This is a genomic window from Saccharothrix lopnurensis (assembly GCF_042658445.1).
Taxonomy (GTDB): Bacteria; Actinomycetota; Actinomycetes; order Mycobacteriales; family Pseudonocardiaceae; genus Actinosynnema; species Actinosynnema lopnurensis.
In genome coordinates, this window is the sequence record NZ_JBHSQO010000008.1 from 171095 (window position 1) to 226726 (window position 55632).

At 73.8% G+C, this 55632-nt stretch carries 53 protein-coding genes and 3 pseudogenes (2 of these 56 only partly in view); 29 read left to right on the forward strand and 27 right to left on the reverse strand.

Annotated features, from left to right (window positions below):
* The 6 genes from ACFP3R_RS10945 to ACFP3R_RS10970 form a co-directional block, all read left to right on the forward strand.
* Positions 1 to 57: the final stretch of an alpha/beta fold hydrolase gene (locus tag ACFP3R_RS10945; RefSeq protein ID WP_380635183.1), read on the forward strand. 687 nt of this gene lie to the left of the window's left edge; only the last 57 of its 744 coding nucleotides appear in the window; its start codon lies beyond the left edge, outside the window; its stop codon occupies positions 55 to 57.
* Positions 45 to 758, forward strand: a complete 714-nt coding sequence (locus ACFP3R_RS10950; RefSeq protein WP_380635184.1) for an SDR family oxidoreductase — start codon at positions 45 to 47, stop codon at positions 756 to 758. The genes ACFP3R_RS10945 and ACFP3R_RS10950 overlap by 13 nt, the downstream gene beginning before the upstream one ends.
* Complete coding sequence (locus ACFP3R_RS10955) at positions 755 to 1408, forward strand: class I SAM-dependent methyltransferase (protein WP_380635185.1); 654 nt, start codon at positions 755 to 757, stop codon at positions 1406 to 1408. The genes ACFP3R_RS10950 and ACFP3R_RS10955 overlap by 4 nt, the downstream gene beginning before the upstream one ends.
* Positions 1409 to 1417: 9 nt before the next feature.
* Positions 1418 to 1924, forward strand: coding sequence for a MarR family winged helix-turn-helix transcriptional regulator (locus ACFP3R_RS10960; protein ID WP_380635187.1), 507 nt, complete (start codon positions 1418 to 1420; stop codon positions 1922 to 1924).
* Positions 1925 to 2554: 630 nt separating this feature from the next.
* Positions 2555 to 3532, forward strand: a complete 978-nt coding sequence (locus ACFP3R_RS10965; RefSeq protein ID WP_380635188.1) for a tyrosine-type recombinase/integrase — start codon at positions 2555 to 2557, stop codon at positions 3530 to 3532.
* Positions 3533 to 3583: 51 nt separating this feature from the next.
* Complete coding sequence (locus ACFP3R_RS10970; RefSeq protein WP_380635190.1) at positions 3584 to 4045, forward strand: PPOX class F420-dependent oxidoreductase; 462 nt, start codon at positions 3584 to 3586, stop codon at positions 4043 to 4045.
* A gap of 63 nt (positions 4046 to 4108) precedes the next feature.
* Here the strand turns inward: ACFP3R_RS10970 and ACFP3R_RS10975 are convergent, their stop codons facing one another.
* The 3 genes from ACFP3R_RS10975 to ACFP3R_RS10985 all read right to left on the reverse strand — a co-directional run bounded on the left by ACFP3R_RS10975 (position 4109) and on the right by ACFP3R_RS10985 (position 6838).
* A complete protein-coding gene (locus ACFP3R_RS10975) occupies positions 4109 to 4300 on the reverse strand; it encodes a VOC family protein (RefSeq protein ID WP_380635191.1) in 192 nt (63 codons plus the stop codon).
* A gap of 25 nt (positions 4301 to 4325) precedes the next feature.
* Positions 4326 to 6353 (reverse strand): putative bifunctional diguanylate cyclase/phosphodiesterase, encoded by a 2028-nt coding sequence (locus ACFP3R_RS10980; protein ID WP_380635192.1) that lies wholly within the window; start codon positions 6351 to 6353, stop codon positions 4326 to 4328.
* A 128-nt stretch (positions 6354 to 6481) separates the two neighbouring features.
* Positions 6482 to 6838, reverse strand: a complete 357-nt coding sequence (locus tag ACFP3R_RS10985; protein ID WP_380635193.1) for a hypothetical protein — start codon at positions 6836 to 6838, stop codon at positions 6482 to 6484.
* A gap of 69 nt (positions 6839 to 6907) precedes the next feature.
* On the opposite strand from ACFP3R_RS10985, the gene ACFP3R_RS10990 reads away from it, so the two are divergent.
* Together ACFP3R_RS10990 and ACFP3R_RS10995 are read left to right on the forward strand one after the other, a co-directional pair.
* On the forward strand, positions 6908 to 7681 hold the full coding sequence (locus tag ACFP3R_RS10990) for a glycerophosphodiester phosphodiesterase family protein (protein WP_380635194.1): 774 nt from the start codon (positions 6908 to 6910) through the stop codon (positions 7679 to 7681).
* 177 nt (positions 7682 to 7858) lie between these two features.
* Positions 7859 to 9256: an MFS transporter gene (locus ACFP3R_RS10995; RefSeq protein WP_380635196.1), complete on the forward strand. Its 1398-nt coding sequence runs from the start codon at positions 7859 to 7861 to the stop codon at positions 9254 to 9256.
* Positions 9257 to 9300: 44 nt separating this feature from the next.
* Here ACFP3R_RS10995 and ACFP3R_RS11000 read toward each other — a convergent pair whose 3' ends face one another.
* Positions 9301 to 10035 carry a hypothetical protein gene (locus ACFP3R_RS11000; RefSeq protein ID WP_380635198.1) on the reverse strand — a complete coding sequence of 245 codons (735 nt, stop codon included), beginning with the start codon at positions 10033 to 10035 and terminating at the stop codon, positions 9301 to 9303.
* Positions 10032 to 10355, reverse strand: coding sequence for a PadR family transcriptional regulator (locus tag ACFP3R_RS11005; RefSeq protein ID WP_465269989.1), 324 nt, complete (start codon positions 10353 to 10355; stop codon positions 10032 to 10034). The genes ACFP3R_RS11000 and ACFP3R_RS11005 overlap by 4 nt, the downstream gene beginning before the upstream one ends.
* 237 nt (positions 10356 to 10592) lie before the next feature.
* Here ACFP3R_RS11005 and ACFP3R_RS11010 point away from each other — a divergent pair, with 237 nt between their 5' ends.
* The 4 genes from ACFP3R_RS11010 (at position 10593) to ACFP3R_RS11025 (ending at position 13206) form a co-directional block, all read left to right on the forward strand.
* Positions 10593 to 11312: a thymidine kinase gene (locus ACFP3R_RS11010; RefSeq protein ID WP_380635199.1), complete on the forward strand. Its 720-nt coding sequence runs from the start codon at positions 10593 to 10595 to the stop codon at positions 11310 to 11312.
* Positions 11313 to 11333: 21 nt separating this feature from the next.
* Entirely contained in the window at positions 11334 to 11894 is a 561-nt protein-coding gene (locus ACFP3R_RS11015) for a helix-turn-helix domain-containing protein (RefSeq protein WP_380635201.1), read from the forward strand.
* 26 nt (positions 11895 to 11920) lie between these two features.
* The gene (locus ACFP3R_RS11020) at positions 11921 to 12397 is read left to right on the forward strand and encodes an NUDIX hydrolase (RefSeq protein ID WP_380635202.1); all 477 of its coding nucleotides are present in this window, start codon (positions 11921 to 11923) and stop codon (positions 12395 to 12397) included.
* Positions 12398 to 12861: 464 nt separating this feature from the next.
* Positions 12862 to 13206: an RNA polymerase-binding protein RbpA gene (locus tag ACFP3R_RS11025; protein ID WP_380635204.1), complete on the forward strand. Its 345-nt coding sequence runs from the start codon at positions 12862 to 12864 to the stop codon at positions 13204 to 13206.
* A 127-nt stretch (positions 13207 to 13333) separates the two neighbouring features.
* Here the strand turns inward: ACFP3R_RS11025 and ACFP3R_RS11030 are convergent, their stop codons facing one another.
* From ACFP3R_RS11030 to ACFP3R_RS11045, 4 genes and pseudogenes are all read right to left on the reverse strand, one after another.
* On the reverse strand, positions 13334 to 14140 hold the full coding sequence (locus ACFP3R_RS11030; protein ID WP_380635268.1) for a polyprenol monophosphomannose synthase: 807 nt from the start codon (positions 14138 to 14140) through the stop codon (positions 13334 to 13336).
* Between the two features lie 204 nt (positions 14141 to 14344).
* Positions 14345 to 15718 (reverse strand): annotated as a pseudogene (lnt, locus tag ACFP3R_RS11035) (apolipoprotein N-acyltransferase); the annotation flags it as partial.
* A 69-nt stretch (positions 15719 to 15787) separates the two neighbouring features.
* Positions 15788 to 16330, reverse strand: coding sequence for a protein NO VEIN domain-containing protein (locus ACFP3R_RS11040; protein WP_380635206.1), 543 nt, complete (start codon positions 16328 to 16330; stop codon positions 15788 to 15790).
* 19 nt (positions 16331 to 16349) lie between these two features.
* Positions 16350 to 17012 (reverse strand): annotated as a pseudogene (locus ACFP3R_RS11045) (MrcB family domain-containing protein); the annotation flags it as partial.
* On the opposite strand from ACFP3R_RS11045, the gene ACFP3R_RS11050 reads away from it, so the two are divergent.
* Positions 17011 to 17196: a PspC domain-containing protein gene (locus ACFP3R_RS11050; protein WP_344037054.1), complete on the forward strand. Its 186-nt coding sequence runs from the start codon at positions 17011 to 17013 to the stop codon at positions 17194 to 17196. The pseudogene ACFP3R_RS11045 and the gene ACFP3R_RS11050 overlap by 2 nt on opposite strands.
* On the opposite strand, the gene ACFP3R_RS11055 is transcribed toward ACFP3R_RS11050, so the two are convergent.
* Positions 17190 to 17942 (reverse strand): TetR/AcrR family transcriptional regulator, encoded by a 753-nt coding sequence (locus ACFP3R_RS11055; protein WP_380635207.1) that lies wholly within the window; start codon positions 17940 to 17942, stop codon positions 17190 to 17192. The genes ACFP3R_RS11050 and ACFP3R_RS11055 overlap by 7 nt on opposite strands.
* A gap of 23 nt (positions 17943 to 17965) precedes the next feature.
* A complete protein-coding gene (locus tag ACFP3R_RS11060) occupies positions 17966 to 18319 on the reverse strand; it encodes a GntR family transcriptional regulator (protein ID WP_380635208.1) in 354 nt (117 codons plus the stop codon).
* A gap of 68 nt (positions 18320 to 18387) precedes the next feature.
* Between ACFP3R_RS11060 and ACFP3R_RS11065 the strand changes: the two genes are divergently transcribed.
* Positions 18388 to 18810: a hypothetical protein gene (locus tag ACFP3R_RS11065; protein ID WP_380635210.1), complete on the forward strand. Its 423-nt coding sequence runs from the start codon at positions 18388 to 18390 to the stop codon at positions 18808 to 18810.
* A gap of 154 nt (positions 18811 to 18964) precedes the next feature.
* Positions 18965 to 19326, forward strand: a pseudogene (locus ACFP3R_RS11070) (MFS transporter); the annotation flags it as partial.
* A 112-nt stretch (positions 19327 to 19438) separates the two neighbouring features.
* Here the strand turns inward: ACFP3R_RS11070 and kal are convergent.
* The 9 genes from kal to ACFP3R_RS11115 all read right to left on the reverse strand — a co-directional run bounded on the left by kal (position 19439) and on the right by ACFP3R_RS11115 (position 28920).
* Positions 19439 to 19825, reverse strand: coding sequence for a 3-aminobutyryl-CoA ammonia lyase (gene kal / locus ACFP3R_RS11075; protein ID WP_380635211.1), 387 nt, complete (start codon positions 19823 to 19825; stop codon positions 19439 to 19441).
* The gene (kamE, locus tag ACFP3R_RS11080) at positions 19822 to 20568 is read right to left on the reverse strand and encodes a lysine 5,6-aminomutase subunit beta (protein WP_380635212.1); all 747 of its coding nucleotides are present in this window, start codon (positions 20566 to 20568) and stop codon (positions 19822 to 19824) included. Before kamE ends, kal begins: the two co-directional genes overlap by 4 nt.
* The gene (gene kamD / locus ACFP3R_RS11085) at positions 20565 to 22160 is read right to left on the reverse strand and encodes a lysine 5,6-aminomutase subunit alpha (RefSeq protein WP_380635214.1); all 1596 of its coding nucleotides are present in this window, start codon (positions 22158 to 22160) and stop codon (positions 20565 to 20567) included. Before kamD ends, kamE begins: the two co-directional genes overlap by 4 nt.
* A 43-nt stretch (positions 22161 to 22203) precedes the next feature.
* Entirely contained in the window at positions 22204 to 23049 is an 846-nt protein-coding gene (locus ACFP3R_RS11090) for a toll/interleukin-1 receptor domain-containing protein (protein WP_380635215.1), read from the reverse strand.
* Complete coding sequence (locus ACFP3R_RS11095) at positions 23046 to 24545, reverse strand: amidohydrolase (protein WP_380635269.1); 1500 nt, start codon at positions 24543 to 24545, stop codon at positions 23046 to 23048. The genes ACFP3R_RS11090 and ACFP3R_RS11095 overlap by 4 nt, the downstream gene beginning before the upstream one ends.
* A 56-nt stretch (positions 24546 to 24601) precedes the next feature.
* Positions 24602 to 25618 (reverse strand): L-erythro-3,5-diaminohexanoate dehydrogenase, encoded by a 1017-nt coding sequence (gene kdd, locus ACFP3R_RS11100; RefSeq protein ID WP_380635217.1) that lies wholly within the window; start codon positions 25616 to 25618, stop codon positions 24602 to 24604.
* Between the two features lie 176 nt (positions 25619 to 25794).
* Positions 25795 to 27306 carry a tripartite tricarboxylate transporter permease gene (locus ACFP3R_RS11105; protein WP_380635219.1) on the reverse strand — a complete coding sequence of 504 codons (1512 nt, stop codon included), beginning with the start codon at positions 27304 to 27306 and terminating at the stop codon, positions 25795 to 25797.
* Positions 27299 to 27841 carry a tripartite tricarboxylate transporter TctB family protein gene (locus ACFP3R_RS11110; RefSeq protein WP_380635220.1) on the reverse strand — a complete coding sequence of 181 codons (543 nt, stop codon included), beginning with the start codon at positions 27839 to 27841 and terminating at the stop codon, positions 27299 to 27301. Before ACFP3R_RS11110 ends, ACFP3R_RS11105 begins: the two co-directional genes overlap by 8 nt.
* A complete protein-coding gene (locus ACFP3R_RS11115) occupies positions 27838 to 28920 on the reverse strand; it encodes a Bug family tripartite tricarboxylate transporter substrate binding protein (RefSeq protein WP_380635221.1) in 1083 nt (360 codons plus the stop codon). Before ACFP3R_RS11115 ends, ACFP3R_RS11110 begins: the two co-directional genes overlap by 4 nt.
* A gap of 70 nt (positions 28921 to 28990) precedes the next feature.
* Here ACFP3R_RS11115 and ACFP3R_RS11120 point away from each other — a divergent pair, with 70 nt between their 5' ends.
* The 3 genes from ACFP3R_RS11120 (at position 28991) to ACFP3R_RS11130 (ending at position 32035) form a co-directional block, all read left to right on the forward strand.
* Positions 28991 to 30562 carry an ATP-binding protein gene (locus ACFP3R_RS11120; protein ID WP_380635222.1) on the forward strand — a complete coding sequence of 524 codons (1572 nt, stop codon included), beginning with the start codon at positions 28991 to 28993 and terminating at the stop codon, positions 30560 to 30562.
* Positions 30559 to 31227, forward strand: coding sequence for a response regulator (locus ACFP3R_RS11125; RefSeq protein WP_380635223.1), 669 nt, complete (start codon positions 30559 to 30561; stop codon positions 31225 to 31227). The genes ACFP3R_RS11120 and ACFP3R_RS11125 overlap by 4 nt, the downstream gene beginning before the upstream one ends.
* A gap of 250 nt (positions 31228 to 31477) precedes the next feature.
* Positions 31478 to 32035 carry a hypothetical protein gene (locus ACFP3R_RS11130; RefSeq protein WP_380635225.1) on the forward strand — a complete coding sequence of 186 codons (558 nt, stop codon included), beginning with the start codon at positions 31478 to 31480 and terminating at the stop codon, positions 32033 to 32035.
* 61 nt (positions 32036 to 32096) lie between these two features.
* Here ACFP3R_RS11130 and ACFP3R_RS11135 read toward each other — a convergent pair whose 3' ends face one another.
* The 3 genes from ACFP3R_RS11135 to ACFP3R_RS11145 all read right to left on the reverse strand — a co-directional run bounded on the left by ACFP3R_RS11135 (position 32097) and on the right by ACFP3R_RS11145 (position 35227).
* On the reverse strand, positions 32097 to 33635 hold the full coding sequence (locus ACFP3R_RS11135; protein ID WP_380635226.1) for an alpha-amylase family protein: 1539 nt from the start codon (positions 33633 to 33635) through the stop codon (positions 32097 to 32099).
* Positions 33632 to 34591 carry a TIGR03885 family FMN-dependent LLM class oxidoreductase gene (locus ACFP3R_RS11140; RefSeq protein WP_380635227.1) on the reverse strand — a complete coding sequence of 320 codons (960 nt, stop codon included), beginning with the start codon at positions 34589 to 34591 and terminating at the stop codon, positions 33632 to 33634. Before ACFP3R_RS11140 ends, ACFP3R_RS11135 begins: the two co-directional genes overlap by 4 nt.
* A gap of 114 nt (positions 34592 to 34705) precedes the next feature.
* On the reverse strand, positions 34706 to 35227 hold the full coding sequence (locus ACFP3R_RS11145; protein ID WP_380635229.1) for an FxsA family protein: 522 nt from the start codon (positions 35225 to 35227) through the stop codon (positions 34706 to 34708).
* Positions 35228 to 35335: 108 nt separating this feature from the next.
* Between ACFP3R_RS11145 and ACFP3R_RS11150 the strand changes: the two genes are divergently transcribed.
* Positions 35336 to 36721: a KamA family radical SAM protein gene (locus tag ACFP3R_RS11150; protein ID WP_380635231.1), complete on the forward strand. Its 1386-nt coding sequence runs from the start codon at positions 35336 to 35338 to the stop codon at positions 36719 to 36721.
* A 5-nt stretch (positions 36722 to 36726) separates the two neighbouring features.
* Here the strand turns inward: ACFP3R_RS11150 and ACFP3R_RS11155 are convergent, their stop codons facing one another.
* A complete protein-coding gene (locus ACFP3R_RS11155) occupies positions 36727 to 37635 on the reverse strand; it encodes a Gfo/Idh/MocA family protein (RefSeq protein WP_380635232.1) in 909 nt (302 codons plus the stop codon).
* A 145-nt stretch (positions 37636 to 37780) separates the two neighbouring features.
* Between ACFP3R_RS11155 and ACFP3R_RS11160 the strand changes: the two genes are divergently transcribed.
* The 5 genes from ACFP3R_RS11160 to ACFP3R_RS11180 all read left to right on the forward strand — a co-directional run bounded on the left by ACFP3R_RS11160 (position 37781) and on the right by ACFP3R_RS11180 (position 44629).
* The gene (locus ACFP3R_RS11160; protein WP_380635234.1) at positions 37781 to 39001 is read left to right on the forward strand and encodes a cytochrome P450; all 1221 of its coding nucleotides are present in this window, start codon (positions 37781 to 37783) and stop codon (positions 38999 to 39001) included.
* A gap of 85 nt (positions 39002 to 39086) precedes the next feature.
* Positions 39087 to 39926, forward strand: coding sequence for a carbohydrate kinase family protein (locus tag ACFP3R_RS11165; protein WP_380635236.1), 840 nt, complete (start codon positions 39087 to 39089; stop codon positions 39924 to 39926).
* A gap of 100 nt (positions 39927 to 40026) precedes the next feature.
* Positions 40027 to 41052, forward strand: coding sequence for a LacI family DNA-binding transcriptional regulator (locus tag ACFP3R_RS11170; protein WP_380635237.1), 1026 nt, complete (start codon positions 40027 to 40029; stop codon positions 41050 to 41052).
* Entirely contained in the window at positions 41049 to 42026 is a 978-nt protein-coding gene (locus ACFP3R_RS11175; RefSeq protein WP_380635238.1) for a winged helix DNA-binding domain-containing protein, read from the forward strand. Before ACFP3R_RS11170 ends, ACFP3R_RS11175 begins: the two co-directional genes overlap by 4 nt.
* Before the next feature lie 299 nt (positions 42027 to 42325).
* The gene (locus ACFP3R_RS11180) at positions 42326 to 44629 is read left to right on the forward strand and encodes an ATP-binding protein (RefSeq protein WP_380635239.1); all 2304 of its coding nucleotides are present in this window, start codon (positions 42326 to 42328) and stop codon (positions 44627 to 44629) included.
* A gap of 54 nt (positions 44630 to 44683) precedes the next feature.
* On the opposite strand, the gene ACFP3R_RS11185 is transcribed toward ACFP3R_RS11180, so the two are convergent.
* Both ACFP3R_RS11185 and ACFP3R_RS11190 read right to left on the reverse strand, forming a co-directional pair.
* Positions 44684 to 45928, reverse strand: a complete 1245-nt coding sequence (locus ACFP3R_RS11185) for a cytochrome P450 (protein WP_380635240.1) — start codon at positions 45926 to 45928, stop codon at positions 44684 to 44686.
* Between the two features lie 431 nt (positions 45929 to 46359).
* On the reverse strand, positions 46360 to 46821 hold the full coding sequence (locus tag ACFP3R_RS11190) for a MarR family winged helix-turn-helix transcriptional regulator (RefSeq protein WP_380635242.1): 462 nt from the start codon (positions 46819 to 46821) through the stop codon (positions 46360 to 46362).
* 70 nt (positions 46822 to 46891) lie between these two features.
* Here ACFP3R_RS11190 and ACFP3R_RS11195 point away from each other — a divergent pair, with 70 nt between their 5' ends.
* The 3 genes from ACFP3R_RS11195 to ACFP3R_RS11205 all read left to right on the forward strand — a co-directional run bounded on the left by ACFP3R_RS11195 (position 46892) and on the right by ACFP3R_RS11205 (position 53190).
* A complete protein-coding gene (locus ACFP3R_RS11195; protein WP_380635244.1) occupies positions 46892 to 47947 on the forward strand; it encodes an LLM class flavin-dependent oxidoreductase in 1056 nt (351 codons plus the stop codon).
* Between the two features lie 195 nt (positions 47948 to 48142).
* On the forward strand, positions 48143 to 51922 hold the full coding sequence (locus ACFP3R_RS11200) for a Pls/PosA family non-ribosomal peptide synthetase (protein WP_380635246.1): 3780 nt from the start codon (positions 48143 to 48145) through the stop codon (positions 51920 to 51922).
* Positions 51919 to 53190 carry a M1 family metallopeptidase gene (locus ACFP3R_RS11205; protein ID WP_380635247.1) on the forward strand — a complete coding sequence of 424 codons (1272 nt, stop codon included), beginning with the start codon at positions 51919 to 51921 and terminating at the stop codon, positions 53188 to 53190. The genes ACFP3R_RS11200 and ACFP3R_RS11205 overlap by 4 nt, the downstream gene beginning before the upstream one ends.
* Before the next feature lie 210 nt (positions 53191 to 53400).
* Here ACFP3R_RS11205 and ACFP3R_RS11210 read toward each other — a convergent pair whose 3' ends face one another.
* The gene (locus tag ACFP3R_RS11210; protein WP_380635249.1) at positions 53401 to 53949 is read right to left on the reverse strand and encodes an EF-hand domain-containing protein; all 549 of its coding nucleotides are present in this window, start codon (positions 53947 to 53949) and stop codon (positions 53401 to 53403) included.
* Positions 53950 to 54133: 184 nt separating this feature from the next.
* Here ACFP3R_RS11210 and ACFP3R_RS11215 point away from each other — a divergent pair, with 184 nt between their 5' ends.
* Together ACFP3R_RS11215 and surE are read left to right on the forward strand one after the other, a co-directional pair.
* Positions 54134 to 55054, forward strand: coding sequence for a 1-phosphofructokinase family hexose kinase (locus ACFP3R_RS11215; protein WP_380635250.1), 921 nt, complete (start codon positions 54134 to 54136; stop codon positions 55052 to 55054).
* A protein-coding gene (gene surE, locus ACFP3R_RS11220) for a 5'/3'-nucleotidase SurE (protein ID WP_380635252.1) crosses the window boundary here: on the forward strand, positions 55039 to 55632 show its 5' portion. The gene runs 159 nt beyond the window's last position; 594 of the gene's 753 nt are visible here — the first part of the coding sequence; it begins with the start codon at positions 55039 to 55041; its stop codon lies off the right edge, out of view. The genes ACFP3R_RS11215 and surE overlap by 16 nt, the downstream gene beginning before the upstream one ends.

Consider the following 55632-nt stretch of genomic DNA (forward strand, 5'->3'; position numbering starts at 1 on the left):
CCCCTCGTCTCCCACACCGACCTCATCGACGCCGAGGTGACCGCGTGGCTGGCCTGATCGTCGTCACCGGCGGAAGCCGGGGCATCGGCGCCGCCGTCGTGCGCCGCGTCGCCCGCGACGGCAACCGGGTCCTCATCGGCTACCGCGCCGCCCGAACCCAGGCCGAAGACCTCGCCCGCGAGGTCGACGGCATCGCGATGCGCGTCGAGGTCTCCGACGAAGCCGACGTGGAAGCCCTGTTCGACACCGCCGCCGACCTCGGCGGACCCACCGGCGTGGTCATCAACGCCGGCATCACCAGCCCCGTCGGCCCACTGGCGCACCTCCGCACCGCGGACCTGCGCCGCGTCCTGGACGTCAACGTCCTCGGCGCCCTGCTCTGCGCCCGCCGCGCGGCCCGCGACCTGCGCCGAGGCGGATCCATCGTCTCCCTGTCCTCCGCCGCCGCCACCCTCGGCGCACCGGGGGAGTACGTGCACTACGCGGCCGGCAAAGCCGCCGTCGAGGCCATGACCGTCGGCCTGGCCAAGGAACTCGGCCCCCGCGGCATCCGCGTCAACGCCGTCGCCGCCGGCACCGTGCGCACCACCATCCACGAACTCTCCGGCGTACCCGACCGCCCCGACCGCGTCGCCCCCCTCATCCCACTGGGCCGCGCCGGCGAACCCGAGGAGATCGCCGAAGCCGTGGCCTGGCTCCTCAGCGACGCCGCCTCCTTCACCACCGGCGCCGTCCTGCGCGTCAGCGGGGGACTGTGAACACCACCGACCCCACCGACTTCATCCGCGCCACCACCACCCCCCGCCCCGTACCCCTCACCCCCGAACTGCACCTGCACACCGCCGACGACATCACCACCCTCTGGCACGACACCGGCACCCCCGAACCGCCCTTCTGGGCCTTCCCCTGGGCCGGCGGCCAAGCCCTCGCCCGCCACGTCCTCGACCACCCCCACCTCGTCACCGGCCGCACCGTCCTCGACCTCGCCTCCGGCTCCGGCCTCGTCGCCCTCGCCGCCGCCCACGCCGGCGGCCACGTCACCGCCAACGACACCGACCCCCTCGCCGCCGCCGCCATCCACCTCAACACCACCACCAACCACCACACCCTCCACATCACCACCCACGACCTGCTCGACACCGAACCCCACGTCGACGTCATCCTCGCCGGCGACGTCTTCTACGACCGCCACATGGCCGCCCGCGTCGAACCCTTCCTCCTCGCCGCCCACCACCGCGGCACCCTCGTCCTCGTCGGCGACCCCCACCGCTCCTTCCTGCCCCGCCACTGGACCCCCCTCGCCACCTACCACGTCCCCGTACCCCGCGACCTCGAAGGCGTCGACGTCAAACCCACCACCGTCTGGCGCCCACCCGACCGACACCACCCACCACAACAGCACTGTTAGATTGGGGGAGTGGACCACCGCTTCGTCCTCGGCACCCGCCTGCGCCACCTGCTCGACCAACTCGACGCCGACCTCGCCCACGTCTACACCGGCCTCGGCCTCCCCGACTTCCGCCCCCGCTACACCCCGATCGTCCAACTCGTCCACACCCACGGACCCCGATCCATCCGCTGGCTGGCCGACACCATCGGCATCACCCACTCCGCCGTCAGCCAGACCGTCAACCAGATGCGCCGCGACGGCCTCGTCGACCTGATACCGGGGGAGGACGCCCGCCAACGCCTCGTCCACCTCACCGACCGCGCCCGCACCCTCAAACCCACCCTCGACGCCGAGTGGCACGCCACCAACGCCGCCGCCCTCCAGCTCGACGCCGAACTCCCGCACCCCCTGTCCGCCGCCGTCGACGCCGCACTGCGCGCACTGGCCGACAAACCGCTGCGCGAGCGCATCCGCGAACACCTCGACGACCCGGCCGCCGGATCGGCAGGGGACGGGCCCGAACCGCTCACTTAACATAATGTAGATTATCGGCGTTCCGGCACAGGGCGCTGACCAGGCACGGAGCAAGGGTGATCCACACCGGCCGAACACGCCGCACACGACCCGCGCACGGCCATCGCCGCGCACCGGACACCCGGGACGAGCGCACGCCGACCGATGCCGACCGCCACACCGAGGACGAGACCCGGCCACGGGGCCGGGGCGACGAGCCGGGAGCGCCTCGCACCCCGGGCGGGACCGGACCCCGCCACAGCACCCCGGAAACGTCACAGTGACGGATCGCGGGTAGAACCCCCACGAGGACCGGACACCGCGCACGGCGGCACGCCCGACACCGCCGCGATGATCAACACTCCCGGCCGGCCTCCGCACGGCGCGACCCCCGTCGACCACCGGGACCCGCAGGTACGCCCGACGCGCGCGTGCACGTCGAACACGACGTGTCGAGGACGTCCGGGCGGCCGATGAAGGGCCCCGGGAAGAGGCATCCCCCGATCGGGGCCCCAGCCCCTTCCGGACCCGTAATTCATGGATAATGGCGATTATCCATGAATTGATCATGGTCGCCGGCGGGGGGATCCGCGCGGGTGCGTCCCGCTCGGCCTCCGGGTTTTGTCGGTGCCGTGCGGTAGGAAGATCGTCATGCGCGTTGTTGCCGCCCAGGAGTCGTTCTTCCTCGCCCGTCGCCCGCGCAAGGACTCCCCCCACACGACGGCGGCGTACCGGCGTGACCTGGCGGGGATCACGGTGCTGCTGGCGGAGGCGGTGTCCACTCCCCCGGGCGAGCTGGTGGTGGAGGACCTGACGTCGGGGAACCTGCGGGCGGCGTTCGGGGTGTTCGCGGATTCGCACGCGAAGTCGTCGGTGTTGCGGGCGTGGTCGACGTGGAACCAGTTCTTGACGTTCTGCGTGGCGGAGGAGTTGGTGCCGGGCAATCCGATGGGTGCGGTGGCGCGGCCGAAGACGCCGCCGTTGGTGCCGAAGCCGTTGCGGGGTGAGGACACGCCGGAGCGGTTGTTGGCGGCGGCGGCGGAGGGGGTGCGGCGGGGGCGTGATCCGTGGCCGGAGCGGGATGTGCTGGTGTTGGCGTTGGGGTTGGTGGCGGGGTTGCGGTCGGCGGAGATGCGGACGTTGACGTTGGCGTCGGTGGTGGGTCGGCCGGGTGAGCGGCGGTTGCACGTGGCGGGTAAGGGTGGTCGGGATCGTTCGGTGCCGATCGAGCCGGCGATGGATCGGGTGATCGAGGATTACCTGGGGTCGTGTCGGCGGCGTTTTCCGCGGGCGCGGTTCGATCGGGGGTCGGCGTTGGTGCGGGATCGGCATGGGGAGCCGATCGGTCGGGGTGGGTTGGAGTACCTGGTGCGGTCGTGTTTTCGGTGGGCGGGGTTGCACGACCGGGTGCCGTCGGGGGCGAGTTTGCACGCGTTGCGGCACACGTTCGCGACGCGGTTGGCGGAGGACGGTGCGTCGGCGTCGGAGATCATGGCGTTGTTGGGTCATGCGTCGTTGGCGACGTCGCAGAACTACATCGAGGCGACGGCGAGGGAGCGGCGGGCGGCGGTGGCGGGTAATCGGACGTATGCGTCGTTGGGGCGGTTGCCGGGTTCGGGTGGGGAGTAGGTGGGTGCCGCTCCCCCGGTGGCGGGGTGGGGTGCCTTCTAGGGTGTGGGTATGCCGAGGATCGCTACTGCCGAGTTGGTGTCTCGTGAGGGTTTGTTGGAGTTCGTGCGGCCGCGTCATCGGGCGTTGTTGGTGACGCGGCGGGCTGGTGACGGGGTGCAGGTGTCGCCGGTGGCGTGTGGGGTGGACGGGGAGGGTCGGGTGGTGGTGTCGACCTATCCGGGGCGGGCGAAGTCGCGCAACGCGCGTCGTGACGGGCGGGTGTCGTTGTGCGTGTTGTCGGATGACTGGGATGGCCCGTGGGTGCAGGTGGACGGGCGGGCCGAGGTGTTGGGGTTGCCGGGGGCGTTGGAGCCGTTGGTGGAGTACTACCGGTGCATCGCGGGTGAGCACCCGGATTGGGAGGAGTACCGGGCGGCGATGGTGCGGCAGGGGAAGGTGTTGATCCGGGTGTCGGTGGAGCGGTGGGGTCCGGTGGCGACGGGTGGTTTTCCGCCGGGGTTGGTGGGCTGATCCCGGTCTGGTCGGGTGGGGCGTGTGGGTGCCGCTCCCCCGGTCTGGTTTCTTCCTCGCTGGTCAGGTGGTGTGGGTTGCCCAGGTGCCGCCCCAGCCGGTGGGGTTCTCCAGGATGGCGAAGGTGTTGCCGTCGGGGTCGGCGATGACGATCCAGCCGAGGAGGGCGGCGTAGAACTCGGTGACGGGTTCGGGTCGGGGGGTGGCGAGTTCGACGCGGCGCAGGCCGCGCGAGGGGTGGTGGGGTGTGGGCACGGTGGTGTCCCCTCGGGCGGGTGGGTCAGGAGCGTGCTCCATCCTCGGCACCGGTGAGGTGGGGTGACAATGCGCTGTTCGGTGGTGTGGGTTGGGCTGCGAGGACGGTGGCGAGGGGTTGGGGGCGGCCGAGGTGGAAGCCTTGGCCGACGCGGACGCCGAGGCGGGTGAGGACGTCGACCTGGGCGGGGCGTTCGACCCATTCGGCGACGGCGGAGAGGCCGAGGCCGCGGGCGATTTCGATGATGCCGGAGACGAGGACGGCGTCGGTGGAGCGTTCGTCGATGTTGCGGACGAATTCGCCGTCGATCTTGATGCCGGTGATGGGGAGGTGTTTGAGGTGGACGAAGGAGCCGAAGCCGGAGCCGAAGTCGTCGAGGGTGATGCGGCAGCCGAAGGCGCGTAGTTGGAGGGCGAGGGCGCGGGCGGCGTCGAGGTTGGTGACGGCGGCGGTTTCGGTGATTTCGAGGCCGAGGCGGCCGGGTGCGACGCCGGCGCCGGCGAGGCGGTCGAGGACGAAGCCGGCGAAGTCTTCGTCTTCGAGGGTGCGGCCGGAGACGTTGACGTTGAAGCGGAGTTCGGGGTCGGGGTGGGTGACGAGGGCGTCGATGGCGGTGGAGAGGACCCAGCGGTCGATGTCGAGGATGAGGTCGCTGCGTTCGGCTTCGGGGAGGAATTCGGCGGGGCCGAGTGGGGGTTGTTGGCCGTCGTCGAGGCGTAGGAGGAGTTCGTGGCCGAGGGTGCGGCGGGTGGCGAGTTGGACCATGGGCATGGCGTGGAGTTCGAGGCCGCCGCGGTCGAGGGCGGTGCGGAGGCGGTCGAGGACGGAGACGCGTTTGGCGGTGTCGGCGTAGTGGCCGGGTTCGTAGACGGTGACGCGGTTGCGGCCGGCGGCTTTGGAGGCGTAGAGGGCGAGGTCGGCGTTGGCGAGGACGAGTTCCCAGGTGTCGCCGGGGCCGTAGTGGGCGACGCCGGTGGAGACGGTGATGCGGGAGGCGGGGCCGACGAGGGGTAGGGCGGCGACGGCGTCGCGGAGGGTGTCGGCGGTGTGGGCGGCCTGGGTGAGGTCGTGGCCGGGGAGGACGACGGCGAATTCGTCGCCGCCGAGGCGGCCGATGAGGTGGGTGTGGTCGAGGCGGGTGCGCAGGGCGGTGGCGAGGGTTTTCATGAGGCGGTCGCCGACGGCGTGGCCGCGGAGGTCGTTGACGTCTTTGAAGTTGTCGAGGTCGAGCAGGAGCATGGCGCCGGAGGCGCCGGTGGCGAGTTGGCGTTCGAGTTCGCGGGTGACGGCGCGTCGGTTGGCGAGGCCGGTGAGGGGGTCTTGTTCGGCGAGGGCGAGGAGTTCGTCGTGGACGCGGCGGGCGCGGGTGATGTCGTGGGCGGTGCCGAGGACGCGTTGGGGTGTGCCGTCGGGGGCGGTTTCGACTTCGCCGAAGCACTCGAACCAGCGTTCGGTGGTGTGGTCGGCGAGGACCATGCGGTGGGTGTAGGTGAAGCCGGCGCCGGTGCGCATGGCTTCGGCGAGGGTGTTCTGGATCATGGGTCGGTCCTGGGGGTGGACCAGTTCGGTGTAGGTGTCGAGGTCGAGGGTGGTGCCGGGTGGGAAGCCGAAGAGGGCGAGGAGGGTGTCGGACCAGATGACGCGGTCTTCGGGGACGCGCCATTCCCAGGTGCCCATGCGGCCGAGGACTTGGGCGCGGCGCAGGGAGTCGGCTTCGTGGGTGGCTTCGAGTTCGCGGTCGCGCCAGGCGGTGACGTCGGCGACGCGGTAGAGGAGGCGTCCGTCGCCGAGGGGTTGGCAGGCGACTTCGAGCCAGCGGTGGCCTTGCCAGTAGGCGCTGGGGGTGAGCAGGGCGATGCCGGCGCGGGGGCCTTGGGGGGCGCCGGGCAGGAGGGTGGGCAGGGAGCTGCCGGGTGCCTGGTCGGCGGGTAGGCCGAGGATCTCGGCCAGTGCGGGGTTGACCCAGGTCAGGACTCCGTGGGGGTCGGTCACGCCGAACCCCACGTCGGCCCGGTCGAGCACCTCTCGGTGCAACGCGCCGTCGCCGTTCACGCGCTCCTCCTCGCCACCCCGGGCGTCATGATGGTGGAGATCACGTGGCGTGGGCAAGCCGGGGTGGGGTGGTGCGGGGTGACTGGGTGATCTCGGTGTGGTCGGGGTGGTGTGGTGGGGGTGGTCGGTCAGCGCAGTCGTTCCAGGCCGCGGGCGGTGTGGACGAGTTCGTCGGCGAGGCGGTGGAGTTCGGTGCGGGCGGCGCCGTCGGCGGCGGCGGTGGCGATGTCCTCGGCGGCGCAGCGGAGTTGGAAGAGCCGGTCCTGGAGGTCGGCGAGTTCGGCGGAGGAGAGGACGACGGCGTCTTCGGGGAGGCCGCCGCGTTGGACGGCGGCGCGGCGTTCGTAGGCGCGTTGTCGGCAGGGTTGGGCGCAGTAGCGGCGTGGGCGGCCGATGCGGCTGCTGTCGGGCAGGCGTCGTCCGCACCAGGCGCAGTGCCTGGCTTCTTCCCGGCGTCCCGCGACGGCCTCGGTCACCAGCTCCATGGCGGGCGACGGTATCCGGCTACCCACCGGTCACGGCAACGCCACGCCGCCAGGGCAGACTCTGGCGCTGTGACCGCGACCCACCCGTACCTGACCGGACCGCATCCCCGTGCCTATGCCCATCGGGGTTGGCACCTGGACGAGTTGGCGGGGATGGAGAACTCGTTGGCGGCGTTCGTGCGGGCGGTGCGGGAGGGGTACCGGTACCTGGAGACGGATGTGCACGCGACGTCGGACGGGGTGGTGGTGGTGCACCACGACGCGGTGTTGGACCGGACGACGGACGGGAGCGGGGCGGTGGTGGGGCAGCCGTGGTCGCGGGTGCGGCGGGCGCGGGTGGGGGGTCGGGAGCCGGTGTCGCGGTTGGAGGACGTGCTGGAGGAGTTGCCGGGGGCGTTGTTCAACATCGATGTGAAGGCGGATGCGGCGGTGGGGCCGGTGTTGGAGGTGCTGCGGCGGACGGGGTCGGTGGGGCGGGTGTGCCTGGCGTCGTTCTCGGATCGGCGGTTGGCGCGGTTGCGGCGTGGGGGTGGTGCGGGGTTGTTGACGTCGATGGGGCCGCGCAACGTGGGGGCGTTGTGGGCGTCGGGTCGGGTGGGGGTGGCGCGGTTGCCGGTGCGGGGCACGGTCGCGCAGGTGCCGCGGGTGCAGGGTCGGTTGCGGGTGGTGGACGGGCGGTTCGTGGGGGCGGCGCACCGGCGGGGGGTGGAGGTGCACGTGTGGACGGTGGACGAGGAGCCGGTGATGCGGGAGTTGTTGGACCTGGGGGTGGACGGGTTGGTGACGGATCGGCCGGACCGGTTGCGGGAGGTGTTGGTCGCGCGGGGTGCCTGGGCGGGGTGAGGCCGGGCGGGGGTGATCCTGGGTGGGGTGGTTGGGGCTGTGGGTGCCCCTCCCCCGGGTCCCCGTGGGGGTGTGCCACCGTGCGTGGGCGGGTTGGGCGCACATCGGGGGTCCGGGAGGCAACAGGTTGGTGGTGATCACCACCAACGGGGGAACCACCGGCTACAGTCCGCCCCCATGAGCGTGGCCGACAGCACCACCCCCACCGTGGACCGCAAGCGGGAGCAACGGGGTTGGACCTGGTACGACTGGGCGAACTCGGTGTTCCCGACCTCGGTGGCCCTGGTGTTCCTCTCGGGTTATCTCACGGCGGTGGCCGAGGAGGCGGCGAAGGCCGACACGGCCCGCAACGGGCCGCGGGCGTGTGCGGAGTCGGCGCTGCGCTCGTGCGACATCAGCGCGTTCGGGTTGTACTTCCCGGCCGGGTCGCTGTGGGGTTACCTGCTGTCGGTGGCCACGGTGGTCCAGGTGCTGGTGCTGCCGATCATGGGTGCGATCGCCGATCGGACGCAGAACAAGCGGCGCATGCTGGGCGCGCTGGCCTTCGCCGGGTCGACCGCGACGATCGCGCTGGCGCTGGTGTCCGGGGACAACTGGCACCTGGGTGTGGCGCTGTTCATCCTGGGCAACATCTGCTACGGCGCGTCGGTGGTGGTGTACTACGCCTTCCTGCCGGAGATCGCCGATCCCGACGAGCGCGACGGGGTCTCCGCCCGGGGTTGGGCGTTCGGTTACCTGGGTGGCGGTATCGCCCTGGGGCTGCACCTGGCGTTGTTCATCGGCCACGACGCCATCGGTCTGTCCGAGTCGGCGGCGGTGCGGGTCGCGTTCGTGCTGTCGGGGTTGTGGTGGGCCGGGTTCACCCTGATCCCGCTGGCCCGCCTCAAGCGCCACCAGGCGCCGCACGGCAGCGAGAGCGGCGCCTCGGTGATCACCGCCGGGTTCGCCGAGCTGCGCTCCACCGCCCGCCAGGCCCGCATGTTCCCGCTGACCCTGGCGTTCCTGGGGACCTACCTCATCTACACCGACGGCATCGCCACCGTCGCCAACGTCTCCGCCCAGTACGGCCGTGACGAGTTGCTGCTCGACGAGACCGTGCTGATCACGACGATCCTGATCGTGCAGTTCGTGGCGTTCTTCGGCGGGGTGCTGCACGGCCGGTTGGCCCGGTCCTGGGGTGCCAAGCGCACCATCATGGTGAGCCTGTGCGTGTGGATCGTGGTGGTGGGGGCCGCGTTCTTCGTGCAGGCCGGGCAGCAGGCGCAGTTCTACGTCCTGGCCGCCGGTATCGGCCTGGTGCTGGGCGGCACGAACGCCCTGTCCCGTTCCCTGTTCAGCCAGATGATCCCGCCGGGTCGGGAGGCGCAGTACTTCTCCCTCTACGAGGTGGGCGAGCGCTCGACCTCGTGGTTGGGGCCGCTGGTGTTCGCCGGGGTGGGGCAGGCCACCGGGTCGTTCCGGTTGGCCATCATCAGCCTGGTGATCTTCTTCGTGGTCGGGTTCGTGCTGTTGATCTTCGTGCCGGTGCGGCGGGCCATCACCGCCTCGGGCAACCCCGTCCCCGCCAAGGTCTGACCCCTGGTGGGGGACGGTTGCGGCCGTCCCCCACCAGGGGCGGGTCAGGCCGGGTCGGGCGCCGCGGGCCGGGGCGCGGCACGCCACGGCCGCAGCACCGCGACCAGCGCCGCGGCCACCACCCAGGCCCACAGGAACGTCAGCCACGACAGCCACACCGCGACCGCCCCCACCAGCGACACCACCGCCCCGGCGGCCACGCCCGCCACCGCCGCGGCCCACCAGCGGGGCCCCGGCCTCGGCGCCTCGGCGTGGAAGCCCGCCACCACCGCCGCGGCCGTGACCCACACCGGCAGCGCGAACACCGCGGTGAACCACCACGGCGCCCCCGACAGCACCGCGTGCGCCCACGGCAGCACCGCCAGCACCCCCGTCACCGCGCCCGCCGCCCGCCCCACCGCCCGGTGACCCGCCACCAGCGCCGCGAACGCCACCACCACCGGCACGTCCGCCCACCACGCCTGCGGCGGCACCCCGGAGCGCGCCACGGCCGCCCACACCTGGCCCACCATCACCAGCTGCGCCAGCAGGCCGGTCATCCCCACCAGCCGCACCAGCCCGCCCGCCGGGCGCCGCGCCCCCAGCCGCACCCGCAGCGCCAGCACCGCCGTCGCCCCGGCCTCGCCCCACCCCGGCCAGGAGTGCTCCAGGTCCAGCTCGTCGTCCCGGTCGGCCAGGAACAGCCCGACCATCTCCTCCTCGCGCTCGGCCCGGTACCAGCCCGGCAGCACCCGCAGCAACGCGCGGTACCTGCGCTCCAACCTCGACGACCCGCTCACAGCGCCCCCCTCGCCCGCAACACCGACGACGCCGCCCGCACGTTGGCCGACAGCCGCGCCACCTCCGCCGACAACTCCCGCACCCCCGTGTCGGTCAGCCGGTAGTACCGGCGCAACCGACCCTGGTGCACCTCCTCGCGGTCGGGTTCGGCCCACCCGTCGGTCACCAGCCGGTCCAGCACCCCGTAGAGGGTGCCCACCCGCAGCCGCACCCGGCCCTCCGACAACCCCTCCACCGCGCGCACGATCGCGTAGCCGTGCAGCGGTTGCTCCGCCAACGCCGTCAACACCAGGAACGCCTGTTCCGACAGACCCTTCACACCACAGGTTATATCGCGTCGCGGTATATCTCGTCGAGAGGAGTTACCCGATCTCGGCGGGGTTGGGGTGTTGTGGTCGGGATTCGTGGTTCCCAGCCTGCTGCGGACCGGAAAGCGTTGCGTTTGGGCAACACTGAAGTCACGGAAACCCCGGAACAACCACGGGCGGCCCCCGGCGGTCGATCAACGGCGGGCCGAACCCCTCCGACCACCACCGGCGCACTAGGGTGGCCCGCCGTGGAACCCGACAACCCTGCCCAGGACCCGACCGACGCGCTGTCCCCCGTGCCCGCGGCCGGCGCCGGCCGCGCCCTGTCCCCCACCGGCAGGCTGCGCTTCTTCTTCGGCCCCATGGACTGCGGCAAATCCACCCTCGCCCTCCAGATCGACCACAACCAGGCCCGCCAGGGCCGCCGCGGCCTGCTGCTGGTCCGCCACGACCGCTCCGGCGCCCCCACCATCTCCAGCCGCATGGGCCTGGCCCGCACCGCCCTGGAGGTCCACGAGGGCATGGACCTGCGCGAGGTCGTCCGCGACCGCTGGGCCCGCGGCGCCCGCGTCGACTACCTCATCGTCGACGAGGCCCAGTTCCTCTCCCCCGACCAGGTCGACCAGCTCGCCGAACTCGCCGACGACGCCCAGCTCGACGTCTACTGCTTCGGCCTGGCCACCGACTTCCGCAGCACCCTGTTCCCCGGCTCCCGACGCCTGTTCGAACTCGCCGACGAACTGCACGCCATCCAGGTCGAGGTCCTGTGCTGGTGCGGCCGCCCCGGCCGCTTCAACGCCCGCGTCCACGACGGCGAGGTCGTCCGCGCCGGCGACACCGTCCTGGTCGCCGACACCGCCGTCGTCGTCGCCGACGAGGTCCGCTACCAGGTCCTGTGCCGCACCCACTACCGCACCGGCGACCTCGGCCCCGCCACCGTCACCGGCCGCCAACTCAGCCTCACCTGACCCCCGGGAACAGGGACAGCCATGGACGACGTGCTCGACAAGGTCGGCGAACGACTCCGCCACCTCCGCACCAGCCGCGGCGCCACCCTCGCCGACCTCGCCGCCGCCACCGGCATCTCCAAGAGCACCCTGTCCCGCCTGGAGTCCGGCCTGCGCAAACCCACCCTCGAACTGCTGCTGCCCATCGCCCGCGCCCACCGCGTGCCCCTCGACGAACTCGTCGGCGCCCCACCCGTGGGCGACCCCCGCATCCGCCCCGTGCCCGTGCGCCGCAACGGCATGACCGTCCTGCCCCTGACCCAGCAGCCCGGCGGCCTCCAGGCGTACAAGATGATCATCCCGCCGCGCGGCGAACCCGACCCCCGCACCCACACCGGCTACGAGTGGCTCTACGTCCTGTCCGGCCGGCTGCGCCTCGTGCTGGCCGACCACGACGTCGTCCTGGTCGCCGGCGAGGCCGCCGAGTTCGACACCCGCCTGCCCCACTGGTTCGGCCCCGCCGACGACGAACCCGTCGAGATCCTCAGCCTGTTCGGCAGGCAGGGCGAGCAGATGCACATGCGCACCCGCCGCAAGGGCTGAGCACCCCGCCCCGCCACACTGGACCCATGACCGGCAAGCGCAGCGCGGGCATCGTGCTCCACCGCCACCACGAGGGCGAACTCCAGATCCTGCTCGGCCACATGGGCGGCCCCTACTGGTCCGGCAAGGACGCCGGCGCCTGGTCCATCCCCAAGGGGATGCCCGAGGACGACGAGGAACCCGAGACCACCGCCCGCCGCGAGTTCACCGAGGAACTCGGCCTGCCCCTGCCCCCCGGCGAGCTGCGCCCCCTGGGCGAGGTCCGCCAGGCCGGCGGCAAGCTGGTCCAGGCGTGGGCGCTGGCCGGCGACCTCGACCCCGAACAGGTGATTCCCGGGACCTACACCATGGAGTGGCCGCGCGGCTCCGGCCGGTTCCGGGACTTCCCCGAACTCGACCGCGTCGCCTGGTTTCCGCTGGTCCAGGCCAAGGAGAAGATCGTCAAGGCCCAGGCCGTCCTGCTCGACCGCCTGGAGCAGGACGTTGCGTTCGGGCAACACTGAAGTCATCGTGACGGCCAAGGACGCCGGACAACGTTTGAGTGCGGGCCGTCAGGGTGATACATCCTCGTGTCCGCTACCGTCCTGTGCCCCGGCGTCACCCGCCGTGTCCCGTTCCCGCTAGCCTTACCGAGATGACTTTGCGTGACCGCAAACATAACGGGCGTCACTACTGTCGAGTTAAACCCGATGTGACGTCGCCCTGTGTGTTCGGTCTAAGCTGTCGCAGGCGCACGACCTCTGCCAGGATTACTCCATCCGTGTGATGAAGTGAGCGAGCAGCTGGATAACGCGTCACGATCCGCCCGCGATTGCCTCCCTTGGGAGGAAGCCTTCGTTGACGGGTGAACGACGTCACTGTGGGCGACGACGACCGGAACACCGGGAACGAACGGAGCAATCCGATCGTTGCACTCGGTAGCAACAAAGCCTGGGCACCGCCCTGAGCCGAGCGAAAGGACACCGCCATGGCCGACCGCGTTCTACGGGGTAGCCGGCTCGGAGCTGTCAGCTACGAGACCGACCGCAATCACGACCTCGCCCCGCGCCGGTCGGTGCGGTACGCCTGCCCCAAGGGCCACGACTTCGAGGTCCCCTTCTCCGACGACGCCGAGATCCCCCACACCTGGGAGTGTCGACTCCACGGACAGGAGTCGAAGATCATCGACGGCGCCGTGCCCGAGGCGAAGAAGGTCAAGCCGCCGCGCACCCACTGGGACATGCTGCTGGAACGGCGCACCATCCCCGAGCTGGAGGAGCTGCTCGACGAGCGGCTCGAAGAGCTCAGGGGACGGCGCACCCGCACCGCCTGAGCCGACGCGAACGGGGGCCCGCCGGATCGATCCGGCGGGCCCCCGTTCGCGTCACGCCACCACCCCGAACACCACCGAGGCGGACACCACCGGGACGTGACCGCTCACGTCGTGGTCGAGGCGGTCGTCACCGGGGCCGGCGGCCGCCCGACGCGCCCGCCTCCGCCTTCGCCGCGAACAACCCCCGCAGCTGCGTCGCCCGGCGCCGCACACCCCACTTGGTGACCCGCCACAACGCCTCGCGCACGATGTTGCCGCTCATCTTCGACTCGCCGATCTCCCGCTCGGTGAACGTGATCGGCACCTCCACCACCCGGTGACCCAGCTCGATCGCCCGCCACGCCAGGTCGATCTGGAAGCAGTAGCCCTGCGAGGCCACCGTGTCCAGCCTGATCCGCTCCAGCACCCCCGCCCGGAACGCCCGGAACCCGCCGGTGATGTCCTTGACCCGCGCCCCCAGCGCCAGCTGCGAGTACAGGTTCCCGCCGCGCGAGATCAGCTCCCGCGACTTCGACCAGTTCACCGTGCTGCCGCCGGGCACGTAGCGCGAACCCAGCACCAGGTCGGCGCTCTCCAGCGCGTCCAGCAGGCGCGGCAGGTCCTCCGGGGCGTGCGAGCCGTCGGCGTCCATCTCCACGACCACCCCGTAGCCGCGCTCCAGCGCCCACCGGAACCCCGCCACGTAGGCCGCGCCCAGGCCCGCCTTCTCCGTGCGGTGCAGCACGTGGACCCGCTCGTCGGCGGCCGCCATCTCGTCGGCCACCCGACCGGTGCCGTCCGGGCTGCCGTCGTCCACCACGAGCGCGTGCACCCGGGGCAGGGCCGCGTGCAGCCGCTTGACGATCCTCGTGATGTTCTCCCGCTCGTTGTAGGTCGGGATCACCACCAGCACCGGCCCGAGCTCGTGGTCAGGCCGCGCCTGCTGGTCCGCCATCCGTTTCCTCCTCGCCGACACCCGCACCAGGGTCGGACGCGATCGTCGTCGTGTCACTGCCAAGCTGAACGCCGCGGCCGACAGGCCCAGGGCGGTCATCACCCACTCGGGCCACGCGCCGAGCCGGGTCGCCAGCGTAGCCTCCCGGCCCAACGAGACCTCCGCCACCAGTGCGTCGGGGGTGAACATGCCGGTCCGCCGCGTCACCGAGCCGTCCGGGGCCACGATCGCGCTGACCCCGCTGGTCGCGGCCACCACCACCGACCGGCCGTGCTCCACCGCCCGCACCCGCGACATCGCCAGCTGCTGGTAGGTCATCTCCGTCCAGCCGAAGGTGGCGTTGTTCGTCGGGATCGCGATCAGGTCCGCCCCCGCCCGCACCGAGTCCCGCACCACCCCGTCGAAGGCCACCTCGTAGCAGGTGTCGATCGCCACCCGCACCCCCGCCATGGTGAACCCCCGCGGGTCGTGACCGGGCTGGAAGTCGCTCGCCCGGTCCACCGCGCTGCTGAAGACCCGGAAGAACGACCGGTAGGGCATGGTCTCCCCGAACGGCTGCAACTGCCGCTTGGTGTAGGTGTCGGTGGCGCCCAGACCGGGCTCGAAGAGCAGCACCGTGTTGCGCGGCAGCCGGTCGTCCGGGTCGATCAGCACCGCCCCCACCGCGACGGGCGCGCCGATCGCCTCCACCGCGCGCTGGATCTGCGCCGCGGCGTCGACGTTGCGGAACGGGTCGATGTCGGAGGCGTTCTCCGGCCAGATCACCAGGTCCGGCCTGCGCTCCCGGCCCGCCCGCACGTCCTCGGCCAGCTCCAGCGTCCGCGCGACGTGGTTGTCCAGCACCGCGCGCCGCTGGGCGTTGAAGTCCAGGCCCGCGCGCGGCACGTTGCCCTGCACCGCGGCCACCACCACGTCCCCCGACGGCTCCACCCGCGCCAGCGGCGCCACCACCAGGCCCGCCGCCAGCGGCGCCACCACCCACACCGCCGCCCGCAGGCGGCCGCGGGCCAGGTGCGCGGCGCCCAGGCCCGTCAACGCCACCGCGAACCCCACCAGCGGCGCGCCCCCCACCGACGCCAGCGGCAGGTACCAGCCCTCCGGCTGCCCGAACGCGATCTTGCCCCACGGGAACCCGCCGAACGGGAACACCGCCCGCAACGCCTCGTCGGCCACCCACACCAGCGCCATCCACAGCGGTGCCCCCGGCAGCCGCGACACCAGCGCCATCACCGCCGTGCCGACCGCGATCAGCACCGCGCACACCAGCGCCAGCGGCAACCACGCGACCAGCCCCACGAACTCCCCGGTCCACCGCAACAGCGGCACGGTGAACCCCAACCCCCACACCAGCCCCACCCCGAACCCGGCCCGCGCCCGGCGCCCGTGCAGCAGCAGCCCCAGCACGGCGAACCCCAGCGGCGCCAACCACCACGCGGTGCGCGGCGGGAAGCTCAGGTAGACCAGCACCCCGCCGAGGGCCGCGAACACCACCCGCGACAGCGCGCCGCCCGGAAACCGGCGGCGGGAGGACGGGGAGTCGGCGGCGGACGGTCCCGGCGCCACGATTGGTGCGACCACCAGGTCAGCCTACGAGCCCGGCGGCGGGGCGCCCGCGCGTGGGCGGGATGCCCCCGGGCGACGAGCCGGTCACCGGAGGCGGTAGCGGTAGGCGACGGGCGTCAGGTCCGCGGGGTCCACCGACCACGGGTGCGCCACGCGCAGTACTCCCCCGCCCGCCGTCGGCGGCACCGCCGCCCGGTCCAGCTCCACGCCGGCGACCACGATCAACATCGTGTCCGGGTGGTGCTCGGCGTTGAGCAGCACCTCGTTGTGGGTCAGCACCACCTCCGCCCCCGCCGAGGTGGTGCCCTTCACCTCCACGAACAGGTGCTCGTCCCCCCGGGTCGCGTCGAGGTCATAGGACTCCCTCGCCCCGACGTCGCGCACCTCGTAGCCCTGTGCCCGCAGGTGGTCGCAGGCCATCGCCACCGAGTGCGCCTCCACGGCGAGCCGTTCGGCGTGGCTCAGGCCGAACCCCTGGCCGGAGCCGGTGCCGCGCCGCCCCGCCGCACGGGCGACGGCGGAGACCGCCTCCTCGACCTCCGGTGACGGCGCCCCCAGCGCGTACAACCGGCCCAGCAGGGAGACCATGAACCGCAGATCGGCCTCCAGCACCTCGTCGGAGGGCACGTCGGAAGGCCACCGCGGTGCCGTACTCGTAGCCGCGTGCCCTCTTGCTCACCCGCCCCCTCAGGTCGATCGCCTCCAGCAGGTCGGGCCGCCTCGCCAGCTCCCGCGCGAGGGCCGCCCGCGCCGCCCTCGCCCCCTCCACCAGTTCCCCGGACGACCGGTCCACGGGGGCGTCGCTGTCGCCGGTCGTGGTGCCCTGCATGAGCGCCAGGTACACGCCCTGCCCGCGCGCGTCGAACAGGTAGACCACCGACCACCCGTCCCGGACCCGACGAGCGCGGCTCGTCGAGTGCACCCGCGCCCACGGGATCTCCGCGGGACGGCCCTGGCCGTCGCTCGCGTCCACCGCCAGGTCGTTCATGCCGACCTCCCGCAGGCCGGGCAGGAGGTCCCCCAGCCGCCGGGTCATCCCGTCGCACACCAGCTCCCGGCGGCGCCTCATCGCCTCGCCGTACCGGGGTTCGAACTCCGCCTGGGCCGCCATCACCCGTCTCATGACCTCACGCACCGCAGCAGCATCACACGGTCGAGTGACCTCGAAGGGGAGGTGGGTGGTCCGCGCCGATCGCGACGTGTCGATCATGGATTGGTTGCCCTGGGATTGCGGGGCCCCCGCCGGGGGTAGGAAATCAGGGTCCTCACCGATGCCGGGGGACCCGAACACGGGGATGGTGGAGTTCATGACCACGTTGACCAGGCCGCAGAACCAGAAGGTGATCGCGGGCGTGTGCGCCGGGCTCGCCGCTCGGTACGGGTGGAAGCCCAACACCGTCCGGCTGCTGTTCGTCGTGTCCTGCCTGCTGCCCGGACCGCAGTTCCTCGTCTACCTCGTGCTGTGGGTGATGATGCCCAAGCGGCCCTACTGACGGCGGGACCGCACCAGCGCCTCGATGCCGTCCAGCACGCGTTCCAGGCCGAACGCGAACGCGTGCTCCCCCTGGTAGGCCGCGCCGTGCTCCTCGCCGGCCGCGGCGCCCACGCGGGCCGCCAGCGGGAACCGGTCGGGGTCGAACACCTTCGCCAGGAACGGCGCGGCGGCCCGCCACCACTGCTCGTCGGTCAGGCCGGTGCGCCGCCGCGCCACCTCGGCCTCCACCGCGATCCGCGCGGCCGCCCGCACGTGCGCCAACACCAGGGTGAGCACCGAGTCCATCTCCACGTCGCCCAGCCCGATGCCGTCCACCGCGCCCAGCTCGTAGTCGTACTTCGCCGCCACGTGGGGGCCCAGCACCGCCCGGTGCGCCACGACCTCCAACAGCCACGGGTGGCGCAGGTGCAGCGCCCGGTTCTCCCTCGCGATCGCGGTCAGCGAGGCCCGCCAGGCGCCCGGCGCGTGGGGCGGGCGCGCGGTCTCCGCCTGCACCGCGTCCACCATCGCGTCCACCAGCTCCGACTTGCCCGGCACGTGCGTGTACAGCGACATCGTGCCCACGCCGAGCCGGTCGGCCACCCGCCGCATCGACAGGGCGCCCAGGCCCTCGGCGTCGGCCAGCTCCACCGCCGCCGCCACGATGCGGTCCACCCCGAGGTCCTTGCGCGCGGCGCGCCCGTTCACGCGCCACAGCACCGCCAGGGTCCGGGCCGGGTCGCCGCCGCCGTGTTCGCTCGCCACGGCCGACCACCCTACGGGGACCGCTACCCGGCCAGCGCGGCCCGCGCGATCTCCAGCGCCTCCTCGGCGGTCAACCCCTGCTCGCGGGCCGTGGCCGCGTAGGCGCGGGCCGCGCGCAGCACCTTCTCCCGGCTGCGCTCGCCCGCGGCGCTGACCACGGTGCCGGCTCTGCCGCGGGTCTCGACGAGACCCGCCTCCTCCAGCTCCCGGTAGGCGCGGGCCACGGTGTTGACCGCGATGCCCAGGTCCGCCGCCAGCGCGCGCACCGTGGGCAGCCGGGCGCCCGCCGCCAGCTCGCGGTCGGTGATCTTGCGGGCCAACTGGGACCGCACCTGCTCGTAGGGCGGCACGGTGGAGGCCGGGTCGAGGCTGAGCACACCGTCGATAGTGGCAGAGCGCCACCGCCGAGTCGCCGTGCCACCACGGTCGGTGGCAGGGTTTGTGCATGCCCTCCACCGTTCGGCCGCTCACGGTCGCGGCGGCCCTCGTCCTGGCCGCCGCCGCGGTCGCGGTGGTGCTGCCGCGGCACCAGCCGGTGCCGGGCACGCCCACCGCCTACTGCACCGACCTGCGGCTGCTGTTCGCCACCGACGAGGACATGCGCGCCACCGCCGAGCGGCTGCGCGGCGACCCGCGCGTGCGCGAGGTCCGCGACCAGCGCACCAAGGCCGACAACCACCGGCTGCTCACCGGCGCCTCCGACGCCGCCGGCACGGCCCTGACCCCGGCGTCGCTGCGGGTGGTCGAAGCCCCCGGCGTCGACCCCGCCGACCTGGCCGGGCAGCTGCGCGACGAGCACCGGGTCAACCTCTCCGACGCCTGCCGCGACACCGGGGACACCGACGAGAGCGGGGACGCGGGCGGCTGAACCCGGCTGAAAACCCCGCTGAAACCCTCTGGGGGGGCATGCAAACGGCCGGTGATGGTGGCGATGGACGCGGTCCGGTTCGCGGCCGTGGGCAGCGTGCCCGTCGCCTTCGCCCTCGACCGCCTCGGCTACGCCCACCTGCTGCTCGTCGCGGCGGCCCCTGCTGCTCGACACCGCCCTGGTCAACGGCCTGATCATGGCCTCCGCGCCGCTGCTGGCGGTGCTGATGCCGGGCGAGCTGGGGTTCACCGCCTGGCAGTACGGCCTGGCCTTCGCCGCGCCCTGCGTGGGTGGCCTGGTCGGCTCGCGGCTCTCGCGCCGGCTGGTCGCCCGGTTCGGCACGCACCGGGTCCTGCTGACCGCCGGGGCGCTGCGCGCCTGCTGGTCGGTCGGGCTGGCCTTCGTCCACCCGGCGCGGGCGGACTGGTGCTTGTCATCGCCGTCGAACTCGCCCTGATCACCTGCGCCGGGGTGTTCAACCCGGTGTTCGCCACCTACCGGCTCGACCTGCTGCCGGCCACCCCGCTGCTGCTGCCCCGGCGGGCACCCGAGACCGCCGGTCGGGCCCGCGCCGGGGCGCCGGGCTGGTCGGGGCCGGCCGGTCCGCCGGCCGGGACGCGGGCCCCGCTCACGTCTTCGGCACCACCACCGTGCCCCGCGCCCGGGTGGCCAGCACCGGCGGGTCGAGGACGTCGGCCGCCGACGGGCCCCGCGCGGGCGCCGACCGGCACACCACGCGCAGCTCGAACTCCAGCTCCCGCGACCGGGTCCCGACCCGCACCAGCGTCGCCGTGGCCTCCAGCACGTCACCGGCCTGCACCGGGGCCAGGAACTCCACCGCCGAGTAGCCCGCGAACAGGCCCTCGTCGGCGTCGGTGCGGATCAGCAGCTCCGTCGCCACGTCCCCGAACAGGCCCAGCCCGTACGCGCCGTCGACGAGGCTGCCCCCGTAGTGGGCGTGCGAGTGGGGCACGTACCGCCGGTGGGTGACCGTGACACCCTCGATCGGGCTCACACCTTCTCCTTCCGCTGGGACCGCACCGCGTGCACCAGGTAGCTGGCGACCTCGCCGGGCGTGGTGCCGCGCCCGAACACCCGGTCCACGCCCAGCTCGTCCGCCATCAGCGGGTCGAACCGGGGACCGCCCGCCACCAGCAGCGGCCGCCGCGCCCCCATCGCCTCCCGGAACGCCGCCGACATCTCCCGGGTGTTGAGCACGTGCGCGTCGCGCTGGGTCACCACCTGCGACACCAGCACCGCGTCGGCCTTCTCCGCCCGCGCCCGCCGCACCAGCTCCGGCACCGACACCTGCGCGCCCAGGTTCACCACCCGCAGCTCCCGGTAGTACTCCAGGCCCTTCTCCCCCGCGAAGCCCTTGACGTTGAGGATCGCGTCGATGCCGACGGTGTGCGCGTCGGTGCCGATGCAGCCGCCCACCACCACCAGCTTGCGCCGCAGCGCCTTCTTCAGCGCCGCGTTGACCTCGGCCGGCGACAGCAGCGGGTACTCCCGCTCCACCACCCGCACCTCGTCCAGGTCCACCACGTGGCGCACCGAGCCGTAGACGACGAAGAAGGTGAAGTCGGCGCCGATCGGGTGGGAGTGCACCACCATCGCCGGGTCGATGCCCATCCTGTTGGCCAGCTGCTGCGCGGCGCCGTCGGCGCGCGGCCCGAACGGCACGGGCAGCGTGAACGAGGTCTGCACCATGCCGTCGCCGGTGGTGTCGCCGTAGGGGCGCACGTGCCGCTTGCTCACCGCGCCACCCCCGCCCCGGTCTCGGGCACTCCGGTCTCCAGCAGCTCGGCGGCCGGGTTGAGGTAGCCCTCGGCCTTCTCCACCACGCCGTCCGCGCCCCGGCCGCCGTCGGCGGGGCGCTTCATCAGGCCGAAGGTGCCCTCGGCGATCGCGGCCAGCAGGCCCTGGTCGACGATGCGCCCCAGCAGGTCCACCGCCTCGCCCAGCACCTGGTGGGCGCGCTTGGCGATGAACCCGTCCGGGGCGGGCCGGAAGTCCTCGGCCAGGCCGCCCGCCGCGTCCAGCACGTAGCGGACGTTGGCCAGCGCCAGGTCCCGGTCGGACAGGAACGGGGTCACCACGGCCTCGGTCATCATGCCCACCAGCAGGATCGACTGGCCGGTGAGCACGCCGGCGAGGTTGAAGAACCCGTCGAGCAGGTGGCCGTGGAACACGTCGCCGGTCATGTGCTTGGTCGGCGGCATCCACTTCAGCGGCGCGTCCGGGAACAGCTCGCGGGCCAGCAGCGCGTGCGCCAGCTCCAGCCGGAACGACTCGGGCACCTTCGGGTTGATCTCGAAGGCGTGGCCCAGGCCCAGCAGGTGGTCCGGCAGCCCGGCCTCGTGCGCGAAGCGCTCGTTGAGCAGCTGCGACACCGTGACGGTGTGGGCGGCGTCCACGGCGTCGTCGGTGGTGAGGTAGTTGTCCTCGCCGGTGTTGATGATGATGCCGGCGCGGGCGTGGACCTGGCGGGAGAACCGCTGGTCGACGAAGGTCCGCACGGGGTTGATGTCGCGGAACAGGATTCCGTACATCGAGTCGTTGAGCATCATGTCCAGCCGCTGCAACCCGGCCAGCACGGCGATCTCGGGCATGCACAGACCCGAGGCGTAGTTGGTCAGCCGCACGTAGCGGCCGACCTCCCGGGACACCTCGTCCAGCGCGGCCCGCATGATGCGGAAGTTCTCCTGGGTGGCGTAGGTGCCGGCGAAGCCGTGGTGGGTGGCGCCCTCGGGGACGTAGTCCAGCAGCGACTGGCCGGTGGAGCGGATGACCGCGATGACGTCGGCGCCGGCGCGGGCGGCGTTGCCCGCCTGCACGACGTCCTCGTCGATGTCGCCGGTGGCCACGATCAGGTAGATCCACGGCCGCCGCGGCGGGTCGCCCCACCTGGCCACCAGCTTCTCCCGCCGCGCGCGGTTGCGGTCGACGGTGCGCAGGCCGCGGGTGACCGCGGCGGTGGCGGCCCGGCGGGCGCGCTCGCGGTCGCGGCCGGTCGGCAGCTCGTAGCGGACCTGCCCGGCGGCGGTGGCCTCGGCCAGCTCCGTCAGGGTGGGCAGGTCGTGGCGGCGCAGGGCGTGGAACACGGGCAGGGCGACGCCGTGCTCCAGGCCGCAGTGCTCGCGCACGGTGTCGACGACCCGGTTGACCCAGGGCACGTCGCCGGCGCGGTGGGTGGAGTCCGCGCCGGTGATGCCGGCCAGGCGGAGCGTGGCGCGCTCGACCGCCACCGTGGTGTGGGCCCTGGCCAGGTCCACCACCGGTTCGGCGGCCCGCGCGGCCAGGGCCCGCGCCCTGGCCACCACGTGCGGGTCCAGGTCGAGCAACGCCATGTGCCACGTCCCTTCAGCGGTTCTCGGAGCGGTTCCGGCGGTGTCAGCCGTTGTCGGGGCGGTCCGGGTCGGGGGCCTCGTCGGTCGGTTCCGGGCGGGCCGCCCGGATCGGTCCCCAGCCGCGGCGGGTGGGCTCCGACCGGGTCCTCTCCCACCGCGCGGCCGCCGAGTCGTAGGCCGACGGCTGCCGGTGGGCGACCGGGCCCGCGAAGGCGCCCTCCGGCAGCGGGGGCGCGTCCTCGGCCGCGGGCCGCGAGGACAGCGGCGCGGCCAGGCCGGACAGCAGGGCCCGGGTGGCGTGGCCCTGCCGGTCCAGCGCGCGCACCGTCTCCAGGATCTCGGCCAGGACGTCGCGCTCGTCGCGGACCGGGACCGCCGCGGCGTCGACCGAGGCCGCAGCGACCTGGGCCTGCTCGCGGAACCGCCGCACCGCCTCCTCGAAGGCCGGCCACCCGTGGTCGAAGGCACGGGCCAGCACCCGCTCGGGCAGCGGTTCCCCCTGGGCGTCGTTGATGTCCTTGAGCATCTGGTGCACCTCGGCGCGCGCCGTCGCGTCCACCGCCTGGAACTGGCTCAGCGGTCCCACCACGTCGGTCTTGCCCAGGTCCAGCAGCAGCGGCACGACCGCGGTCTCGCCGACGCTGTTGGAGATCGCGCCGGCCTCGAAGTTGATCCACCGGGAGCCCTGGTTGGCCGAGGTCAGCACCACGATGCCCAGCCGCGTGCCGGTCAGCTGCGCGCGCAGCTCGGCCATGCTGTGGCGGCCCTTGGCGATGTCCTTCTCCGACATCCACGGCTTGACCGCCTGGATGACGCCCTCCAGCCAGTCCCGCAGGAAGGAGGCGAACTCCCGGGTCTCGGGGCCCGACCAGGACAGGAAGACCTTCACGACAGCGCTCCCCCATCGAACAGCACGCGCCCGCGCAGCACCGTGCGCAGGCACTCCGGCGTGGGCCCGGTCAGCGCCGGCAGGGCGGGCACCCGGGAGCGGGGGTCGGTCGACCAGCGCCGCACCCGCGAGTCCGGGGCGGAGACCTCCAGCTCACCGGCCCGCCACACCGCGTAGGTGGCGGGCGCGCCGGGCTGGAGGGTGCCGGTGAGGCCGTCGTCGACGCCGGCGGCGCGCCAGCCGCCGCGGGTGTGGGCGGTGAACGCCGCCCGCGGCGAGATGCCCGAGCCGTCGGTGCGGTGGTGCACCGCGGCCCGGACCGCGGCCCAGGGGTCCACCGAGGTCACCGGCGCGTCCGAGCCCAGGGCCAGCACCACGCCCGCCGCGGCCAGCCGGGAGAACGGGTTGAGCGCGGTGCCCCGTCCGACGCCCAGCCGCTGGGCGTACATGCCGTCCGGGCCGCCCCACTCGCGGTCGAACAGCGGCTGCACCGAGGCGACCACGCCGTAGGAGCCGAGTCGGGCCGCCTGCTCGGCGGTGACCATCTCCAGGTGCTCCAGGCGGTGCTTGCGGGCGGCCAGGGCGGGCACGCCCACCACCGCGGCGGCCCGGTCGAAGCCCTCGACCACCGCGGCCGCGGCGGCGTCGCCGATGACGTGGAACCCGCCCTGCAACCCGGCCCGCGTGCAGGTCACGAGGTGCTCGGCGACGGCGTCGGCGTCCAGGTACAGGGCGCCGGAGGTGTCGGGGGCGTCGGCGTAGGGGGAGCACAGGGCGGCGGTGCGCGAGCCCAGCGCCCCGTCGACGAACAGGTCCCCCGCCAGGCCGCGCACGGGCAGCCCGACCGGCTCCCGGGCACCCCAGTAGCCCACGACGTCGAGCAGGTCGGTGGCCAGCAGGTCGGCCAGGTCGTCGAGGCCGGAGATGTCGGGGCCGGCGCACTCGTGGACGGAGGCGACGCCGCGGGAGGCGGCGTGGCGCAGGAACGCGTCCTGGGCGGCGCGGCGGGTCGCGGCGGGGATGGCGTCCTTGGCCGCGCCGCGCACGTGGTGGTGGGAGGCGCGGGACAGGGGCCCGTCGGGGGCGAAGCCGTCGGCGTCGCGGGCCGCGGGCGCCAGGTCCAGCAGCGCGGTGGACACCAGGGCCGAGTGGACGTCGATGCGGGAGAGGTAGACCGGCCGGCCGCCGGCGGCCTCGTCGAGTTCGGCGCGCGTCGGGGGCCGCCGCCCGTCCCAGCGCGTCTCGTCCCAGCCGTGGCCCCACACGAGCGCTCCCCCGGCGGCGCGCACGGCGTCGAGCAGCTCGCGCGCGGACCGGCAGCCGGTCAGGTCCAGGCCGGTGAGCAGCAGACCGGCGGAGGTGGCGTGCACGTGGGCGTCGACGAAGGCGGGGGCGACGAACGCGCCGCGCAGGTCGACGACCTCGGCGTCGGGGTGCAGGGCGCGGCCGGCGGTGTCCTGACCCAGCCACACCACGGTGCCGTCGGCGACGGCCATCGCGGTGGCGTCGGGGTTGCTCGGGCTGTGGATGCGCCCGCCCACGAGAAGAGTAGTCACGCCTGCTGAGTCTGCCTGTGTTCGAACAGGTCGCGCACGGCAGGCTCGGTGCGCACCAGCTCCAGGGCGAACGCGGCGTGACCAGGCACGTAGCCGTTGCCGACGAGCATCTCCACGTCCGCGGCCAGGCCCTCGGCGCCCAGCGCGGCGGCGGGGAAGGAGGTGGCCATGGAGAAGAACACCACGGTGCCGCCGTCGGCGGTGGCCAGGACCGCGCCGTGCTCGCAGCCGGGCACGTCCACGCACACCACGGTCACCTCCACCGGCTCGCCCACCGCGGTGGCCACGGCCACCGGGTCGCGGGCGTCGGCCACCACCACCTCGTCGGCCAGCCCGGCCGCGCGCACCGCCGCGGCCTCGCGGTCGGTGGGCACCAGCGCCACCAGCCGCCCGGCGCCGGCGCGGCGCGCGGCGACCAGCGACAGCGAACCGGACTTGCCGCCGCCGCCCAGCACCAGCACCGAGCGGGCCGCGCGGCGGCGCACCACCCGGTCGGTCAGCGCGGGCGCGCCGCACACGTCGAGCACGGACAGCGCCAGCGCGTCGGGCAGGTCGTCGGGCAGCACGGCGGCGATGGAGCGGCCGAACAGCACCGCGGTGCCCGCGCAGGGCACCTGCTCGTCCGCGCCGTCCCAGCGCTCCAGGCCGTCGGTGATGCGCAGCGGGGTGAGGGTGAGCGAGACCAGGGTGGCGATCCGCTGCCCGGCGCTCAGGCCCAGCGGCGAGTCCGGGCCGACCTCGCGCACCGTGCCCAGCAGCATCCCGCCCGACCCGGTCACCGGGTTCTGCATCTTGCCGCGCTCGGCGACGACGTCCAGCACCGCCCGCCGCACCCCGGCCACGCCGTGCGCCTCGCGCAGCTGCCGGTAGGAGGCGGCGTCGAGGTTGAGCCGCTCCACGTCCACCACGACCTCGTCCGCCCCGCACACCGGGGTGGCGTCCAGCCGCCACGCCTGCTGCGGCAGCACACCCGCCGGTGCCAGGACGCGGTGCAGACCATACGGCGAAGTCATGGAAATCCTTCGGTCCAGGACAGTAGGACCGGGATATCTTCACGCGAAGTGCCGATCTCGCGCAAGAGACCGCACCCTTGGGCGCGAACGGCGAATGCCCGGGGTTCTCGTCCGTGAGAACCCCCGGGCATTCGCCGGTCACGAGGTCAAGAGGTCGGGCGGTGGTGGTCGGGCGGTCAGGGGGTCGGCGTGACCTCCGACCCGGCGGCACGCCGCCGCCGCAGCCGCAGCACCACCGCGGCCACCAGCGCCACCAGCAGCGCCCCGTAGGCCACCGCGGCGAACGGGCTGGTCACCAGCGCCGTCAGGTCGCCCTGGCTGATCTGGAGCGTGCGGCGCACCTGCTCCTCGGCCATCGGGCCCAGGATCAGCCCCACCACCAGCGGCGCCACCGGGTAGCCGTGGCGGCGCATGAAGAACCCGACCAGGCCCACCACCAGGAGCAGCAGCAGGTCGTCCACCACGAAGTTCACCGCGTAGGTGCCCAGCGCGGCGAACAGCAGGATCCCTGCGTACAGGTAGGGCCGGGGGATGCGCAGCACCTTCACCCAGATCCGCACCAGCGGCAGGTTGAGCACCAGCAGCATCACGTTGCCCAGGTACAGCGACGCGATCAGCGCCCACACCAGCGCCGAGTCCTGCGTGAACAGCAGCGGCCCCGGCTGGATGCCGTAGCTCTGGAACGCCGCCACGATGATCGCCGCGGTCGCGGTGGTCGGCAGGCCCAGGGTCAGCAGCGGCACCAGCACGCCGGCGGCCGCGGCGTTGTTGGCCGCCTCCGGCCCGGCCACGCCCTCGATGGCGCCGCGCCCGAACTCCTCCGGGTGCTCGGCCAGCTTCTTCTCCGCCGCGTAGGACAGGAACGTCGAGACGTCCGCGCCACCGGCGGGGACCGTGCCGATCGGGAAGCCGATGGCGGTGCCGCGCAGCCACGGCTTCCACGACCGCCGCCAGAACTCCCGGGTCATCCACCTGCCGTCGACCGGCACCACCTCGACCGGGCCGTGCCGCATCCGCGACGCCACGTACAGCGCCTCGCCCACCGCGAACACCCCGACCGCGACGATCACCACGTCGATGCCGTCGGCCAGCGTCGGCGCGCCCAGGGTGAACCGCTGCTGACCGGTCAGGGTGTCGGTGCCGACCAGGCCCAGGAACAGCCCGACCGCCAGCGACGCCAGGCCGCGCACCGGGGAGGCGCCCAGCAGCGCGGCGACCGTGGTGAACGCCACCACCATCAGCGCCACGTAGTCCGCCGGACCCAGCTTCACCGCGTACTCGGCGATGGTCGGGGCCAGGGCGGTGAGCAGCAGCGTGGCGATGGTGCCCGCCACGAACGACCCGATCGCCGCGGTGGCCAGCGCCGCTGCGGCGCGCCCGGCGCGCGCCATCCGGTTGCCCTCCAGCGCGGTGACGACGGAGGAGGACTCGCCGGGGGTGTTGAGCAGGATCGACGTGGTCGACCCGCCGTACATCCCGCCGTAGTAGATGCCCGCGAAGATGATCAGCGCGGCGGCGGGCTCCAGCGAGTAGGTCAACGGCAGCAGCAGCGCCACCGTCATGGCCGGGCCGATGCCCGGCAGCACACCCACGGCGGTGCCGAGGGTGACGCCCAGCAGGGCGTAGAGCAGGTACTCGGGCTGCGCGGCGGTCGCGAAGCCCTCCAGCAGGGCGGCCCAGTCACCCATCGAGCAACGGCACCCCCTCGAAGATCCCGGCGGGCAGCGACAGGCCCAGCCCGGAGGCGAACACGACCTGCGCCACCAGGGCCAGCACCACCGCGACCGGCAGGGCCTTCCACCACACCGCGCCCAGCGTCCAGGCCGCGCCCAGGAACAGCACCGCGCCCGCCACCGGCCAGCCCAGCGGCTCGATCAGCACCAGGTGCGCCACCAGCACCGCGACCAGCTTGGCCACGGTGACCCAGTCGGTGCGGGCGTCCGGGTCGACGTCCTCGGCGTCCTCGGCCGGGCCGAGCCTGCCGCGCAGCACGGCCACCAGCGTCGCCACCCCGGTGACCAGCAGCAGGGCGGCCACCGCGTACGGGAAGGCGCGCGGACCCACGGTCCCGGCCTGGCCGACCGCGGGGATGGAGGGGGTGTCCACCAGGGTGAACACCCCCAGCGCCACGACCAGCCCGGCGAACACGCCCTCCTCGACCCTGGCCGCCCGGGAGGGCCCGGGGGCGGGCCCGGCGGCCGGGCCGGTGTCGGGGCCGGTCACTTGACCAGGCCGATTTCCTCCAGGACCGGCTTGATGCGACCGATCTCGGTGGTCAGGAAGGTGTTGAAGTCGTGACCGGTCAGGAAGGTGTCGGTCCAGCCGCGCTTCGTCAGCTCGTCCTGCCACTGGGCGCCGGAGTGCATCCTGGTGACCAGCTCGACCAGGCGCTCCTTGGCCTCGACCGAGATGGACCCGGGCGCGACCACGCCGCGCCAGTTGATCAGCTCCACGCCGGTGCCGAGGTTCTTGAACGTCGGCGCCTTGACCTCGGGGTGCTCGTTCGGGCCGGAGGTGCCCAGGGCGCGCAGCTTGCCCGCCTTGATCTGCTCCAGGTACTCGCCGACCCCGGAGATGCCCGCGTCGACCTGGCCGCCCAGCAGCGCCGCCAGCGACTCGCCGCCGCCGGAGTAGGCCACGTAGTTGAGCTTGGCCGGGTCGATGCCCTTGGCCTTGAGCAGCATGGCCGCCAGGATGTGGTCGGTGCCGCCCGCGGAGCCGCCGGTGATCGCCACCCCCTGGCCCTCCCGGTCCACCGCGGCCAGCAGGTCCTCGATGCTCTGGTGGGGCGAGTCGGCCGGGACCACGACGACCTCGTCCTCGGCGGTCAGCCGGGCGATGGGGGTGGTGTCCTCCAGGCGCTTGTCGACCCCGGCGGTCTCCACCGCGCCGACCATGACCAGGCCGGTGACCATCAGGTAGGACTCGGAGCGCTCGTTGGCCATCTTCTGGAGGCCCACCGTGCCGCCCGCGCCGCCGACGTTGGAGACCTGCACGGAGTCGACCAGCTCCGCGCCGGTGATCGCCGCCTGCATCGACCGGGCGGTCTGGTCCCAGCCGCCGCCGGGGTCGGCCGGGGCCATGATCTCCAGCCGGTCGATGTCGCCGCTCGCCGTGCCGCCGCCACCGCAGCCCGCGAGCGCCAGGCCCGCGGCGACCGCGGCCGCGAGGAATCGGGTGCGTCGTCCTGCCATCAGGTCCTCCGTGTTCCACGCCGGGCCCCGCCCGGTCGTCTCCCGCCCGGCGCCGTCGCCGTCGGTGGCCGCGAACGCTAAGAGCCACGACCGGGTGAACAGGGGCAATGGTCGTAAGGGCCGTATTGGTCGTTTAGGTCGTGGCCCGGCTCACACGCGATGGGTGAGAATGCGCCCCATGCGCCGCCGTTCGGTCCCCCTGGGTGTCTCCCTGCTCGCGTTGCAGGTGGTCATCGTGCTGGCCACCGTGTGCGCGGCGGGGCTGATGGCGGCCAAGCTCCAGAGCGACCGCATCCGCGAGGCGTACAAGGACCGGATGCTGTCGGTGGCCGAGAGCGTGGCGCGGCTGCCCTCGGTGGTGGAGGCGTTCGACTCGCCCGACCCGAGCGCGACCATCCAGCCGCTGGCCGAGCTGCTGCGCAAAGCCTCCGGGGTCACCTACGTCGTGGTCACCGACCACAACGGCGTCCGCTACGCCCACCCCGACCGGCGGCGCATCGGCGAGCGGGTGTCCACCGACCCCAGCGCCGCGCTGTCCGGGCAGGTGTTCGTCGGCACCGAGACCGGGACGCTGGGCACCTCGCTGCGGGCGAAGGTGCCGGTGCGCTCGACGTCCGGGCAGGTCCTGGGCATGGCGTCGGTGGGCATCCTGGAGAGCGAGCTGGCCGCCGACCTGGCCGAGGACCTGCCCGAGCTGACCGGGTGGCTGGCCGCCGCGGCGCTGGTGGGCGTGCTGGGGGCCGCGCTGGTCACGCGCATGGTGCGCAAGCGCACCTTCCGGCTGGAGCCCGCCGAGATCGCCCAGCTGCTGGAGACCCGCGACGCGATGCTGCACGGCATCCGCGAGGGCGTGGTCGCCGTCGACGAGCGGGGGCGGTTGGCGCTGGTCAACGACGAGGCCGTGCGGCTGCTGGGGCTCACCGACGACCCGACCGGGCGGCCCGCCGCGCAGGTGCTGGAGCACGGCGGGCTGCTGGACCTGGTGCTCGGCGAGGACGACGTGGTCGACCGGCCCGTGCTGGCCGGCGAGCGGGTGCTGGTGGCCAACCGGATGACCGCCCGCACCCAGGGCCGCCCCGTGGGCGTGGTGCTGACCCTGCGCGACCGCACCGAGCTGCACGACGCGCTGCGCGAGCTCGACGGGCAGCGGACCGTGACCGAGGTGCTGCGGGCGCAGGCCCACGAGTTCACCAACCACCTGCACGTCATCGGCGGCCTGGTCGAGCTGGACCGCCGCGAGGACGCCGTGGCCTACATCGAGCGGGTCGGCGGCACCGGGTCGGTGACCTCGGAGATCCTCGGCGGCGCGATGGACGACCCGGCGCTGGCGGCGCTGCTCCTGGCCAAGTCCTCCACCGCGCACGAACGCGGCGTGGCGCTGCGGCTGGACCCCGGCTCGGAGGTGGCGACCCGCACCGGCGACGACGCGCTGACCGTGCTGGGCAACCTGGTGGACAACGCCGTGGACGCGGTGGACGCGGGCGGGACGGTGCGGGTGCTGGTGCGGTCCGACGAGGGCGGGGTGCGGGTCGTGGTGGACGACGACGGACCGGGGGTGGAGCGGTCCGAACGCGGGCGCATCTTCGCCCCCGGGGTGAGTTCGAAGGCGCCGCGCGGCGCCCACGGTCGAGGGATCGGACTGGCGTTGGTGTCCAGGGTGGTGACCCGGCGCAGCGGCCGGGTCGAGGTGTCGGACTCGGAGCTGGGCGGCGCGTCGTTCGACGTGTGGCTGCCGGAGGTGGTCCGGTGACCGTGCGCACGCTGGTCGTGGACGACGATTTCGCGGTCGCCGCCGTGCACCGCGGGTTCCTGGCGTCGCTGCCGGAGTTCACCGTGGTGGGCGAGGCGCACGGCGGCGCGGAGGCGCTGCGGGCGGTGGAGGCCCTGCGGCCGGACCTGGTGCTGCTCGACATCCACCTGCCCGACATCTCCGGGCTGGAGGTGCTGGCGCGGCTGCGGTCGCGCTCCGGGCCGCCGGTGGACGTGATCGCGGTGACCGCGGCGCGCGAGCGGGAGACCGTGCGGCAGGCGATGTCGCGCGGGGTCGACCACTACCTGGTCAAGCCGTTCACCCGGACCGCGTTCCTGGACCGGATGCGGGAGTACCTGGCCCGGCGCGCCGAGGTGCGGCGGCTCGGGCCGTGGCTGGACCAGGAGGAGGTGGACCAGCTGTTGCAGCACCGGCCGCGCACCGCGCTGCCCAAGGGGCTGTCGGCGGTGACGCTGCGGCTGGTGGTGGACACGCTGCGGACCGCGGCGGGGGACCTGTCGGCGCAGGAGGTCGGCCAGCGGACCGGGATGTCGCGGGTCAGCGCCCGGCGGTACCTGGAGCACCTGGTCGGGGTGGGCAAGGCCGAGGTGCAGCCCCGCTACGGCATGGCCAACCGCCCCGCCCACGGCTACCGGCTGACCTGAGCGGCGCGGAACCCGCGACCGGCCGCCGGGGTTCGGTGTGCCGAACACGCGTCGTTACCCGGCCACGGGTTGACGGAAAATCTCCCACTTGGCCGCTGTGCGGAAAGCCTCCGGCTCGTAACGTGGCGCGCGGGACGTCCCGCCCGCGGCCGCCGCCCTCGCACTCGACGACCGCGGGCGTCCCCGTAGCCCGCCCTGCTCTCGACCCGGCACCCCGGGTCCACGAGGGCTGCCCGCCGAAAGGACACCCATGCGCACCAGCAGGTTCCGCGCCGCGCTCGTCACCGCGGCGGCCGCCGCACTGCTCACCGTCGCCGGCGCCACCACCGCCGCAGCCAACCCCATCGCGGCCTCCCCCATCGGGCAGGACCCGGTCTTCCAGCCCGCCGCCGACACCCCGGTCACCGCGCTGGTGACCAAGCTGACCCACGCCCAGGCCACCTCCCGCCTGCGCACCGCCGGCATCTCGTGGACCTCCAGCGGCGGGTGCAGCGACCGCAACCGGCCCACCTGCACCTCATTCGACCAGGTCAACCTGCCGACCATCCAGGGCGCGGAGACCCTCAAGCGCGCCAGCGGCTGCGCCCTGACCATCACCGGCGGCACCGAGACCGGCCACGCCAGCGGCACCTACAGCCACTGGAACGGCTACAAGCTCGACTACCGGCTCTCCAGCTGCCTCGACTCCTACGTCAAGAACACCTTCACCTCCATCGGCGGCAGCAAGTGGCGCTCGGGCTCCGGGAACGTCTACTACCTGGAGGGCAACCACTGGGACGTCACCTACTACAACTGCGGCGGCTGCTGAGACCGCGACCGGCGCCGGGCCCCGTCACGGGACCCGGCGCCGGAGGTGACCGCGACCGGGGCTAGACCTGGCGGAACCAGCGGCAGCCGTAGGGGCCCAGCTCCACGCGGGCCACCCCGCCCTTCACCGGCACCGTGCCGTCCACCAGCAGGTCGGTCAGCTCGCCGTCGAGCTTGTCGATCTCCACGGTGGCGTCGCGGTCGGCCAGGTTGTGCACCGCCACCACGGTGCCGCCGTCGATGTCGCAGCGGTGGGCCAGCACACCCGGCTCGGCGGTGTCGAGCACCTGGAAGGCGCCCCACGCCAGCTCCGGGCACTCCCGGTAGCGCTCGACCAGCAGCCGCACCCAGGACAGCAGCGAGTCCTCGTCGCGGCGCTGCTCCGCCGCGGCGTCCCACCACATGGGGGTGCGCACGGCCTGCCGCCCCTCCAGCGACAGGTCCTCGGTCATGCCGACCTCCTCGCCGTAGAACAGCACGGGGGTGCCCGGCAGCGAGAACAGCAGGCTGTAGACCATCTTGATCCGCCCGAGGTCGCCGCCCAGCATCGAGGGCAGGCGGCGGCGCAGGCCGCGCCCGTAGAGCTGCATGTCCTCCTCGGGGCCGAAGGCCGCGAAGACCTCCTCCCGCTCGGGCACGGTCAGCTTGTCCAGGGTCAGCTCGTCGTGGTTGCGCACGAACGTCGCCCAGTGGCAGTCGCGCGGCGGCTGCGGCCGTTCCTTGAGCGCGTGGGCCAGCGGGCTGGCCTCCTGGCGCGCCAACGACAGGAACATCTGCTGCATGCCGATGAAGTCGAAGCACATGTGCAGCTCGTCGCCCACGCCGTCGTTGTCGCCGAAGAAGCGCATCGTCTCGGTGTAGGGCAGGTTCACCTCGCCCAGCAGCACCGCCTCGCCGTTGCGCCGCGACAGGAACGCCCGCAGGTCACCCAGGTAGTCGTGCGGGTCCGGCAGCGCCTCCACCGGCGCCTCCAGCAGGAACGGCACCGCGTCCACCCGGAACCCCGACAGCCCCAGCTCCATCCAGAACCCCATGACGCGGGCGATCTCGTCGCGCACCGCCGGGTTGGCCACGTTCAGGTCGGGCTGGTGCTTGTAGAACTTGTGCAGGTAGTACTTGCGCGCCTTGCGGTCGTAGGTCCACAGCGACGTCTCCTCGTCGGGGAAGACGATGCCCTCGTCCGCGTCGGCCGGCTTCTCGTCGGCCCAGACGTACCAGTCGTGCATCGGCGAGTCCGGGTCGCGGGCCTGCTGGAACCACGGGTGCTGGTCCGAGGTGTGGTTGACCACCAGGTCCGCGATCACCCGCATACCCCGGTCGCGGGCGGTGCGCACGAACTCCGTGAAGTCGCCCAGCGTGCCCAGCCGCGGGTCGACGCCGTAGAAGTCGGTGATGTCGTAGCCGTCGTCGCGGTCGGGGGTGGGGAAGAACGGCATCAGCCACAGGCAGGTCACGCCCAGCCGGTGCAGGTGGTCGATCTTCTGGGTGAGCCCCCGGAAGTCGCCGCAGCCGTCACCGTCGGAGTCGTGGAAGGTCTCCACGTCCAGGCAGTAGACGACGGCGTTCTTCCACCACAGGTCCGCGGTCCTGGTCAGCTTCACGCCCGCACCTCCGGCAGCACGTGCTCGCCGAAGGCGTCGAGGAACCGCTCCTGCTCCACGCCCACGTGGTGCAGGTAGATCTCGTCGAAGCCCAGGTCCGCGTACTCGCGCAGGGTCTTGGCGTGCCGGCCCAGGTCGGCCGAGATGTTGACCACCCGCGCCACCTGCTCGACCGTGACGTGCTCGGAGACGACGTCGAAGGTCTCGGCCAGGTCCAGGTCCCAGCACACCGGCGGGGCGAACACGTTGCTGCGCCACTGCTCGTGCGCCAGCGCGGTCGCCTCCTCCTCGTCCTCCGCCCAGCTCAGGTGCACCTGGAGGTGCAGCTTGCCCCGCCCGCCCGCCTCCCGGTAGGCGTCGCGCATCCGCTCCAGCTGCTCGACGGGGGCGTTGACGGTGATCAACCCGTCGGCCCACTCCGCGCACCAGCGGGCGGTCGCCTCGCTCACCGCCGCCCCGATCAGCGGTGGTGGCTCCTCCGGCCGGGTCCACACCCTGGCCCGGTCGACGGTCACCAGACCGCGGTGGGTGACCTCCTCACCCCGCAGCAGCGCCCGGATCACCTCGACGCACTCGCGCAGCCGGGCGTTGCGGGTGGCCTTGTCCGGCCACACCTCGCCGGTGATGTGCTCGTTGCTGGCCTCGCCGCTGCCCAGCGCCGCCCAGAACCGGCCCGGGTACATCGCGCCGAGCGTGCCGATGGCCTGGGCGATGATCGCCGGGTGGTAGCGCTGACCGGGCGCGTTGACCACGCCGAGCGGCAGCCTGGTCGACTGGAGCGCGGCACCCAGCCACGACCAGGCGAACGCCGACTGCCCCTGCCTGCTGCTCCACGGTGAGAAGTGGTCCGAGGACATCGCCGCGTCGAAGCCGACCTGCTCGGCCCGCTGGACGGCGGCCAGGAGCGCGCTGGGGTGGACCTGCTCGTGGGACGCGTGCACACCGATGACCGTCATGCCGCTTCACGTACCCAACGTCCGCTTCCGCGACACCCCCACCGGGACCGGTGGGACACCGGGCCCGGGGCCGGGAGAGCAGGGCGGGCCGGGCACCCGGCGAGGCGATCGACGTCAGCGCAGTTCAGGCCGCCGACCCGGGTCCTCCGGCCGCACGTCCACCACGTCGCCCCGGATCACCACGCCACCGTCCACGACACCCCCGTCCACCAGACCACCGTCGACCACGACACCACCGGCCATCGGGTCGCGCCCGTGGCGCAGGTTCAGCACCATCGCCCGCTCCCGCTGCTCCGCCCGACGCGCCATCCGCCCGCTGAGCAGCCGCCGCGTGGGCGGGAACAGCAGCAGCAGGCCCGCCACGTCGCTGACGAAACCCGGCACGATGATCAGGAACGCCGCCGCGGCGATCAGCACCCCGTCGGCCACCTCCCGGTGCGGCGCCCGCCGGGTGCGCATCGCCTCGGAGAACGCCCCGAGCGCCCGCGTCCCCTCCCGCCGCAACAGCACCGTCCCCGCCACCCCACCCAGCAGCAGCAGACCCAGGGTCGGCAACGGGCCCCAGGCGCCGAAGGCCGCCACCAGGGCGGTGACCTCGACGGCCAGACCGATCAGCAGTACCGCGAACACGCGCATACCCACCTCAACGCACGACCACGCCAAAACGCTCCCGGCCGAAATATTTACGCCCAACCGGCCATCTGGCAACATATCTTCACGCCACTCAAGCTGTAGGGAGCATGGATGACTGCGCTGCACGAGGTCGCCCCCGTCCCGGCCACCCCCCAGCCCTACACCTACGCGCGCCGCGAACTCGTCGAACCCGACTGGCGCCGCCTCCCCGGCTGGCGCCACGTCACCGACGCCCAGTGGCGCGACGCCCAGTGGCAACGCGCCCACTGCGTCAAGAACCCCAAGCAGCTGCGGGAGCTCGCCGGCGACCTGCTCACCGACCGCTTCTACGACGACCTCGCCGCCGACCAGCACCACCTGGCCACCATGTCCATGCTGGTCCCGCCCCAGATGCTCAACACCATGGCGCCCCACGCCCCCCTCGACCCCGACGGCTTCACCACCGCCTTCCTGGCCGACCCCGTCCGGCGCTACATGCTCCCCGTCGCCTCCGACCGCGACCCCGACTGGCCCAGCCACCCCCACTCCACCCGCGACTCCCTCCACGAGGCGGAGATGTGGGTCGTCGAGGGCCTCACCCACCGCTACCCCACCAAGGTCCTCGCCGAACTGGTCTCCACCTGCCCCCAGTACTGCGGCCACTGCACCCGCATGGACCTCGTCGGCAACTCCACCCCCCAGGTCACCAAGCACAAGCTCGCCCTCAAACCCGCCGACCGCCAGGACCGCATGATCGACTACCTCAAGCGCACCCCCGGCGTCCGCGACGTGGTCGTCTCCGGCGGCGACGTCGCCAACGTCCCCTGGCCGCAACTGGAGAACTTCCTCATGCGGCTGCTCGACATCGACACCGTCCGCGACATCCGCCTGGCCACCAAGGCCCTCGCCGGACTACCCCAGCACTGGCTCCAGCCCAAGGTCGTCGAAGGGCTCGAACGCGTCGCCCGCACCGCCGCCCGCCGCGGCGCCAACCTCGCCATCCACACCCACGTCAACCACGTCCAGTCGGTCACCCCCCTGGTCGCCGAAGCCGCCCGCACCGCCCTGGAGGTCGGCGTCCGCGACGTGCGCAACCAGGGCGTGCTCATGCGCGGCGTCAACGCCACCCCGGACGACCTGCTCGACCTCTGCTTCGCCCTCCAGGGCGAGGCCAACGTGCTGCCCTACTACTTCTACATGTGCGACATGATCCCCAACGCCGAGCACTGGCGCGTCGCCGTCTGGGAGGCCCAGGCCCTCCAGCACGCCATCATGGGCTACCTGCCCGGCTACGCCACCCCGCGCATCGTCTGCGACGTCCCCTACGTCGGCAAGCGCTGGGTACACCAGCTCCACGACTACGACCGCGAACTGGGCATCTCCTACTGGACCAAGAACTACCGCACCGGCATCGAACTCGACGACGACCACGCCCTGGACCGACGCCACCCCTACTACGACCCCATCTCCACCCTCGGCGACAGCGGCCGCCGCCGGTGGGCCCAGCACCAGGTCTGACAGGACTACCCACCCGCGTGCAACGCGGTCAACCGCGACGCCACCCCGAACCCCAGCACCGGGTCCGGCCGACCCGACAGCAGGCTCGCGTACAACGGCCGGTAGTGCGCGACCTTCCTCGGCGTCCGACCATCGCTCCCCCACGACGCCAGCAGCTCCCCGCCACGACACGCGAACCCCGTCATCGCCGTGTGGTCCAACCACACCTCCACCTCGCCGCACACCACCACGCTGGACTTGCTGCTCGCCCCCGTCCGCCAGTCCACCCGCAACCGCGCCACCCCCACCCCGCCGCGCGACCGGAACGCCACCACCGCCCACGCGGCGTCCCCCGCCTCCTCCAGCGCCGTCACCGCCGTCGGCTCCCCCAACCGCGCCAACACCGTCAGCTGGTTGATCCCCGAATCCGCCCACGGCGACACGTACGAGGCGAACGCCCCCTCACCTCGGCCCCCGTACGGGTCGCAGAACAACGACGTCACCCCCGTCACCGGCCCCCACTCCGGGTGCGCCGCCACCAGCGCCGCCGCCCACTCCACCTCCGGCGAGAACGCGAAGTGGTGCGCGGTGAACACCCGACCAGCCCCCAGCTCCCCCAGCCGCGCCAACGACGCCACGTCCAGCGCCAACGGCTTCTCCACCAGCACCCGCGCCCCCGAGGACCCCAGCACCAGCGCCGCCAGGTCCACGTGCGAGTCCGCCGGCGTCGCGATCACCACCAGGTCCGGCCGGTGCGCGGCCAACGCCTCCGCCGGGTCGGCGTGGTGCGGCGGCCTCGCACCCCGGAACACCGGCGGCCCCGCCACCGGGTCCGCGGTGAACTCCAGGTCCACCTCAGGCCGCTCCGCCAGCACCTCCAGGTGCGTCGCCGCGATCGTGCCCACCCCGATCAAGCCCACCCTCGTCCGTGCCATGCATGAGATCCTTCCTTACACGATCGAGTGGAATTTTTTAAGTCAACACTGAAGCAATAATGGCAGATACACGAAAGAGTCTCGGTTACGCCAGTGCGCTGACGCGCCTGGTGCCGCGCCGCGCGGACTGGACAGACTGGCGGGCATGACCGACTCCACCCTGGCGCTCCCGGCCTACGACCTCTTCTCCCCCGAGGCGACGGCCGACCCGACCGCCCTGCTGCACAAGATCCGCGCCGAGTCCCCGGTCAGCGCGATCCCCCGGCTCGACGCCTTCCTCTTAACCCGGCACGCCGACATCGTCGCGGTGCTCCGGGACCGACGCCTGGTCCCCGCGAACATGGCCCAGCTGCTGGACGCGTTCAGCCCCGAGGAGCGGCAGGAGCTGCTGCCCCTGCGCCTGTCGATGGACCTGTGGATGGGGCACACCACCGAGGCCGACCACGTCCGGTTCCAGCAGCTGCTCAAGCGCTACTTCTCCCCCGCCACGGTCAACGGCCTGCGCCCCCGCGTGCGGGAGCTGACCACCGAGCTGCTCGACGCCGTGGCCGGCCGCGGCCGCATGGACGTGGTCACCGACCTGGCCTACCCGCTGCCCGCCAACGTGATCGCCGAGCTGCTCGGGATGCCCACCACCGACCGCGAACGGCTCCAGGCGTGGTCGCGCGACATCGTGGCGATCTTCCAGCTCGCCGACGTCGACCGGCTGCGGCGCTCGCAGCGCAGCGTGCTGGAGATGCAGGACTACGTGCGCGAACTGGTCCGGCAGCGCCGGGACGACCCGCGCGACGACCTGATCAGCACGTTCATCGCCGCCGAGGACGAGGGCGTGGTCACCGAGGACGAGATCGTCGCCAACTGCGTGCTGCTGCTGTTCGCCGGGCACGAGACCACCGCGGGCCTGATCGCCAACGGCCTGGAGCTGCTGCTGGACCACCCCGACCAGCTGGCCCTGCTCAGGTCCGACCCCTCGCTGACGCCCACCGCCGTCGAGGAGATGCTGCGCTGCGACGGCCCGGCGAGCCTGATCGTGCGGCAGAGCACCGAGCCCTTCGCCCTGGGCGACCTCGACCTGCCCGCGGGCAAGCGGTTCTACCTGGCGATGATGGCCGGCAACCGCGACCCGGAGGTCTTCCCCGACCCCGACCGCTTCGACATCACCCGCAGGCCCAACCGGCACACCGCCTTCGGCCTGGGCGCGTTCTACTGCCTGGGCGCGGCGCTGGCCCGGATGGAGGCCGACGAGTGCTTCCGCGTCCTGCTGGAGCGCTGCCCCGACCTGCGCCGGGAATCCGTCCGGTGGTCGCCGGTGCCGCCCCTGACCCGCCGGCTGGAGTCCCTGGTGGTGTCGTTCCCCGCCGAGTGATCCCGAGCGGTGTGATCCCGAGCGGTGTGGTCCCGAGCGGTGTGGTCCCGAGCGGGGGTGATCTCCACCCGCCACACTGGACGACGTGCGCAAACCCGAGGTGTTCGTGGCCGGGCCCGTGTCGTGGAACCGGCTGGTGCTGCTCGACCGGCTGCCCGAGGCCCGGCCCCACACGACCTTCGCCACCGGGCACCGCACGGCCGTGGGCGGCACCTCGGCGGGCAAGGCGCTGAACCTGGCCTCGCTCGGCGCCCGGGTCACCCTGCGCACGGTGGTCGGCGACGACGAGCCCGGCCGGGAGGTGCTCGCCGTGCTGGCCGCCGCCGGGGTCGAGGTGATCGCGGAGACCGCCGAGGGCGCCACCGAGCAGCACCTCAACCTGATGGACCCGCACGGCGGCCGGGTGTCGATCTACCTGGAGCTGCCCGAGCTGCCCCGCCCCCGGCACGACGAGCGCTCGCTCGCCGCGCTGGTGGCGGCGGACGTCGCCGTGGTCGACCTGGCCGAGCACGCCCGACCGCTGCTGGCGCCCGCCCGCGCGGCGGGCGTGCCCGTGTGGTGCGACCTGCACGACTACGACGGGACCGCCGAGTTCCACCGCGACTTCCTGCGCGCCGCCGACCGCGTCTTCCTCAACGACGACGGGTTCGCCCACCACGACGCGCTGCTGGGGTTCCTGGACTCGACCGGCAAGCCCACCGTGGCCACCCTCGGCGCGCGGGGCGCGCTGGCCCTGGAGCACGGGCAGGTGCACACCGCGCCCGCCGCGCCGGTCGAGCGGATCGTGGACACCAACGGCGCGGGCGACGCGTTCTTCTCCGGCTTCCTGGTGGCCCACCTGGGCGGCGCGGGCGTGGACGCGGCCCTGGCGGCGGGCGCCGAGCAGGCCGCCCGCTGCCTGGCCTCCCCCGGCCTCGCGCCCTGACCAGGGCCCGCCGCCCACTCGTAACTGTCAAGGACTTGCTGAAAGTGTTTGCAAGGTCTTTCATCCGTGTGCGCCGTGTCGACGCGACGGAGGGATCACCATGGAGGGCGTGCCCGCTCGCCTGAGCGACATCGCCGCGCAGGCGGGCGTCAGCGAGGCGACCGTCAGCCGGGTCTTCAACGGCAAGCCCGGCGTGTCCGCCACCACGCGCCGGTCGGTGGTGGCGGCCGTGGACCTGCTCGGCTACGAGCGCCCGCCGCGCCTGCGGCAGCGCAGCGCCGGCCTCATCGGCCTGATCACCCCCGAGCTGAACAACCCGATCTTCCCGGCCCTGGCCCAGGCCGTGGAGCAGGTCCTGACCGGCGCGGGCTACACGCCCCTGCTGTGCACCCAGACGCCCGGCGGGTCAACCGAGGACCAGCTGACCGAGATGCTGGTCGACCGGGGCGTGGCCGGCATCGTGTTCGTCTCCGGCCTGCACGCCGACTCCACCGCCGACGTGGACCGCTACGCCCGGCTCGCCGGGCGCGGCACCCCGTTCGTGATGATCAACGGCTACACCGAGCGGATCTCCGCGCCGTTCATGTCCACCGACGACCGGACGGCCATGCGGCTGGCCGTGTCGCACCTGGTCGAGCTGGGGCACGAGCGGATCGGGCTGGCCGTGGGACCGCGGCGGTTCGTGCCGGTGCTGCGCAAGATCGAGGGCTTCGTGCGGCACATGCGCGCCGCGCTGCACTGCACCGCCGAGGAGGCCGGGGCCCTGGTGCAGCACTCGCTGTTCACCGTCGAGGGCGGGCGGTCCGCGGCCGAAGCCCTGCTCGACCGCGGCTGCACCGCCGTGGTGTGCGGCAGCGACATGATGGCCTTCGGCGCGGTCCGCGCCGCCCGGCACCGCGGCCTGGACGTGCCGCGCGACGTGTCGGTGGTGGGCTTCGACGACTCGCCGCTGATCGTGTTCGCCGACCCGCCGCTGACCACCATCCGCCAGCCCGTGGAGGCCATGGGCAAGGCGGCCGCGCACGCGCTGCTGGAGGCGGTCGGCGGCACGCCCGCGCCCCACTCCGAGTTCGTGTTCCTCCCGGAGCTGGTGGTGCGCGGCTCCACGGGCGCGGGGCCGCGGTGACCGCCCGCCGGGCCAGGGCGCTGCGGATGCGGGCGCAGCGCCTGACCGACCCCGCCCGCACCCTGTCCGAGCTGCTGCGCGACGTGCTCGCCGTGCAGGCCCAGGACGTGGCCGCCGCCGGGCTCGCGGTCCGCGCCCGCACCACCGGCCTGTGCCGCGCCGACCTGCGGGCCGCCCTCGACCGGGGCGACGTGGTGCGCACCTGCGCCCTGCGCGGCGCCGTGCACCTGCTGCACCGCGACGACGCGGCCTGGCTGGTGGCGCTGCTCGGCCCGGTCAACATCGCGCGCGGCCGACCGCGGCGGCTGGAGCTCGGGCTGACCGACGAGCTGTGCGAGCGGGCGCTGGGCGCGCTGCGCGAGGTGCTGACCGAACCGCTGACCAGGACCGCGCTCGTCGACCGGCTCGCCGGGGTCGGCGTGGCGCTCGACCCGGCCGGTCCCGCGCCCTCCCACCTGCTCGCCTACGCCGCCAACCGGGGCGTGGTCTGCGCGGGCGAGACGACCTACCGGCCGCTGCCCGACCCCGACCCGGGGCACCGGCCCGGCCTGCCCGAGTTGGCCCGCCGCTACCTGCGCGCCTACGGCCCGGCCACGGTCGAGGACCTCGCCGCCTGGAGCGGCCTGCCCGCCGACCGGGTGGGCGCGGAGTTCCCCTCGGCCGAGCTGGTGCCGGGCGAGCACGGGTGGCGGCTGCCCACCGCCGACGCGCCCGCCCTGGAGGACACGGTGCGGCTGCTGGGCCCGTTCGACACCTTCCTGCTCGGCTACCGGGACCGGGACCTGCTGCTCGACCCGGCGCACGCCCCGCTGGTGCGGACCCCGGGCGGGGCCCCGGCGCCCCACGTCGTGGTGGACGGCCGGGTGCACGGCACGTGGCGGCGGCGCGACGGGCGGGTGGTGGTCGAGCAGTTCGGCCACATCCCGGTCTCCGAGCTCGACGTGGAGGTGGAGTCGGTGCTCGCCTGGTCCTGAAGGGCAGGTCCGGCTGGTTGCCGGTGCCGCCGGGTGCCGCGCACACCGACCCGATGAGGCCCGGGGCGGCCGGCAGGGCTCGGGCACGTCGTCGCGGTCGCGAGTCCTGCTCGCATTGCCGCTGCCCATCACGCGCCTTTGCGCAAGGTGGTGCAATTGTTTGCAGGCCGGAGCTGCGGTGATCGACCGCGGAAGGCCCTACTAGGGGTTATTCGAAAAACCTTGTGCAAGGATTTGCGGACCCCAGTGTTTTGTGGATCTGACGCGAGTCCCACGGGCCGGTGTCGTACCGTGTCCCGATGACCGAGCGGGGCCAGGCAACCGGTGGTGTGCCGCGGGCGCTGAGTTCGTTCGTCGGGCGCAAGGAGCTGCTCGTCGAGCTGCGCCGGCGGCTCGGCGCCTCACCGCTGATCACGCTCACCGGCGTCGGCGGCGGGGGCAAGACGCGGCTGGCGCTGGAGCTGGCCGGGCAGGTGCAGCGGGCCTACGACGACGGCGTGCGCGTGGTCGAGCTGGCGCCAGCGCGCGGCGGCGACCCGGAACTGCTGGCCCAGGTCGTGCTCAGCGCCGTGGGCGTGCCCGACCAGGCGACCACCACCCCGCTGGACACGCTGGTGGACTACCTGCGGTCGCGGCGGGTGCTGCTGGTGCTGGACAACTGCGAGCACCTGGTCGAGCCGGTCGCGCAACTGGTGCGGGCGGTGCTCGGCGCGGCGCCCGGGGTGCGGGTGCTGGCCACCAGCCGGGCCCGGCTGCGGGTGCCCGGCGAGGTGCTGGTCATGGTGCCGCCGCTGGAGGTGCCCGCCGAGGACGCCCCGCCGTCGGCGGCCTGCGAGTCGGTGGCGCTGCTGGTGGAACGCGCCGAGGCGGGCGTGCCGGGGTGGCGGGTCACGCCGGAGAACTGGCCGGACGTGGTGCGCGTGCTGCGGCGCACCGCCGGCATCCCGCTGGCGATCGAGCAGGCCGTGGTGCGGATGCGGTCCATGCCGGTGTCGCTGCTGGCCGACCGGCTCGACGACGTGATGCGCGTGCTGACCGCCAACGACACCACCAGGGTCGCCCACCACCAGACCATGGCCGCGATGATCGACTGGAGCCACGCCCAGTGCACCCCCGCCGAACGGCTGCTGTGGGCGCGGCTGTCGGTGTTCGAGGGCGGGTTCAGCCTGCCCGCGGCCGAGGCCGTGTGCTCGGGCGGCGAGCTCGGGCGCGACGAGGTCGCCGACGCGCTGGCCGGGCTGCTGGACAAGTCCATCGCGCTGCCCTCGGCCGACCGCAGCCGTCACCACCTGCTGGAGCCGCTGCGGCAGCACGGCGCGGTCCGGCTGCGCGCCTCCGGCGACCTGGCCGACGTGCGCGCCCGGCACCAGGCGTTCTTCCGGGAGGAGGCGGCGCGGCTGGCCGGCGGGTTCGTCGGGCACAACGAGGCCGCGCTGCTGGCGGCGGTCGACCTGGACATGGCCAACCACCGGGTGGTGCTGGCCGACCTGATCACCGATCCGGACTCCGCGCACGCGGGGTTGCAGATGAGCGTCGACCTGGCCCGCACCCGCTGGTACACCTACGCCGGCCGATTACCGGAGGAGCGGCTGTGGCTCGGGCGCGCGCTGGCCGCGACCCCGGCGACCGCCGACCCGCTGCGGGTGAGCGCGATGGCGCTGGACGCCTGGATCGCGCTGTGCCTGGGCGTGGAACGCGCGCAGGTGGCGCGCCGCGTCGAGGAGCTGATCGGGCTCGCCGGCGAGGTGGGGGTCCCGCTGCCGCCGGTGACGTTCGTGCGCGGCGCCTACGAGGTGCTCGCCCTGGGCGAGATCGGGGGCGTGGAGCTGCTGCGGCAGGCGCACGAGGGGTTCGGCGCGATGGGCCCGCACTTCGCGGTGGACCACCACCTGGCGCACATCCTGCACACCGTGTCGCTGGTGCTGCTGGGCACGCGGGAGCAGGCCGAGCCCGCCGCCGAGGAGTTCTTCGCCGAGTGCGAGCGGCTGGGCGCGCTGTGGGGGATCAGCTGGGCGCACTGGTGCCGCAGCGTGGTGCAGACCCGGTGGGGTTCCCCCACCCGCGCGCTGGAGGTGCTCAAGGAGGGCCTGCGCGTGCAGCGGGCGATCCGCGACAAGTGGGGCCCGCTGTGGACGATCGAGGCGCTGGGCTGGGCGCACGCCGAGGCCGGTGACGCGGCCGCCGCCGCCCGGATGCTCGGCCTGGCCCACGGCCTGCACCGGGTGACCGGCGTGCGGGTGGACGGGCTGGTCCCCTTCGCCCTGTTCAGCGGCCGGGCCGCGGCACGGGCGCGGGCGACGCTGGGCGACGACGCCTACGAGCGCGCCTACGCCAACCCCGCCGAGTCGGTGGAGCAGGCGCTGGCCGCGGTCCTGGACGAGCCGGAGCCCGCCGGACCCCGCGACCGGCGACCGGCGGGGCTGACCCAGGCGGAGTGGAACGTGGCCAGGCTGGTGGGCGACGGCCTGTCCAACCCGGAGGTGGCCGACCGCCTGGTCATCTCACCGGCCACCGTCCACACCCACCTGACCCGCATCTACCGCAAGCTGGACATCGCCAACCGGCACCAGTTGATCACCCTGCTGGCCAACCTCGCGGAGTGACACTGCGTGGCGGTGCCGGGCCGGGCGCGTTCCCCCAGTCGGACGGACATCGGCTCAGGGCTCCAGGGTCACGGGCACGGAGGAGAACGTGTTCGGCACGACCTTGTCGTCGCGCGCGAACTCCGCCGCGTCCCCGGCCAACCGGGCGTTCGGGAAGCGCTCGCGCAGGGCGGTCAGCGCGGCACGGGCCTCGATGCGGGCCAGGTGGTGGCCCAGGCAGTAGTGGATGCCGTGGCCGAACGTGGCGTGGCCCAGGGCGGCGTTGCCGGAGGTGGCGGCGCGGTGCGGGTCGAAGCGCGAGGCCGTGGGGCCGTGCACGCCCGGGTCCCGCCCGGCGGTGCCCAGGCCGACCATGATCAGCGCGCCCTCCGGCAGCACCGTGCCCGGCAGGTCGATGTCGGTGACCACCCGGTAGTGCGGCGTCACCCGGGTGGGCGGGTCCCAGCGGGCGGACTCCTCCACCGCGTCGGCCACCGCCTCCGGGGTGGTCAGCCCCTCCCAGGCGCCCGGCAGGGCCAGCAGCGCGGCGACGGTGTTGCCGATCAGGCCCGTGGTGGTCTCGTGGCCCGCCACCACCAGCAGGATTGCGGTGGTGACCAGTTCCTCGGGGGTCAACTGCTCGCCGTCGATCCGGGCCCGCACCAGGGCGCTGAGCAGGGCGTCGTCGGGGCGTTCGCGCTTGTACTCGATCAGCCCCGCCAGGTAGCCGACCATCGCGTCGGAGGCGGGCACGACCAGCTCGGGACGCTCGGTCATCATGCCGGAGGTCCAGCGGTTGAGCTGCATCCGGTCCTCCGGCGGCACGCCCAGCAGGTCGCAGATCACCGCCAGCGGCAGCGGGAACGCCAGCTCCTTGATCAGGTCGGCCTCGCCGGACATCGCGGCCACCATCTCGGTGGCGGTGAGCTCCACCACCGGGCGCAGCGCCTCGACGCGGCGCGGCGTGAACGCCTGCGACACCAGGGCGCGCATCCGGCGGTGGTGGGGCGGGTCGGTGTTGAGCATCGACGGGCCGATGATCCGCGACAGGTCGGTCGGCTTGCCCTTGTCGGACAGCTGCTGCTGCATCGCGGCGCGCAGCCCGCCGGCGTCCTTGGACAGCCGGGTGTCGTTGAGCAGCGTGCGGGTGGCCTCCAGCCCCATGGTGGTGACCAGCACCTCCAGGCCGTTGGGCAGCTCGGCGAGGTGCGCCGGTCCCCGCGCGGCCAGGGCGTCCTCGTGCGCGTGGTGCTGCCAGCCGCGCAGGGGACCGCCTACCAGAGCCTGCCGATCAGGGGCGAACTCCGCCGTCAGCTGCACGTCTTCTCCTTCGCGAGGGGGTGGTTCAGCGTTCACCTTGGCCGGGACGCGGGGGCGGGCGCATCAACCGACATCCGTATTCGTCGCCGGCACGTACGGATGCCCGCGTACACCGGCACGGGGGTGGGGATACGGAAGTGGATACGGAGGGTTGGCGATGCGCCCGGCCGCGCGCGTGCGCGAGGCTGGGTACGCGTTCGGCACCCGACGGCCGGACGCCACCGGACCGGCGGAAGGGTAGGCCGTCGTCCGGCACCCCGGGGGGCGGAGAGGGGTCGCACCACGCGCGGCCCCTTTTCCCGCTCCCCGCCGTTTCCGGCGCGGCACGGCCGGCCAGGACGACGTGGTCAGCACGAACGGTTCGGCCAACCGGAGAGACGCGACCGGCCGGAGCAGCGCGACCGGAGAGCGGCACGGCCGGAGCGGCGCGGTCAGCCGTCGGCGGCGATCCGGTCCAGCACGCGGCGCAGCACCCGGCCCAGCACCTCGGCCTCCTCGGCGGGCAGCTCGTCGAACAGGTAGCGCCGCACGGTCGCCACGTGGCCCGGCGCGGCGCTCCCGATCGCCGCGCGCCCCGCCGGCGTGAGCCGCACCATCGAGCCCCGGGCGTCCTCCGCGCACTCCTCGCGCACCACCAGCCCGCGCTTCTCCATGCGCGCGACCTGGTGGGACAGCCTGCTGCGCTCCCACCCGACGAGCCGACCCAGCTCGCGGGAGCGCACCACCCCGTCCGGCGCCTCCGACAGCGGGGCCAGCAGGGCGTAGTCGGCGTTGGACAGGCCCGAGTCGCGCAGGAGTTGGCGCTCCAGCGCGCCGTGCAGTTCGCGGTGCACGGCCAGGTACGCCCGCCACACCGCCGACTCGCGCTCGTCGAGCCACCGCGGTTCGCCCATGTGGCCAAGCTAGCAACTTGTTGACGCGTCATCAAACACGCGCTAATTTGTTGACGTGTCCGCTAATGGTATGCAGCTCGGCGTGTACAGCTTCGGCGACCGGCACCCCGACCCGGGAACGGGCGAGCAGGTCACCGTCGCCGACGCGCTCCGGCAGTCGCTGGAGCGGATCCGGCTGGCCGACGAACTGGGCCTCGGCTTCTACGGCCTGGGCGAGCACCACCTGCCCGCCTACTCCGTCTCCAGCCCCGGCACGGTGCTGGCCGCCGCGGCGAGCGTCACCGAGCACATCACGCTCAGCAGCGCGGTCACCGTGCTCAGCACCGAGGACCCGGTCCGGGTCTACCAGCAGTTCACCACGCTCGACCAGCTCAGCCGGGGCCGCGCCGAACTGCTGGCGGGCCGCGGCTCGTTCACCGAGTCGTTCCCGCTGTTCGGGGCCAGCCTGGAGGACTACGACGAGCTGTTCGAGGAGAAGCTGGCGCTGCTGCTGCGGCTGGACCGGGAGGACCCGATCACCTGGTCCGGCCGGTTCCGCGCGCCGCTGGAGGACGCGCACGTCTACCCGCGCCCCTACCGCGGGCGGCTGCGCGTCTCGGTCGGCACCGGCGGCAACCCCGAGTCCTCGATCCGCGCGGGCCTGCTCGGCCTGCCCGTGGTCTACGCGGTCATCGGCGGCGAGCCCGAGCGCTTCGCCCCGCTGGTCGACCTGTACCGGCGCGCGGGCGAGGCGGGCGGGCAGGACGGCCTGGAGGTGACGATGAGCGCCATCGGCCTGATCGCCCGCCGGTCGCAGGACGCCAAGGAGGCGTTCTACCCGTACTGGCTGGAGACGATGCGGTACGGCGCCCGCGCGCGCGGCTGGTCGGTGCCCTCCCGGGCCGACTACGACGCCTGGACCCGCGACGCGAACTCGATCTTCGCGGGCAGCCCCGAGGAGGTCGCCGAGCGGCTGGTCTCGGTGGGTCGCCTGGTCGGCGCCGACCGCTACGCCATGCAGATGGACTGGTCGGGCGTGCCGCACCGGCTGGTGATGGAGGCGATCGAGCTGCTCGGCACCGAGGTCATGCCGCTGGTGGAGAAGGAGCTGGGCACGCCCGCGCGCGGCGCCGGCGCGGCCTCCTGACCGGGTGTGACACCACCCACTCGCGATCGCCGGTGGCGCGACGACCGCGTTGATCCCCGGTAAAGTCGTTCTCCGGCGGTTCCGCGGTCGCGATCGCCGGAGACTGCCCGACCGGTCCCCGCCGGGTGTGAGCGCAGTCGTTCCCACCCCCTTGGAGGACCACTCAGTGCGTTCGCGTCCCGCCGGTGCCCGCCGGTGACCCTCGTCCACGACACCACCGCGCCGGTCGACGCGCCGGCGCTGTTCCGCGCCGGCCCCGCAGCCCCCGCGCGCACCCTGCTCGACGTGCTCGCCGACACCGCGCGCCGGTACCCCCACTCCCCCGCCCTGGACGACGGCACCGCCCCGCTGACCTACCGGGACCTGCTCGACGAGGTCGACGCGCTGCGCCGGGAGCTCGTCGCGGCGGGCATCGGCGTCGGTGACCGGGTCGGCGTCCGGGCCCCGTCCGGCACGGCCCGCCTGTACGTGGCGGTGCTGGCCGTGCTGGCGGCGGGCGGCGCGTACGTGCCGGTGGACGCCGACGACCCGGACGAGCGCGCCGAGCTGGTGTTCGGCGAGGCCGGTGCCTGCGCCGTGCTCGGCGAGCGGCTCACCCTCCGGGGCACGCCCACGGGCGCGGTCGGGACGCCCGGTCCCGACGACGACGCGTGGATCATCTTCACCTCCGGTTCCACCGGCAGGCCCAAGGGCGTCGCGGTCACGCACCGCGCGGCCGCCGCGTTCGTCGACGCCGAGGCCCGGCTGTTCCTGCCCGAGGACCCGATCGGCCCGGACGACCGCGTGCTGGCCGGCCTGTCGGTCGCGTTCGACGCCTCCTGCGAGGAGATGTGGCTGGCCTGGCGCCACGGCGCGTGCCTGGTGCCCGCGCCGCGCGCGCTGGTGCGCACCGGGTTCGACCTCGGGCCGTGGCTGGTGGAGCGCGAGATCACCGTGGTGTCCACGGTGCCGACGCTGGCCGCGCTGTGGCCGGTGGACGCGCTGGACGACGTGCGGCTGCTGATCTTCGGCGGCGAGGCGTGCCCGCCGGAGCTGGCCGAGCGGCTGGCCGTGGACGGCCGCGAGGTGTGGAACACCTACGGCCCCACCGAGGCGACCGTGGTGGCGTGCGCCGCGCGGCTGACCGGCGCGGGCCCGGTGCGCATCGGGCTGCCGCTGGACGGCTGGGAACTGGCCGTGGTCGACGCCTCCGGCGCGCCGGTGCCGATGGGCGGCTCCGGCGAGCTGGTGATCGGCGGCGTCGGCCTGGCCCGCTACCTGGACCCGGCCAAGGACGCGGAGAAGTTCGCGCCGCTGCCCGCGCTGGGCTGGTCGCGCGCCTACCGCAGCGGCGACCTGGTGCGCGCGGAGCCCGAGGGGCTGCTGTTCCTCGGTCGCGCCGACGAGCAGGTCAAGCTGGGCGGGCGGCGGATCGAGCTGGGCGAGGTGGACGCGGCGCTCCAGGCGCTGCCCGGCGTCGCCGGCGCCGCCGCCGCGGTGCGCTCCACCAGGGGCGGCAACCAGGTCCTGGTCGGGTACGTGGTCGCGGGTCCCGACTTCGACCGGGCCGCCGCGGCGGCCCGGTTGCGCTCGGCGCTGCCCGCGGCGCTCGTGCCGCTGCTGGCCGCGGTGGACGCGCTGCCCACCCGCACCTCCGGCAAGGTCGACCGCGCGGCCCTGCCGTGGCCGCTGCCCGGCGCGGACGACGCCGCGCCCACCGGGCTGGTCGGCACCGAGGCGTGGTTGGCCGAGCAGTGGGCCGAGGTGCTCGGCTCCCGGGTGGGCGACCCCGGCGCCGACTTCTTCGCCCACGGCGGCGGCAGCCTCGCGGCCGCGCGGCTGGTGTCGCTGATCCGCGCCCGCCACCCCGGCGGCTCGGTCTCCGACATCTACCAGCACCCGACGCTGCGGGCGCTGGCCGCGCGGCTGGACGAGCTGTCCGGGCACCGGGCCACCACCCGCGAGGTCGCGCCGACACCGCGGTGGACCGGCGCGCTGCAACTGCTGCTCCTGGTGCCGCTGACGAGCCTGGTCGGCGCCCGGTGGTCGGTGCTGCTGGCCGCCCTGGGCACCGCGCTCGGCCTGACCGCGCCGGTGTCCTGGTGGTGGATCGCCGCCGGCTGGCTGCTGTTCGTCAGCCCGCCCGGCAAGATCGCCATCGCGGCCGGCGGCGCCCGCCTGCTGCTGCGCGGCGTGCGGCCGGGCACCTACCCGCGCGGCGGGCACGTGCACCTGCGGCTGTGGACAGCCGAACGGCTCGCCGGGTTCAGCGGCGCGACCGAGCTGGCCGGGTCCTGGATCACGCACTACGCCCGCGCCCTGGGCGCCCGGATCGGCCCGGACGTCGACCTGCACTCGCTGCCGCCGGTGACCGGCCTGCTCAAGCTCGGCAAGGGCAGCGCGATCGAACCCGAGGTCGACCTGTCCGGGCACTGGCTGGACGGCGACCGGCTGCACGTCGGCCGCATCCGGGTCGGCGCGGGCGCGGTCGTCGGGGCGCGCAGCACCCTGTTCCCCGGCGCCCGGATCGGCAAGCGGGCCGAGGTCGCGCCCGGCTCCGGCGTCACCGGTTCGGTGCCCACCGGTCAGCGGTGGGCGGGTGTGCCCGCCACGCGCGACGGCAAGGCCGCCCGGCCCGGACCCCGCCCGCCGCGGTCGCGCCGGTGGCGGTTCGCCTACGGGGTGACCACCTCCGCGCTGGGGCTGCTGCCCGCGGTGGCGGCCGCGCCGGCCGTGCTGCTGGTCGTGCGCGAACCGCTGACGCCGGTCTCGGCGCTGCTCGCCGCGCCACTGGCCGCGGTGGCGTGGCTCGGCACCTACGCGCTGCTGGTGCTGGTGTCGGTGCGGCTGCTCGGCCTCGGGCTGCGCGCGGGCACCTACCCCGTCCACAGCCGCGTCGCCTGGCAGGCGTGGGCCACCGAGCGGCTGATGAACATGGCCCGCGTCGCGCTGTTCCCGCTGTACGCCAGCCTGTTCACGCCCGTGTGGCTGCGCGCGCTGGGCATGAGGGTCGGCCGCCGGGTCGAGGCGTCGACCGTGCTGGCCCTGCCGAAGATGACCACCATCGGCGACGGCGCGTTCCTCGCCGACGACACCATGGTGGCCTCCTACGAGCTGGGCGGCGGGCGGCTGCGCATCGCCGCCGCGCGGGTCGGCAAGCGGGCGTTCCTGGGCAACTCGGGCATGACCGCGCCCGGTCGCGCGGTGCCGAACCGCGGCCTGGTCGGCGTGCTGTCGGCCACCCCGCGCAAGGCCAAGGCGGGCAGCTCCTACCTGGGGATGCCGCCGATGAGGCTGCCGCGCGCGGCCGAGGAGGGCGACCAGAGCCGCACGTTCGACCCGCCGCGCCGGCTGGTGGTGGCGCGGGCGCTGGTGGAGCTGTGCCGGGTCGTGCCGGTGATGTGCCACGTGGCGCTGGTGATCGGCGTGCTGCTCGCGGTGCGCGAGGTGGGGCCGCTGCTGGCCGGGCCGGTGCTGCTGGCCGCGGGCGTGGTGGCGTGCGCGGTGGCGGTGGCGGCGAAGTGGCTGCTGGTCGGCCGGTTCCGGACGCGGGAGCACCCGCTGTGGAGCGGGTTCGTGTGGCGCAACGAGCTGGCGGACACCTTCGTCGAGGTGCTGGCGGTGCCGTGGCTGATCGGCTCGGCCGGCGGGTCGCCGGTGATGGGTCTGTGGCTGCGGTCGCTGGGCGCCCGGGTGGGCCGGGGCACGTGGGTGGAGTCGCACTGGTTCCCCGAGTCGGACCTGGTGCGCCTGGGTGACGGCGCGACGGTCAACCGGGGGTGCGTGGTGCAGACCCACCTGTTCCACGACCGCATCCTGCGCCTGGACCGGGTCGAGCTGGCCGCCGGCGCGACGCTGGGCCCGCACGGCATCGTGCTGCCCGGCGCGCGGGTGGGCGAGCACGCCGCGGTCGGCCCGGCGTCGCTGGTCATGGGCGGCGAGCACGTGCCGGCGGGCACGCGGTGGCTGGGCAACCCGATCTCCGCGTGGCGATGACCGATCCGTACCTGCCGGACCACGGCGACGACGGGTACCGGGTCGGGCACTACGACCTGGAGCTGGACTACCGGCCGCACACCGGGCGGTTGGCGGGGCGGGCGGTGCTGTCCGCCGTCGCGGAGGCCCGGTCGGACCGGCTGGTGCTGGACTTCGGCCCGCTGGCGGTGAGCCGGGTGCTGGTCGACGGCAGGCCCGCCCGGTTCACCCACGGCGGCGGCAAGCTGCGCGTGCGCCCGCAGCGGCCGGTGGCGGGACCGTTCACCGCCGAGGTCCGCTACGCGGGCACCGCGCGGCCGGTCCGCACGCGCCACTGGGGCGAGCTGGGTTGGGACCAGCTCACCGACGGCGCGCTGGTGGCCAGCCAGCCGGTCGGCGCGCCGTCCTGGTTCCCGTGCAACGACCTGGTGCGGGACCGGGCGACCTACCGGATCGCGGTCACCGCGCCGTCGGCCTACACGGTGCTGGCCAACGGCGTGCTGGTCGACGGGCGGGTCGGCGGCAGCACCACCACGTGGGTCTACGAGCAGACCGAGCCGATGGCGACCTACCTGGCGTCGGTGCAGGTCGGGGTGTACGAGCGGCTGGTGCTGGCCGACGGTCAGGACCTGCACGCGCCGGCCCGGCTGCTGCGCGCGGCCCGGTACGACTTCGCCCGGCAGCCGCGGATGGTGGAGGTCTTCGAGGGGCTGTTCGGCCCCTACCCGTTCCGCCGGTACCAGGTCGTGGTGACCGACGACGAGCTGGAGGTGCCGGTCGAGGCGCAGGGCATGTCGGTGTTCGGCGCCAACCACGTGGACGGGCGGCGGGGCTGCGAGCGGCTGGTGGCGCACGAGCTGGCGCACCAGTGGTTCGGCAACAGCGTGGGCCTGGCCCGGTGGCGCGACATCTGGCTCAACGAGGGCTTCGCCTGCTACGCGGAGTGGCTGTGGGCGGAGCGCTCCGGCGGTCCGGGCGCCGCCGTGCAGGCGGCGCGGGCGCACGCGCGGCTGTCGCGGCTGCCCCGGGACCTGCGGCTGGGCGACCCGGGCGTGGCGAACATGTTCGACGACCGGGTGTACGAGCGCGGGGCGCTGGTGCTGCACGCGTTGCGGGACCGGGTGGGGGACCAGGACTTCTTCGCCGCCGTGCGGGACTGGACCGGGACCTTCCGGCACCGGACCGCCACGACGGCGGATTTCGCGGCGGTGGTGCAGCGGCACACGGCCCTGCCGCTGGAGGCGTTCTTCCGGGCGTGGTTGGAGGACTCCGCGCTGCCGGCGCTGTGAGGGGGCGGCCGACGCGGTGGAGTGGGCGTGGTGAGGGGGCGCGGTCGGCGCGGTGAGGACGGCCGGTGGCAACGGCCGGCCCTGTGGGCGCGGTCGGCCCGATGAGGGGCGGCCGGCCCCGCGCCGACGGCCGGTCCGGTGGCGGCGCGACCCCGGCGGGTGGGGCACCGCCTGGCCGGTGCCCCACCCGCCGGCTCCCGCCGGCCCGGACTACGGGGTGACCGGTCCGAGCAGGTGGTTGCCCGGCGCGTCCGGGTCGGCGCTGAGGTAGAAGTCGGAGATGGCCTGGCGGAACTCGGCGTGGCTGATCTCGCCGTTGCCGTCCAGGTCCAGCTTCGCGAACGCCGCGCTGGAGTGCTCCCTCGGGATGCCGAGCACGTCGTACAGGCGCACGTACTCGTCGTGGCTCAGGACGCCGTCCTCGTCGGTGTCCAGGGCGCGGATCACCGCGTCGGCGATCGCCATGACCGCCCTGTCGAAGTGCTCGGGCGCGGTGACGTTGACCAGCATGACGGTGGTGAACTCCTCGCGGGAGATCCTCCCGTCGCCGCCGGTGTCCCCGTGCTCCAGCACCAGTTCCCACCACGCGTCGAAGGCGTCGTGGATGGCGGCGGCGGTGGCGTGGTCGTCCTCGTGGGCCACCCGGGCGAACATCCGGGCGGTGGCCTGGAAGTCGTCCCTGGTGAGGTGACCGTCCCGACCCTGGTCGAACCAGTCGAAGACGATGCTGAACTTCTGGTCCTTCAGGACACTGGTCATGGCGTGAACCCCTGGTCCACCCGGTGCGCCCACCACGGCGATCGGCGCGGTACGGGGGACTCTCGCGAAGATCCGCGCGCGCCGCCCGGCCACACCGCATCCTTCACCTCCGCAGGTGAATCCCATCCGGCCATCGGTGGTCCGACATGCTTCGATTTCACCGGAACGGGGTAGATGTCCGTTTATGACGGGTCGAGTGGTGGTGTTCGCGCCGTCGCCGGAGCTCACGGTGACGGTGGAGGAGCTGGACGGTGCGCCGGACATCCACGTCCACGCGGGTGGCCAGGGCGTGTGGCAGTCGAGGATGATCGAGTCGCTGGGGTCGGAGGTCGTGCTCTGCGCGGCGCTGGGGGGTGAGACCGGGCACGTGCTGCGCCACCTCATCGGCGTGGAGCTCAAGGTCCGCGACGTCGCCGCGCGCAACGGCGGGTACGTGCACGACCGCCGCGACGGCGGGCGCGACCAACTGGTGCGGATGCCCGCGGACGCGTTGACCCGCCACGAGCTGGACGACCTGTACGAGATGACGCTGGTCGAGGGCCTCAACGCGGGCGTGGCCGTGCTCAGCGGCCCCGCCGAGCACGACGAGCCGGTGCCGGACTCGGTGTACGAGCGGCTGACCCGCGACCTGGGCGGCAACGGTTGCCGGGTCGTGGTGGACCTGTCCGGCGGGCGGCTCGCCGCGGCCCTGGAGGGCGGCCCCGACGTGGTCAAGATCAGCCACACGGAGCTGGTGGCCGACGGCTTCGCCGAGTCCGACGAGCTCGCCGACCTGGCGCGGGGGTGCCGGGAGATCGCGAAGTCGGGCGCGCGGGCGGTGGTGGTCTCCCGGGCGGCCGACGAGACGCTGGCCCTGATCGAGGACTCGTTCTTCCTCGTCGAGGTGCCGGAGCTGTCCCCCGTGGACACCCGGGGCGGCGGCGACTCGATGACCGCCGGGCTGGCGGCCGGGCTGTCCCAGGGCCGGTCGCTGGAGGAGTCGCTGCGGCTGGGCGCGGCGGCGGGCGCGGTCAACATCACCCGGCACGGCCTGGGCACCGGCAGCGGCGACGTGGTGAGGGAGCTGACCGAACGGGTAACCCTCAAGCCATGGGACGCGGAGTGAGGGTGCTCATCACCAACGACGACGGCATCGACTCCCCCGGTCTGCACGCCTTGGCGCGCGGGGCCCGGGACCACGGGTGGGACGTGGTGGTGGCCGCGCCCGAGCGCGAGGCCAGCGGCACCAGCGCGGGCCTGACCGCCGCCGAGGACGACCGGCGGGTGCGGGTGACCCGGCAGGAGCTACCCGGCCTGCCGGACGTGCCCGGCTTCGCGGTGGCCGCCCACCCGGGCCTGATCGCCCTGGTCGCGGCGCAGGGCGCGTTCGGCGACCCGCCGGACGTGGTGCTCTCGGGCGTGAACCGGGGCGCGAACGTGGGCCGGGCGGTGCTGCACTCGGGCACCGTCGGCGCGGCGCTGACCGCGTCGATCAACGGCGCGCGGGCCATGGCCGTGTCGCTGGACGTGCCGCTGGGCGAGGGGGCCGAGCACCACTGGGACGCCGCGGTCGCGGTGGCGGCGCGGCTGTTCGACCGGCTGGCCGCGCTGCCGCCGGGCGCGGTGCTCAACCTCAACGTGCCCAACCGGCCCGGGGTGGACGAGCCGAAGCGGGCGAGCCTGGCGGAGTTCGGCGCGGTGCAG

What these genes read in the sequence shown, in the direction of transcription:
- ACFP3R_RS11210 (WP_380635249.1), bottom strand. Translation starts at nt 53,949, where the DNA reads ATGACCAGTGTCCTGAAGGACCAGAAGTTCAGCATCGTCTTCGACTGG.
- ACFP3R_RS11160 (WP_380635234.1), top strand. Translation starts at nt 37,781, where the DNA reads ATGACCGACTCCACCCTGGCGCTCCCGGCCTACGACCTCTTCTCCCCC.
- ACFP3R_RS11050 (WP_344037054.1), top strand. Translation starts at nt 17,011, where the DNA reads ATGACCACGTTGACCAGGCCGCAGAACCAGAAGGTGATCGCGGGCGTG.
- ACFP3R_RS11205 (WP_380635247.1), top strand. Translation starts at nt 51,919, where the DNA reads ATGACCGATCCGTACCTGCCGGACCACGGCGACGACGGGTACCGGGTC.
- ACFP3R_RS11150 (WP_380635231.1), top strand. Translation starts at nt 35,336, where the DNA reads ATGACTGCGCTGCACGAGGTCGCCCCCGTCCCGGCCACCCCCCAGCCC.
- ACFP3R_RS11215 (WP_380635250.1), top strand. Translation starts at nt 54,134, where the DNA reads ATGACGGGTCGAGTGGTGGTGTTCGCGCCGTCGCCGGAGCTCACGGTG.
- ACFP3R_RS11105 (WP_380635219.1), bottom strand. Translation starts at nt 27,306, where the DNA reads ATGGGTGACTGGGCCGCCCTGCTGGAGGGCTTCGCGACCGCCGCGCAG.
- kdd (WP_380635217.1), bottom strand. Translation starts at nt 25,618, where the DNA reads ATGACTTCGCCGTATGGTCTGCACCGCGTCCTGGCACCGGCGGGTGTG.
- ACFP3R_RS11025 (WP_380635204.1), top strand. Translation starts at nt 12,862, where the DNA reads ATGGCCGACCGCGTTCTACGGGGTAGCCGGCTCGGAGCTGTCAGCTAC.
- ACFP3R_RS11155 (WP_380635232.1), bottom strand. Translation starts at nt 37,635, where the DNA reads ATGGCACGGACGAGGGTGGGCTTGATCGGGGTGGGCACGATCGCGGCG.
- ACFP3R_RS11190 (WP_380635242.1), bottom strand. Translation starts at nt 46,821, where the DNA reads ATGGGCGAACCGCGGTGGCTCGACGAGCGCGAGTCGGCGGTGTGGCGG.
- ACFP3R_RS11130 (WP_380635225.1), top strand. Translation starts at nt 31,478, where the DNA reads ATGCGCACCAGCAGGTTCCGCGCCGCGCTCGTCACCGCGGCGGCCGCC.
- ACFP3R_RS11015 (WP_380635201.1), top strand. Translation starts at nt 11,334, where the DNA reads ATGGACGACGTGCTCGACAAGGTCGGCGAACGACTCCGCCACCTCCGC.
- ACFP3R_RS11065 (WP_380635210.1), top strand. Translation starts at nt 18,388, where the DNA reads ATGCCCTCCACCGTTCGGCCGCTCACGGTCGCGGCGGCCCTCGTCCTG.
- ACFP3R_RS10985 (WP_380635193.1), bottom strand. Translation starts at nt 6,838, where the DNA reads ATGGAGCTGGTGACCGAGGCCGTCGCGGGACGCCGGGAAGAAGCCAGG.
- ACFP3R_RS10995 (WP_380635196.1), top strand. Translation starts at nt 7,859, where the DNA reads ATGAGCGTGGCCGACAGCACCACCCCCACCGTGGACCGCAAGCGGGAG.
- ACFP3R_RS11120 (WP_380635222.1), top strand. Translation starts at nt 28,991, where the DNA reads ATGCGCCGCCGTTCGGTCCCCCTGGGTGTCTCCCTGCTCGCGTTGCAG.
- ACFP3R_RS11195 (WP_380635244.1), top strand. Translation starts at nt 46,892, where the DNA reads ATGCAGCTCGGCGTGTACAGCTTCGGCGACCGGCACCCCGACCCGGGA.
- ACFP3R_RS10970 (WP_380635190.1), top strand. Translation starts at nt 3,584, where the DNA reads ATGCCGAGGATCGCTACTGCCGAGTTGGTGTCTCGTGAGGGTTTGTTG.
- ACFP3R_RS11180 (WP_380635239.1), top strand. Translation starts at nt 42,326, where the DNA reads ATGACCGAGCGGGGCCAGGCAACCGGTGGTGTGCCGCGGGCGCTGAGT.
- ACFP3R_RS11170 (WP_380635237.1), top strand. Translation starts at nt 40,027, where the DNA reads ATGGAGGGCGTGCCCGCTCGCCTGAGCGACATCGCCGCGCAGGCGGGC.
- ACFP3R_RS11145 (WP_380635229.1), bottom strand. Translation starts at nt 35,227, where the DNA reads ATGCGCGTGTTCGCGGTACTGCTGATCGGTCTGGCCGTCGAGGTCACC.
- ACFP3R_RS11020 (WP_380635202.1), top strand. Translation starts at nt 11,921, where the DNA reads ATGACCGGCAAGCGCAGCGCGGGCATCGTGCTCCACCGCCACCACGAG.
- ACFP3R_RS10965 (WP_380635188.1), top strand. Translation starts at nt 2,555, where the DNA reads ATGCGCGTTGTTGCCGCCCAGGAGTCGTTCTTCCTCGCCCGTCGCCCG.
- ACFP3R_RS11095 (WP_380635269.1), bottom strand. Translation starts at nt 24,545, where the DNA reads ATGGCCGTCGCCGACGGCACCGTGGTGTGGCTGGGTCAGGACACCGCC.
- ACFP3R_RS11030 (WP_380635268.1), bottom strand. Translation starts at nt 14,140, where the DNA reads ATGGCGGACCAGCAGGCGCGGCCTGACCACGAGCTCGGGCCGGTGCTG.
- ACFP3R_RS11140 (WP_380635227.1), bottom strand. Translation starts at nt 34,591, where the DNA reads ATGACGGTCATCGGTGTGCACGCGTCCCACGAGCAGGTCCACCCCAGC.
- kamD (WP_380635214.1), bottom strand. Translation starts at nt 22,160, where the DNA reads ATGGCGTTGCTCGACCTGGACCCGCACGTGGTGGCCAGGGCGCGGGCC.